This is a genomic window from Tepidibacillus decaturensis, from assembly GCF_001561915.1.
Lineage (GTDB): Bacteria > Bacillota > Bacilli > Tepidibacillales > Tepidibacillaceae > Tepidibacillus_B > Tepidibacillus_B infernus.
Genome location: NZ_LSKU01000001.1, coordinates 639,930 through 697,600 on the forward strand (window position 1 = coordinate 639,930; position 57,671 = coordinate 697,600).

Annotated in this window: 61 protein-coding genes, 1 other RNA gene, 2 riboswitches and 2 other annotated features (1 of these 66 only partly in view); of the genes, 56 read left to right on the forward strand and 6 right to left on the reverse strand. The window is 36.4% G+C overall.

Going from position 1 to position 57,671, the window contains the following annotated elements; genetic code table 11:
• The first annotated feature begins 107 nt into the window (after positions 1 to 107).
• The 8 genes from U473_RS03005 (at position 108) to U473_RS03040 (ending at position 9,076) form a co-directional block, all read left to right on the forward strand.
• Positions 108 to 2,228, forward strand: coding sequence for a RelA/SpoT family protein (locus tag U473_RS03005; protein ID WP_407701941.1), 2,121 nt, complete (start codon positions 108 to 110; stop codon positions 2,226 to 2,228).
• A gap of 27 nt (positions 2,229 to 2,255) precedes the next feature.
• Positions 2,256 to 2,693: a D-aminoacyl-tRNA deacylase gene (gene dtd / locus U473_RS03010; RefSeq protein WP_068723203.1), complete on the forward strand. Its 438-nt coding sequence runs from the start codon at positions 2,256 to 2,258 to the stop codon at positions 2,691 to 2,693.
• Positions 2,694 to 2,795: 102 nt separating this feature from the next.
• Positions 2,796 to 2,951, forward strand: coding sequence for a hypothetical protein (locus tag U473_RS14715; RefSeq protein ID WP_161937273.1), 156 nt, complete (start codon positions 2,796 to 2,798; stop codon positions 2,949 to 2,951).
• Positions 2,952 to 2,976: 25 nt separating this feature from the next.
• Positions 2,977 to 4,476, forward strand: coding sequence for a coproporphyrinogen III oxidase (locus tag U473_RS03015; RefSeq protein WP_068723205.1), 1,500 nt, complete (start codon positions 2,977 to 2,979; stop codon positions 4,474 to 4,476).
• Positions 4,477 to 4,554: 78 nt separating this feature from the next.
• Positions 4,555 to 4,781 (forward strand) — a binding site (T-box leader).
• Between the two features lie 91 nt (positions 4,782 to 4,872).
• Positions 4,873 to 6,141, forward strand: coding sequence for a histidine--tRNA ligase (gene hisS, locus U473_RS03025; protein WP_068723209.1), 1,269 nt, complete (start codon positions 4,873 to 4,875; stop codon positions 6,139 to 6,141).
• 12 nt (positions 6,142 to 6,153) lie between these two features.
• A complete protein-coding gene (gene aspS / locus U473_RS03030) occupies positions 6,154 to 7,929 on the forward strand; it encodes an aspartate--tRNA ligase (RefSeq protein WP_068723213.1) in 1,776 nt (591 codons plus the stop codon).
• Positions 7,930 to 8,017: 88 nt separating this feature from the next.
• Positions 8,018 to 8,197: non-coding RNA, 6S RNA (gene ssrS / locus U473_RS03035), on the forward strand.
• A gap of 141 nt (positions 8,198 to 8,338) precedes the next feature.
• Positions 8,339 to 9,076, forward strand: coding sequence for a tRNA threonylcarbamoyladenosine dehydratase (locus U473_RS03040; protein ID WP_068723215.1), 738 nt, complete (start codon positions 8,339 to 8,341; stop codon positions 9,074 to 9,076).
• 53 nt (positions 9,077 to 9,129) lie between these two features.
• Here U473_RS03040 and U473_RS03045 read toward each other — a convergent pair whose 3' ends face one another.
• Both U473_RS03045 and U473_RS03050 read right to left on the reverse strand, forming a co-directional pair.
• Positions 9,130 to 9,792 (reverse strand): SdpI family protein, encoded by a 663-nt coding sequence (locus U473_RS03045; RefSeq protein ID WP_068723217.1) that lies wholly within the window; start codon positions 9,790 to 9,792, stop codon positions 9,130 to 9,132.
• A gap of 5 nt (positions 9,793 to 9,797) precedes the next feature.
• Entirely contained in the window at positions 9,798 to 10,076 is a 279-nt protein-coding gene (locus tag U473_RS03050) for an autorepressor SdpR family transcription factor (RefSeq protein WP_068723219.1), read from the reverse strand.
• A gap of 214 nt (positions 10,077 to 10,290) precedes the next feature.
• On the opposite strand from U473_RS03050, the gene U473_RS03055 reads away from it, so the two are divergent.
• The 21 genes from U473_RS03055 to U473_RS03155 all read left to right on the forward strand — a co-directional run bounded on the left by U473_RS03055 (position 10,291) and on the right by U473_RS03155 (position 29,224).
• Positions 10,291 to 10,737, forward strand: a complete 447-nt coding sequence (locus U473_RS03055; RefSeq protein ID WP_068723225.1) for a 5' nucleotidase, NT5C type — start codon at positions 10,291 to 10,293, stop codon at positions 10,735 to 10,737.
• 187 nt (positions 10,738 to 10,924) lie between these two features.
• A complete protein-coding gene (gene ltaE / locus U473_RS03060; RefSeq protein ID WP_068723226.1) occupies positions 10,925 to 11,971 on the forward strand; it encodes a low-specificity L-threonine aldolase in 1,047 nt (348 codons plus the stop codon).
• Positions 11,972 to 11,980: 9 nt separating this feature from the next.
• Positions 11,981 to 13,276, forward strand: a complete 1,296-nt coding sequence (locus U473_RS03065) for a replication-associated recombination protein A (RefSeq protein WP_068723227.1) — start codon at positions 11,981 to 11,983, stop codon at positions 13,274 to 13,276.
• 65 nt (positions 13,277 to 13,341) lie between these two features.
• Positions 13,342 to 13,959 (forward strand): YczE/YyaS/YitT family protein, encoded by a 618-nt coding sequence (locus U473_RS03070; RefSeq protein WP_068723228.1) that lies wholly within the window; start codon positions 13,342 to 13,344, stop codon positions 13,957 to 13,959.
• Entirely contained in the window at positions 13,956 to 15,095 is a 1,140-nt protein-coding gene (locus U473_RS03075; protein ID WP_068723230.1) for a cysteine desulfurase family protein, read from the forward strand. The genes U473_RS03070 and U473_RS03075 overlap by 4 nt, the downstream gene beginning before the upstream one ends.
• A gap of 44 nt (positions 15,096 to 15,139) precedes the next feature.
• Positions 15,140 to 15,652, forward strand: coding sequence for a PRC-barrel domain-containing protein (locus U473_RS03080; RefSeq protein ID WP_068723232.1), 513 nt, complete (start codon positions 15,140 to 15,142; stop codon positions 15,650 to 15,652).
• Between the two features lie 14 nt (positions 15,653 to 15,666).
• On the forward strand, positions 15,667 to 15,864 hold the full coding sequence (locus tag U473_RS03085) for a hypothetical protein (RefSeq protein WP_068723234.1): 198 nt from the start codon (positions 15,667 to 15,669) through the stop codon (positions 15,862 to 15,864).
• A gap of 14 nt (positions 15,865 to 15,878) precedes the next feature.
• The gene (locus U473_RS03090; RefSeq protein ID WP_068723236.1) at positions 15,879 to 16,073 is read left to right on the forward strand and encodes a hypothetical protein; all 195 of its coding nucleotides are present in this window, start codon (positions 15,879 to 15,881) and stop codon (positions 16,071 to 16,073) included.
• Between the two features lie 258 nt (positions 16,074 to 16,331).
• Positions 16,332 to 17,414 carry an AI-2E family transporter gene (locus tag U473_RS03095; protein ID WP_235589056.1) on the forward strand — a complete coding sequence of 361 codons (1,083 nt, stop codon included), beginning with the start codon at positions 16,332 to 16,334 and terminating at the stop codon, positions 17,412 to 17,414.
• Positions 17,415 to 17,741: 327 nt separating this feature from the next.
• Entirely contained in the window at positions 17,742 to 18,587 is an 846-nt protein-coding gene (locus tag U473_RS03100) for a YitT family protein (protein WP_068723238.1), read from the forward strand.
• A 39-nt stretch (positions 18,588 to 18,626) separates the two neighbouring features.
• A complete protein-coding gene (gene alaS / locus U473_RS03105) occupies positions 18,627 to 21,275 on the forward strand; it encodes an alanine--tRNA ligase (RefSeq protein WP_068723240.1) in 2,649 nt (882 codons plus the stop codon).
• A 44-nt stretch (positions 21,276 to 21,319) separates the two neighbouring features.
• Positions 21,320 to 21,583, forward strand: coding sequence for an IreB family regulatory phosphoprotein (locus U473_RS03110; RefSeq protein WP_068723241.1), 264 nt, complete (start codon positions 21,320 to 21,322; stop codon positions 21,581 to 21,583).
• 60 nt (positions 21,584 to 21,643) lie between these two features.
• Positions 21,644 to 22,054 (forward strand): Holliday junction resolvase RuvX, encoded by a 411-nt coding sequence (gene ruvX, locus U473_RS03115; RefSeq protein ID WP_068723243.1) that lies wholly within the window; start codon positions 21,644 to 21,646, stop codon positions 22,052 to 22,054.
• 2 nt (positions 22,055 to 22,056) lie between these two features.
• On the forward strand, positions 22,057 to 22,338 hold the full coding sequence (locus tag U473_RS03120) for a DUF1292 domain-containing protein (protein ID WP_399167585.1): 282 nt from the start codon (positions 22,057 to 22,059) through the stop codon (positions 22,336 to 22,338).
• Positions 22,339 to 22,352: 14 nt separating this feature from the next.
• On the forward strand, positions 22,353 to 22,646 hold the full coding sequence (locus tag U473_RS03125) for a DUF1292 domain-containing protein (RefSeq protein ID WP_068723245.1): 294 nt from the start codon (positions 22,353 to 22,355) through the stop codon (positions 22,644 to 22,646).
• Between the two features lie 112 nt (positions 22,647 to 22,758).
• Positions 22,759 to 23,787, forward strand: coding sequence for an endolytic transglycosylase MltG (gene mltG, locus U473_RS03130; protein WP_235589057.1), 1,029 nt, complete (start codon positions 22,759 to 22,761; stop codon positions 23,785 to 23,787).
• Positions 23,788 to 23,870: 83 nt separating this feature from the next.
• Positions 23,871 to 24,506 carry an O-methyltransferase gene (locus U473_RS03135; RefSeq protein WP_068723247.1) on the forward strand — a complete coding sequence of 212 codons (636 nt, stop codon included), beginning with the start codon at positions 23,871 to 23,873 and terminating at the stop codon, positions 24,504 to 24,506.
• Positions 24,507 to 24,520: 14 nt separating this feature from the next.
• Positions 24,521 to 25,435: a peptidase U32 family protein gene (locus U473_RS03140; protein WP_068727421.1), complete on the forward strand. Its 915-nt coding sequence runs from the start codon at positions 24,521 to 24,523 to the stop codon at positions 25,433 to 25,435.
• A gap of 28 nt (positions 25,436 to 25,463) precedes the next feature.
• A complete protein-coding gene (locus U473_RS03145) occupies positions 25,464 to 26,729 on the forward strand; it encodes a peptidase U32 family protein (RefSeq protein ID WP_068723248.1) in 1,266 nt (421 codons plus the stop codon).
• Between the two features lie 3 nt (positions 26,730 to 26,732).
• Positions 26,733 to 27,371 carry a uridine kinase gene (gene udk / locus U473_RS03150; protein ID WP_068723250.1) on the forward strand — a complete coding sequence of 213 codons (639 nt, stop codon included), beginning with the start codon at positions 26,733 to 26,735 and terminating at the stop codon, positions 27,369 to 27,371.
• A gap of 77 nt (positions 27,372 to 27,448) precedes the next feature.
• Positions 27,449 to 29,224, forward strand: a complete 1,776-nt coding sequence (locus U473_RS03155; RefSeq protein ID WP_068723252.1) for a peptidoglycan D,D-transpeptidase FtsI family protein — start codon at positions 27,449 to 27,451, stop codon at positions 29,222 to 29,224.
• A 118-nt stretch (positions 29,225 to 29,342) separates the two neighbouring features.
• Here the strand turns inward: U473_RS03155 and U473_RS03160 are convergent, their stop codons facing one another.
• The gene (locus U473_RS03160) at positions 29,343 to 31,103 is read right to left on the reverse strand and encodes an SLC13 family permease (RefSeq protein WP_068723255.1); all 1,761 of its coding nucleotides are present in this window, start codon (positions 31,101 to 31,103) and stop codon (positions 29,343 to 29,345) included.
• Positions 31,104 to 31,293: 190 nt separating this feature from the next.
• Here U473_RS03160 and sigK point away from each other — a divergent pair, with 190 nt between their 5' ends.
• From sigK to leuS, 16 genes are all read left to right on the forward strand, one after another.
• Positions 31,294 to 32,001 carry an RNA polymerase sporulation sigma factor SigK gene (sigK, locus tag U473_RS03165; RefSeq protein ID WP_068723256.1) on the forward strand — a complete coding sequence of 236 codons (708 nt, stop codon included), beginning with the start codon at positions 31,294 to 31,296 and terminating at the stop codon, positions 31,999 to 32,001.
• 232 nt (positions 32,002 to 32,233) lie between these two features.
• Positions 32,234 to 33,136, forward strand: a complete 903-nt coding sequence (locus tag U473_RS03170; protein ID WP_068723258.1) for a DMT family transporter — start codon at positions 32,234 to 32,236, stop codon at positions 33,134 to 33,136.
• Between the two features lie 68 nt (positions 33,137 to 33,204).
• Positions 33,205 to 33,394: riboswitch (cobalamin riboswitch) on the forward strand.
• Between the two features lie 170 nt (positions 33,395 to 33,564).
• Entirely contained in the window at positions 33,565 to 33,825 is a 261-nt protein-coding gene (locus tag U473_RS03175) for a hypothetical protein (RefSeq protein ID WP_068723260.1), read from the forward strand.
• Between the two features lie 2 nt (positions 33,826 to 33,827).
• Positions 33,828 to 34,856 (forward strand): FecCD family ABC transporter permease, encoded by a 1,029-nt coding sequence (locus tag U473_RS03180; RefSeq protein WP_068727423.1) that lies wholly within the window; start codon positions 33,828 to 33,830, stop codon positions 34,854 to 34,856.
• Complete coding sequence (locus tag U473_RS03185; protein ID WP_068723262.1) at positions 34,856 to 35,632, forward strand: ABC transporter ATP-binding protein; 777 nt, start codon at positions 34,856 to 34,858, stop codon at positions 35,630 to 35,632. Before U473_RS03180 ends, U473_RS03185 begins: the two co-directional genes overlap by 1 nt.
• Positions 35,633 to 35,705: 73 nt before the next feature.
• Complete coding sequence (locus tag U473_RS03190) at positions 35,706 to 36,008, forward strand: MTH1187 family thiamine-binding protein (RefSeq protein ID WP_068723266.1); 303 nt, start codon at positions 35,706 to 35,708, stop codon at positions 36,006 to 36,008.
• 179 nt (positions 36,009 to 36,187) lie between these two features.
• Entirely contained in the window at positions 36,188 to 36,706 is a 519-nt protein-coding gene (locus U473_RS03195; RefSeq protein ID WP_068723268.1) for a YqeG family HAD IIIA-type phosphatase, read from the forward strand.
• A 6-nt stretch (positions 36,707 to 36,712) separates the two neighbouring features.
• Positions 36,713 to 37,822: a ribosome biogenesis GTPase YqeH gene (gene yqeH, locus U473_RS03200; RefSeq protein WP_068723271.1), complete on the forward strand. Its 1,110-nt coding sequence runs from the start codon at positions 36,713 to 36,715 to the stop codon at positions 37,820 to 37,822.
• A 59-nt stretch (positions 37,823 to 37,881) separates the two neighbouring features.
• Positions 37,882 to 38,724 (forward strand): shikimate dehydrogenase, encoded by an 843-nt coding sequence (locus U473_RS03205; RefSeq protein ID WP_068727424.1) that lies wholly within the window; start codon positions 37,882 to 37,884, stop codon positions 38,722 to 38,724.
• Positions 38,725 to 38,738: 14 nt separating this feature from the next.
• Complete coding sequence (gene yhbY, locus U473_RS03210; RefSeq protein ID WP_068723274.1) at positions 38,739 to 39,032, forward strand: ribosome assembly RNA-binding protein YhbY; 294 nt, start codon at positions 38,739 to 38,741, stop codon at positions 39,030 to 39,032.
• Positions 39,033 to 39,034: 2 nt separating this feature from the next.
• On the forward strand, positions 39,035 to 39,628 hold the full coding sequence (locus U473_RS03215; protein WP_068727427.1) for a nicotinate-nucleotide adenylyltransferase: 594 nt from the start codon (positions 39,035 to 39,037) through the stop codon (positions 39,626 to 39,628).
• Positions 39,618 to 40,229 carry a bis(5'-nucleosyl)-tetraphosphatase (symmetrical) YqeK gene (gene yqeK, locus U473_RS03220; RefSeq protein ID WP_068723276.1) on the forward strand — a complete coding sequence of 204 codons (612 nt, stop codon included), beginning with the start codon at positions 39,618 to 39,620 and terminating at the stop codon, positions 40,227 to 40,229. The genes U473_RS03215 and yqeK overlap by 11 nt, the downstream gene beginning before the upstream one ends.
• The gene (gene rsfS / locus U473_RS03225; RefSeq protein ID WP_068723278.1) at positions 40,213 to 40,572 is read left to right on the forward strand and encodes a ribosome silencing factor; all 360 of its coding nucleotides are present in this window, start codon (positions 40,213 to 40,215) and stop codon (positions 40,570 to 40,572) included. The genes yqeK and rsfS overlap by 17 nt, the downstream gene beginning before the upstream one ends.
• Positions 40,569 to 41,459 (forward strand): CvfB family protein, encoded by an 891-nt coding sequence (locus U473_RS03230; RefSeq protein ID WP_068723280.1) that lies wholly within the window; start codon positions 40,569 to 40,571, stop codon positions 41,457 to 41,459. Before rsfS ends, U473_RS03230 begins: the two co-directional genes overlap by 4 nt.
• Positions 41,449 to 42,195: a class I SAM-dependent DNA methyltransferase gene (locus U473_RS03235; RefSeq protein ID WP_068723282.1), complete on the forward strand. Its 747-nt coding sequence runs from the start codon at positions 41,449 to 41,451 to the stop codon at positions 42,193 to 42,195. The genes U473_RS03230 and U473_RS03235 overlap by 11 nt, the downstream gene beginning before the upstream one ends.
• 56 nt (positions 42,196 to 42,251) lie before the next feature.
• Positions 42,252 to 42,478, forward strand: a binding site (T-box leader).
• Positions 42,479 to 42,526: 48 nt separating this feature from the next.
• Positions 42,527 to 44,998 (forward strand): leucine--tRNA ligase, encoded by a 2,472-nt coding sequence (gene leuS, locus U473_RS03240; RefSeq protein ID WP_068723283.1) that lies wholly within the window; start codon positions 42,527 to 42,529, stop codon positions 44,996 to 44,998.
• A gap of 83 nt (positions 44,999 to 45,081) precedes the next feature.
• Here the strand turns inward: leuS and U473_RS03245 are convergent, their stop codons facing one another.
• On the reverse strand, positions 45,082 to 45,351 hold the full coding sequence (locus U473_RS03245) for a DUF2533 family protein (RefSeq protein WP_068723288.1): 270 nt from the start codon (positions 45,349 to 45,351) through the stop codon (positions 45,082 to 45,084).
• 77 nt (positions 45,352 to 45,428) lie between these two features.
• Between U473_RS03245 and U473_RS03250 the strand changes: the two genes are divergently transcribed.
• The 8 genes from U473_RS03250 to U473_RS03285 all read left to right on the forward strand — a co-directional run bounded on the left by U473_RS03250 (position 45,429) and on the right by U473_RS03285 (position 52,681).
• Positions 45,429 to 46,073, forward strand: coding sequence for a helix-hairpin-helix domain-containing protein (locus U473_RS03250; protein ID WP_068723290.1), 645 nt, complete (start codon positions 45,429 to 45,431; stop codon positions 46,071 to 46,073).
• 40 nt (positions 46,074 to 46,113) lie between these two features.
• Positions 46,114 to 46,218, forward strand: a riboswitch (SAM riboswitch).
• A gap of 64 nt (positions 46,219 to 46,282) precedes the next feature.
• Positions 46,283 to 47,569 carry an O-acetylhomoserine aminocarboxypropyltransferase/cysteine synthase family protein gene (locus U473_RS03255; protein ID WP_068723292.1) on the forward strand — a complete coding sequence of 429 codons (1,287 nt, stop codon included), beginning with the start codon at positions 46,283 to 46,285 and terminating at the stop codon, positions 47,567 to 47,569.
• Between the two features lie 63 nt (positions 47,570 to 47,632).
• Positions 47,633 to 48,046, forward strand: a complete 414-nt coding sequence (locus U473_RS03260; protein ID WP_068723294.1) for a CoA-binding protein — start codon at positions 47,633 to 47,635, stop codon at positions 48,044 to 48,046.
• 16 nt (positions 48,047 to 48,062) lie between these two features.
• Positions 48,063 to 48,563: a deoxycytidylate deaminase gene (locus U473_RS03265; RefSeq protein WP_068727429.1), complete on the forward strand. Its 501-nt coding sequence runs from the start codon at positions 48,063 to 48,065 to the stop codon at positions 48,561 to 48,563.
• Positions 48,564 to 48,660: 97 nt separating this feature from the next.
• Complete coding sequence (locus U473_RS03270) at positions 48,661 to 50,010, forward strand: ComEC/Rec2 family competence protein (protein WP_068723297.1); 1,350 nt, start codon at positions 48,661 to 48,663, stop codon at positions 50,008 to 50,010.
• Between the two features lie 149 nt (positions 50,011 to 50,159).
• Complete coding sequence (locus U473_RS03275) at positions 50,160 to 51,137, forward strand: ComEC/Rec2 family competence protein (protein ID WP_068723301.1); 978 nt, start codon at positions 50,160 to 50,162, stop codon at positions 51,135 to 51,137.
• 6 nt (positions 51,138 to 51,143) lie between these two features.
• Positions 51,144 to 51,692 carry an RNA polymerase sigma factor gene (locus U473_RS03280; RefSeq protein WP_153011985.1) on the forward strand — a complete coding sequence of 183 codons (549 nt, stop codon included), beginning with the start codon at positions 51,144 to 51,146 and terminating at the stop codon, positions 51,690 to 51,692.
• On the forward strand, positions 51,689 to 52,681 hold the full coding sequence (locus tag U473_RS03285; protein WP_068723304.1) for a zf-HC2 domain-containing protein: 993 nt from the start codon (positions 51,689 to 51,691) through the stop codon (positions 52,679 to 52,681). Before U473_RS03280 ends, U473_RS03285 begins: the two co-directional genes overlap by 4 nt.
• A gap of 147 nt (positions 52,682 to 52,828) precedes the next feature.
• Here the strand turns inward: U473_RS03285 and U473_RS03290 are convergent, their stop codons facing one another.
• Positions 52,829 to 53,833 (reverse strand): aromatic acid exporter family protein, encoded by a 1,005-nt coding sequence (locus U473_RS03290; RefSeq protein ID WP_068723306.1) that lies wholly within the window; start codon positions 53,831 to 53,833, stop codon positions 52,829 to 52,831.
• A gap of 119 nt (positions 53,834 to 53,952) precedes the next feature.
• On the opposite strand from U473_RS03290, the gene holA reads away from it, so the two are divergent.
• Complete coding sequence (gene holA, locus U473_RS03295; RefSeq protein WP_161937274.1) at positions 53,953 to 54,948, forward strand: DNA polymerase III subunit delta; 996 nt, start codon at positions 53,953 to 53,955, stop codon at positions 54,946 to 54,948.
• A 47-nt stretch (positions 54,949 to 54,995) separates the two neighbouring features.
• Here the strand turns inward: holA and rpsT are convergent, their stop codons facing one another.
• Entirely contained in the window at positions 54,996 to 55,274 is a 279-nt protein-coding gene (gene rpsT / locus U473_RS03300) for a 30S ribosomal protein S20 (RefSeq protein ID WP_068723310.1), read from the reverse strand.
• Between the two features lie 163 nt (positions 55,275 to 55,437).
• Here rpsT and gpr point away from each other — a divergent pair, with 163 nt between their 5' ends.
• Both gpr and spoIIP read left to right on the forward strand, forming a co-directional pair.
• The gene (gene gpr / locus U473_RS03305; protein WP_068723312.1) at positions 55,438 to 56,490 is read left to right on the forward strand and encodes a GPR endopeptidase; all 1,053 of its coding nucleotides are present in this window, start codon (positions 55,438 to 55,440) and stop codon (positions 56,488 to 56,490) included.
• 85 nt (positions 56,491 to 56,575) lie between these two features.
• A protein-coding gene (gene spoIIP, locus U473_RS03310) for a stage II sporulation protein P (protein WP_068723315.1) crosses the window boundary here: on the forward strand, positions 56,576 to 57,671 show its 5' portion. It continues 50 nt past the right edge of the window; the window shows 1,096 of its 1,146 coding nt (coding positions 1–1,096); it begins with the start codon at positions 56,576 to 56,578; its stop codon lies off the right edge, out of view.

The following is a 57,671-nucleotide window of genomic DNA, read 5'->3' on the forward strand; positions in this document are numbered from 1 at the left end:
TGGCCAGCCTCCTACCCGATTCGTCATTTAGTTGACCATAGAATAGGTGAATAGATATGGAATTAGAATTGGCAATAGAACAATTGGTTAAAAAAGCAAGTAAATATATGTCTGACAAAGATATTGATCTAATTAAAGATGCCTATTTCTTTGCCAAAAAAGCACATGAAGGTCAAACAAGGCGTTCAGGAGAACCTTATATTATTCATCCAACAAAGGTAGCTGAAATCTTAGTTGATCTTCAATTAGACATGGTAACGGTTATTTCTGGACTTCTTCATGATGTCGTAGAAGATACAGAGGTAACCTTAGAACAAATAACAGAAAGATTTGGCCAAGAAGTTGCAAGATTAGTAGATGGGGTTACTAAATTAGGACGTATTAAATACAAGTCAAAAGAAGAACAACAAGCTGAAAATCATCGAAAAATGTTTGTTGCAATGGCAAAGGATATTCGTGTCATATTGATTAAGTTAGCAGACAGGCTACACAATATGCGGACACTAAAACATCTTCCTGAAGAAAAGCAACGGCGCATTGCAGATGAAACATTAGAAATATTTGCACCTTTAGCTCATCGTTTAGGAATATCTACGATCAAATGGGAACTAGAAGATACCGCATTACGTTATCTAAACCCACAGCAATATTATCGGATTGTCCACCTGATGAAGAAAAAAAGAGCAGAGCGGGAAGATTATCTTAATAAAGTCATCGAATCCATTCAAAATAAAATGGAAGATGTGGGCATTGAAGCAGAAATCTCTGGAAGACCCAAACACATCTATAGCATTTACCGCAAAATGGTAAAACAAAATAAGCAATTTAATGAGATATATGATCTGTTAGCCGTACGCGTGATTGTCGAAAGTATTAAGGATTGTTATGCTGTTTTAGGGACGATTCATACGCTATGGAAACCAATGCCTGGCAGATTTAAAGACTATATTGCTATGCCTAAGGCAAACATGTATCAATCCCTGCACACCACTGTCATTGGACCAAAAGGGGAGCCTTTAGAGGTTCAAATTCGTACCTATGAAATGCATCACACTGCTGAATTTGGTATTGCTGCCCATTGGGCTTACAAAGAGGGGAAAATACATTCTGAGCATTCTTTTGAGGACAAGCTTTCTTGGTTTAGAGAAATTCTTGAGTACCAGAATGATTACCGGGATGCAAGAGAATTCATGGAGTCCCTAAAGATGGACTTATTCTCTGATGTGGTCTTTGTTTTTACCCCTAAGGGAGATGTGATAGAATTACCTCAAGGTTCAGTACCTTTAGACTTTGCTTATCGCATCCATACTGAAGTTGGAAATCGTTGTATCGGTGCAAAGGTGAATGGAAAGATTGTACCACTTGATCATCAATTAAAAACAGGTGACATTGTAGAAATCCTCACCTCCAAACATAGCTATGGGCCAAGTCAGGATTGGCTAAAGATTGCCCAGTCTTCTCATGCAAGAAGTAAGATAAAGCAATGGTTTAAGAAAGAGAAACGGGAAGAAAATGTAATAAAAGGTCGAGAAAATATCGAGAGGGAATTAAGAAGACAAGGTTATGACCCGATTCAATACATGACTTCTGATTTACTAAAGGAGATAGCAGCAAAATTTAACTTTAATGACGAAGAAGACATGATGTCGGCCATTGGTTATGGTGGGATTACAGCAGCCCAAATCGTAACTCGTTTAACAGACAAGGGTAAAAAATTAAGTGATGAAGATACGATTAAAAATTTTGATTTACGTCAGCCCACAAATACTGTTAAGAAAAAAATGGCTGCAGGGGTTAAAGTTAAAGGGATCGATAATCTCCTCATACGTTTTTCCCGCTGTTGTAACCCTGTACCAGGTGATGAAATTGTAGGTTTTATTACTAGAGGACGAGGAGTTTCCATCCATCGTAAAGATTGTCCAAATATCCAAATCCCTGAAGATAAAGAACGATTAATAGAGGTCGAATGGGATAATGTTCAAGAACATTCTTATAATGTAGATATTGAAGTGATTGGAATGGATCGTCGAGGCTTGCTCAATGAAGTCTTACAAGCAGTTTCTGAAACAAAAACGAATATGACAGCAGTTACTGGCAAATCAGACAAAAATAAGATGGCTTCTATTTTAATGACCATCTTAATTCATAATACAGAACATTTACATTCTGTGGTAGAGCGGATAAAAAGGGTTAAGGACGTTTATACCGTTCGTAGAATTATGCAATAGCAAACATGCTAGAAGGAGAGTCTTGCTTTGAGAATTGTGGTTCAACGGGCAAAAAAAGCCAAGGTTATCGTAAATCATCAGGTAGTAGGCGCCATTGATTATGGTTTAATGATCTTAGTAGGCGTTACTCATGATGATGGAGAAGAAGATCTTCAATTTATGGCAGATAAAATCGTGAATTTACGTATTTTTGAAGATGAAGAAGGGAAAATGAACTTATCTCTTCTTGATATCAAAGGAAGTGTTTTATCTGTCTCCCAATTTACTTTATATGGAGATGCTAGAAAGGGGCGTCGCCCCAACTTTATGAATGCAGCAAAGCCTGAAATAGCTAGAAAAGTTTACGAACGATTAAATGAACTGATTCGTGAAAAAGGCGTTCATGTTGAAACAGGTGTATTTGGTGAGATGATGGATGTAGAGTTTACGAATGATGGGCCAGTGACCATCCTCTTAGAGACCTAAATATGATCAGGTAGGTAGTGTCCCTTAACTTTTTCTATTCTTAGGATTGAATGAAGAAAACTTTGGAGAAACTAAGGATAGAAGATGAGTGGAGGGATTTTCTTGCATCAATCAAAGAAAGAAGTATTAGCAAGACAATGGAACCAGAAGGTTTCTTTAGATTTGTGTGATCAAATTGAAATCGACGAAGCCAAGATGAATGAAATGACTAGAGATATTGGAAAGGATACATCTTCTCGTTTGCACCGTCATTCATGATTAAAAGGTGGGAGAGGCTAGATACATGAAGATCATATGGCAACAAAAAGATCATCCATTTAAAAGAGAGATTGAAATGATTTTTGATTTATTTAAAACGGAAACTGATCAACTCCTCTTTGAAGAAAAGGCTGAGGAAGAAGCTTATCTGGTCAATATAGATGAACAATATGGTAAAGATTTTGTCTTAGTAAAGGGTGAAGTGATAAAAAATCAACAAGCCACATCCTATACCTATGAACGAAGCGTTTCTATGAATCTAACAGAAGAAGAAAAGCGAAAGGTCGCAAAACAAGCGGTAAAGCATCTTTGGCTTAAAATCTTAGAAGATATCACAGGTGAAAAACAAGATTGGGGAATTCTTACAGGGATAAGACCAACTAAGCTTTACCATCAATTGCTGCAAGAGATGACAATGGACCAAGTGGATCAATTTCTGGAGAAGGAATATTTATTAAGGCCAAACAAAATCGCTTTGTTAAGAGAGATTGTTCAAAGACAATTGAAAGTAATCCCTGACCTATACGAGATTAATCAGGAAGTCAGCCTTTATATAGGTATCCCGTTTTGCCCAACAAAATGTGCTTACTGTACATTTCCTGCTTATTCAATTAAAGGGAGGAATGGAACCGTTGATGGTTTCCTAAAAGGCTTACATTTAGAGATTGAAAAAATAGGGAAATGGTTAAAAGAATCAAGTCGTAAGGTGACAACCATTTACTTTGGAGGAGGAACACCTACAAGTATAGAAGCCGAACAATTAGATCAAATCTTTGCGCAATTAAATCAATGGATTGATTTAGCAGATCTTCGTGAAATTACTGTTGAGGCAGGTAGACCTGATACGATTACCCTTGATAAAATCAACGTGTTAAACAAATGGAAGGTAGACCGGATTAGTATTAATCCGCAAACATTTACGCAAGAAACATTAGACCTCATTGGCCGCCATCATACAGTAGAAGAAACGATTGAAAAGTTTCACTTAGCAAGAAAAATGAAGATTGACAATATCAATATGGATTTAATTATTGGTTTACCTGGGGAAAGAACGGAACAACTTCAGTACTCACTTGATCAACTAACAAATTTACAACCGGAATCGATTACTGTTCACACCATGGCTTTTAAAAGAGCTTCTTATTTGACAAAGAATAAAGCAGAATATGATATCATTGATAAAGATGAAATTAGAAAAATGATGGATCTAGCTAGCCGATGGGCAAGAGAACATCATTATCATCCCTATTATTTGTACCGTCAAAAAAATATGCTAGGTAATTTAGAAAACGTAGGATATGCTTTAGAAAACAGAGAAAGCATTTATAACATTCTTATTATGGAAGAAAAACAAACGATTATTGGTTTAGGGTGTGGAGCGGTAAGCAAATTGATACCGCCAAATTCAAATATAGTCATACGGTTCCCAAATCCGAAAGAACCAAAAGTTTATATTGAAACGATTGAAACGCAAATTGACTTAAAGATAGAGAAACTAAATGAAATTTTTCAAGTGGTAGCTTGACATTCCTTATTTAGCAAAGTATGATAAAGATCGATAATAATACATGATGATTATATAGCATGTGACATATGATTTAATAAGGATCCTGTGAAGGGAAGAGTAGTTAGGAAACGGATAGCCAGAGAGGGGATGAATAGGCTGAGATCATCTCTCTATTACGACCTAAGGAAAGACATCCTAGAGGACTCTTGGTGAAAATGTTTGGAAGTAACCAAGTAGCGTTTACCAACGTTAATGGGAATGAAGTGGGATTTTATCCAAAAAGGGTGGTACCACGGGTGATCTTCGTATCTCTCGTCCCTGATGAAAGAAAAACATCAGGAGAGGGATTTTTTTATTGGTTTCAATCTTTTCATTCAGGAAAATATAAACAAGAATTTTGTAAGGAGGAGCGTTATGAAGTTTCATGTTCCAAGAGGTACAGCTGATGTTTTACCTGGAGAAACAGAATTGTGGACATATGTCGAACAAAAATCAAAAGATATTTACAAGCGCTACAATTATAAGGAGATTAAGACTCCCATCTTTGAGCATACTGAGTTATTTCAACGTGGTGTTGGTGAGACAACAGATATTGTTGAAAAAGAGATGTATACTTTTAAAGATCGAGGGGATCGTAGTTTAACCTTACGCCCAGAAGGAACAGCTTCTGTTGTTCGTTCCTTTGTGGAAAACAAACTTTTTGCAAATCCAGATCCTACTAAACTTTACTATATTGGGCCGATGTTTCGCTATGAAAGGCCTCAGTCAGGAAGAACACGTCAATTTACACAAATCGGTGTTGAGGTATTAGGAAGTAGTGATCCAAGTATTGATGCAGAAGTGATTTCGATGGCGATGCGTCAGTTTGAAGAAATGGGGCTTAATGAACTTCGCTTAGAAATCAATAGTGTAGGTTGTTCAGTCTGTCGTCCAGTCTATAGAGAAAAGCTTGTGAACCATTTACATGGAGTTGAAGATCATTTATGTAAAGATTGTCAGTCGAGAATCGACCGCAACCCAATGAGGGTGTTAGATTGCAAAAATGAAACCTGTAAAGCAGTCACAGAAGATGCACCGACGATCGATCAGTATTTATGTGAAGATTGTAGAATTCATCATCATAAAGTGAAAGAATACTTAGATCAGATGGGAATCCAATATGTGGAGAATCCAAGATTAGTACGTGGTTTAGATTACTACACACAAACGGCTTTTGAAATCATGTCAGAAGGTATTGGAGCTGTAGGAACCCTGTGTGGAGGTGGCCGTTACAATAGGCTTGTAGCTGAAATTGGCGGTGATGATGTTCCCGGTATTGGTTATGCCTTTTCCATGGAGAGAATCACCCTGGCATTGAAATCAAAAGAAGTGGCATTAGATCTTGATCAAGGAATCGATGTTTATCTTGTCACTCTAGGGGAAAATGTACAAGCTGTTAGCATGAAGATTTTAGATGAATTACGTGAAAAAGGAATCTCTGCAGAAAAAGACTATCTGAATCGAAAAATGAAAGCTCAAATGAAAGCTGCTGATCGACTACAAGCAAAATTAGTCTTGATTTTGGGGGATGATGAGTTAAATCAAAATAAAATTGTTGTCCGCAATATGAAAACAGGGGATCAAGAGGAAGTATCTTTATCAACGATTGTTGAGATAGTTAAAAGTAAACTTAAAGAGGAATAGGAGGAAAGAAAGATGTTACTACAAAGAACTCATCAGTGTGGAACACTTAATACAGAACATATAGGTGAAGAAGTTGTATTAAGTGGTTGGGTTCAAAAAAGGCGTGACCTTGGGGGACTCATTTTTATCGATTTAAGGGATCGAAGTGGAATTGTTCAATTGATCTTCAATCCAGAAGCTTCAAAAGATGCTCATGAGATTGCGGATAAAGCAAGAAACGAATATGTTATTGCTGTAAAAGGGATGGTTGTTAAAAGGGATGAAGCAACGATTAACCCAAATATAGCGACAGGAGAAATAGAAATTGATGTAAAAGAGATCCAAATCATCAATGAAGCAAAGAATCCACCCTTTTTCATTCAAGATCATATAGATATTGATGAGACTTTGCGTCTAAAATATCGTTACCTTGATTTAAGGCGAAATGAAATGCAAAAAACACTGATATTGCGCCATCAAGCTATGATCTTTATTCGTAATTTTTTGGATAAACATGGCTTTCTAGATATTGAGACACCGATGCTTACCAAGAGTACACCAGAGGGTGCAAGAGACTATCTTGTTGCCAGTCGAAAACATCCAGGTCATTTTTTTGCCTTGCCCCAATCCCCACAGTTATATAAGCAACTTTTAATGGTGTCTGGTTTTGAACGATACTATCAAATTACACGTTGCTTTAGAGATGAGGATTTGCGTGCAGACCGACAACCTGAATTTACACAAGTGGATATTGAGATGTCCTTTATGCCGTTACAAGAATTTCAAGATCTTATGGAAGAAATGATGGTTGGCTTATTCCAAGAAACCATCGGCTACAAAGTTGAGCGTCCTTTTTTACGCATGACTTACCAGGAAGCCATGGATCGATATGGTTCAGATAAGCCAGATATTCGCTTTGGTTTAGAATTAAAAGACTTATCTGAGGTCTTAAAAGATAGTGAGTTTAAAGTGTTCAAAAATACGATTGAAAACGGGGGGCAAATTAAAGCGATCAATGCAAAGGGTTGTGCCCATTATAGTAGAAAAGAGATTGATCAATTAACAGAATTTGTTACTCGTTTTGGTGCTAAGGGTCTTGCTTGGCTTGCTTTTAAAGAAGGTGAGGTCAAAGGCTCGATTGCTAAATTTGTGACAGAAGAAGAATTAAAACAAATGAAAGCCATCCTTGAAGTAGAAAATGGCGACTTACTACTCTTTGTTGCCGATCAAAAGAAAGTGGTGGCGGATGCATTAGGAAATCTGCGTCTTAAATTAGGTAAAGATTTAAACTTAATACCTCATGATGTTTATCAATTTTTATGGGTGACTGAATTTCCTCTACTTGCTTATGATGACGAAGAGGGAAGATACGTAGCAGAACATCATCCATTTACCATGCCAAAAAACGAAGACATTCCATTGTTAGATTCAGACCCAGCTAAGGTGAGAGCTCAAGCTTATGATATGGTGTTGAATGGGTACGAATTAGGTGGAGGAAGTATGAGGATTTATAAAAAGGAGATCCAAGAGAAGATGTTTCAGACTTTAGGATTCTCCAAAGAAGAGACTTGGGAAAAATTTGGCTTTTTATTGGAAGCTTTTGAATATGGAACTCCACCCCATGGAGGAATTGCCTTTGGGTTAGACCGAATCATTATGCTTCTAGCCAAACGAAGCAATCTGAGAGATACCATTGCCTTTCCAAAGACAGCTGGAGCCAATTGCTTATTAACAGGTGCCCCAACTCTAGTTGATAGAAAACAGCTAAATGAGCTTCATTTGCAGATTGAAAAAGATGGCCAAGAATAGACAAGTTAGATTGGTAAAGATTTTGTAACAAAGCCCACTTGATTTTCGGCTTATCCATATGGTAACATAAAATTACAAGTTAACAATAAGAGCCCTAAGTTGTACGTGAAGTACCGACAGTTTTGAGCCAACACCTTTTTTACGGGAGTTCGGGTTCTTTGGTGGATAAGAAGCCATGATTTATCTTGGACCTATGAAATCAAAGACAGGACACCCACCTGCGAGAGCAGGTTCAAAACCTAGGAAACACGGCATACCCGGGGCTCTTTTTTTGCTTTTTCTTCAAAAAAAGGCATGGATGACGGAGCTTGTTGTAATATACATTTCATCTGAATTTACATAGTATCAAATTGATAAATTAAATGAAAAAGATTGATGAGTATAACGAATTTGAGAAAGGAAATCGTTCATGTTACATGCGTTTTCAAGGTTAGAATTAGCAATTGGATCAGAAAATCTTCAAATTCTGAAAAATAGTACTGTGGTCGTATTAGGAGTTGGTGGGGTAGGTTCTTATGCTGCAGAGGCATTAGCTCGCTCAGCTATTGGAAAAATTATTCTAGTTGATAAGGATGTTGTCGATATCACCAATATCAATCGACAAATCCATGCTTTAACTTCCACTGTAGGAATGTCAAAGGTAGAGCTGATGGTAACAAGAATCAAAGAGATCAACCCTGACTGTGAAGTGATTCCTTTACATATGTTTTACAATGAAGAAACTTCAGAGGAGATTTTTTCTCATCAGCCTGATTACATCGTTGATGCGATTGATACGATGACATGTAAGATCCAAGTTATTCTTGAAAGTAAAAAAAGAAATGTCCCTATTATTTCCTCCATGGGTGCTGCCAATAAAATGGATCCTACCCAGTTTGTCGTTACAGATATCTCCAAAACACATACAGATCCAGTTGCTAGAGTAATTCGACAACAGCTAAAAAAACATGGAATTCACAAAGGAGTACAAGTGGTTTTTTCTCCAGAAAAACCAATCGCACTTCAAGAAGATCTTTATCAAGTGGTCGGCAAAAAAACAAGTGAAATTCGCAAAGAAAAAAGACCTCCAGCCAGCAACGCATTTGTTCCACCAGTTGCGGGTATGATTTTAGCTAGTGTGGTTGTGCGTGAACTTATTCAATCATAAAAATAAAGGAATTAAGCGATTTTTGCTTAATTTCTTTATTTTGGTTTTTTCATTTATTTCCCCTTTATTTCCTTTTGATATTGTAGGTATGAATATAAAGTGATTACCCCTACTGAGATGAGAAGGGAGCCAATTAAAAGGATAAAAGCAATCATACCTTGGAAAAGGCTACCGATGATACCTAATATCCCTGTGATCACAAATAACTTTCCTGCCAGACGATGAGTTTTGTACCAGACCTCTTTACTACATAATGTCCAAGGTGTACGTATACCGATAAAATAATTGTCCTTAATCTTTCCGGAATAGTTGCCAATAATAATAAATAACACAGAAACAAGAAATGGAACGATAAAACCAACTCGTAGATAATTAGGGATCTGGTCTGCTCCTTTGATTGCATATAACAAGGTTAAGAGATAGATCAGAGCAAGGAACAAATGAATACTCCATCGGAAAACAATGTAAACCCCAGCAAATTTAGCATAACTCTCTTTTCTTGGATCAATTTTCGGTGTGACGAAAAACAAGAAAAATAAAAACAAATTCAAACCAGGGAAAAGCAATATCGCCTGCCATTTTTCACCATAGGAATCGACTTCTCCTTGTATATTCCAATGGGTTGGGATTTGATCTGGAAGTTGAGGAGAAAGAATAAGACCAATGGCAAACGTAGACAAAATAATGGCTAATAAAAACCAATCTGATTTTTTCATGATTTTCACTCCTTGATTTTTTGATCGGTTAAATCGATCATCCAGCTCATAATATCTTGAAAAACAGTCGTATTCAGCTGATAAAGAATAAATTGCCCCTGTTTTTCATCCTGAATCATATCTGCTTGTTTCAGGATATTTAAATGATGGGAGATGCTTGGCTTTGTCATTGCAAATTGATCGGCGATTTCTCCAGCCGTTAATGGCTTTTCTTTTAATAATTGAATAATCTTTCTTCTCGTCGGATCTGATAAGGCCTTAAATGTATGATTAAATGATGACATGAATACACACCTGCCTTTCCACTATTATTCTTGGGGCAAATCAAGGTTAGTTTAATGTTTAGATAAATTTCTAAATATCTAATTAAAGTATACCCTATCTTTTAAAAAATAAAAAGCCCAAAAAAATGTGCAGAAAAATGTAGATTTCATTTATGAATGATTTAAAGAAGTGATATAGTAAATAAAGTAAAGAGATTATGTCGGAGGGAATTGTATGAGACTTGGTATTGATATAGACGGAACGATTAAACAAACACAAAGAACAGCGATTCAATTGTATAATGAAGTATTGAATCGCGATGTAAAAGAAGATGAAGTCACAACCTTTTATTTAGATGAACCGTATGGATTATCTGAAGAAGAAGGGAGAAGAATTTGGCGCAAACTTGAAGCCAAAATTTACACAGTTGGAATCCCACTTGAACATGCACCTGAAGCATTACAACAATTAAAGAGAGAAGGAAATTTGATTTATTTTATCACTGCAAGGCCTGATACGGATCGGATTAGAAAGATTACAATCGAGTGGCTAAAAAAACATAATTTTCCATATAATGGAGAAAATCTTTTTATGAATGCACATGATAAAGGAACCGTTGCTAATCAATTAGGAATTGATCTTTTTTTGAGGATGACCCTGAGCATATCAATAACCTTTTAGCAAAAAAGATACACACCATCATCATGGATGCCAAGTATAATCAGGATTATCCTGTTGATATTCCGAGAATTAAAAACTGGCAGGAAGGAATTGAATATATTCACCAATTTGAAAAAGCGCTATAAACAGAAGCCACATGGTGATATGATATTTTTTAAAAGAATTAATTCTGGGAGAGTGAGACAAGATGATCGATTTACGAAGTGATACTGTAACAAAACCTACTCAAGAAATGCGTGAGGCAATGTATCATGCAGAAGTAGGTGACGATGTATATGGCGAAGACCCAACCGTTACAAAACTGGAAACTCTTGCTGCTGAAATGCTGGGGAAAGAGTCAGCCTTATTTGTAACAAGTGGTACACAAGGGAATCAAATTGCTGTCTTAACTCATGGCAAGCCAGGGGATGAAATCATTCTAGAAGCTGATTCACATATTTTTTATTATGAAGCTGGAGCAGTAGCTGCCCTTGCTGGGGTACAAACAAGAACGATTCAAGGTGAAAGAGGAAGAATGCCGCTTGATAAAATTCGGGAAGCGATTCGTGAAGAAGGAGATATTCATCTTCCGCAAACGGCAATGATTGGCTTAGAAAATACACATAATCGTGCAGGAGGAGTCGTTATTCCACCTGATTATATGAAAGCAGTTTACCAGTTGGCACAAGAAAAGGGCATACCTGTTCATTTAGATGGAGCTCGTTTATTTAACGCAGCGATAGCATTAGATGTAGGTGTCAAAGAATTTACCAAATATGTAGACACTGTTCAAGTCTGTTTATCTAAAGGGTTAAGTGCACCAATGGGTTCTATTTTAGCCGGGCCAAAAGAATGGATAGAACGGGCTAGAAAATGGCGCAAACGTCTTGGTGGAGGAATGAGACAGTCTGGTTTAATGGCTGCACCTGGAATTGTTGCTTTAACCAAGATGGTTGATCGACTCGCAGAAGATCATCATCGTGCAAAAGATTTGGCAAAAGGGATTAATGAAATTGAAGGAATTCAGATTGACCTTGAACATGTTGAAACTAATATTGTTTTAATCAATATAAAACAGTTGGGCATTACAGCCGTTCAGTTTTTAAATGAATTAAAGGAATTTGGTATCCTTGGAAGTGCATTTGGAGAATATTTAATCCGTTTAACCACTCATCGCGAAATTCAAGATGAGGATATTACACAGACTGTAAATATTTTTACGAAAGTGGTACAACAATTAAGGAAACGAGGATAGTGCTGATTCATGTATGATTTATTTTCTTCAACAACGAACCAATTTTCTCCGCTTGCTGATCGTTTACGTCCTAGAAATCTAGATGAATATATTGGTCAAAAGCATATTGTTGGTAAGGGAAAACTTCTTCGTCGTGCGATTGAAGCAGATAGGATTTCATCGATCATCCTATATGGCCCTCCGGGTACAGGAAAAACTAGTCTTGCTTATGTGATTAGTCAAGTGACACAGAGTGAATTTGTTCGCCTTAATGCTGTAAGTGCAGGGGTCAAAGAGGTGAGAGAAGTAATCGAAAAAGCTTCTGAACAAGTTAGACTTTACGGAAGAAAAACGATACTTTTTTTAGATGAGATTCATCGTTTTAACAAAGCACAACAAGATGCCCTTCTTCCTTCTGTTGAAAAGGGCGATCTGATTTTAATTGGGGCAACGACTGAAAATCCCTTCTTTGAGGTAAATTCAGCCCTATTATCTAGAAGTCAATTATTTCGACTAGAACCTTTAATAGAAGATGAAATGAAAGAAGCCTTAGAAATGGCTTTAACAGATAAAGAACGCGGACTAGGTAATGAGCCAGTTGAGATGGAAGATGAAGCTTTGCAACACATCATCTATACGGCAAACGGAGATTTAAGGAAGGCTCTAAATGCTCTTGAATTAGCGGTAACCACGTCCCCTCCAGATGCGGATGGAAAAATTAGAGTAACTTTGGCTATTGCTGAAGAGTCCATTCAACAACCTGCGATTCGTTATGATACAGGGGATGCACGCTATGATATGATGAGTGCCATGATTAAATCAATTCGGGGTAGTGCAACAGATGCAGCTCTATATTGGATGGCTAGAATGCTGGAAGCAGGTGAGGATCCCAAACTGATTGTCCGAAGACTCATTGTCCATGCGTCAGAAGATATCGGCATGGCAAATCCTAATGCGTTAGAACAAGCTATTGCGACCCTACATGCCCTTCAAGCTGTTGGATTGCCTGAAGCGAGAATAAACATAGCTCAATGTGTGATTTACTTATCAGAAAGTCCTAAATCAAATTCGGTGATTCAAGCTATAGATTCAGCTCTTTCCGATGTGAGAAAGGGAATGCTAGGTCAGGTTCCATCTCATTTAAGGGATGCTCATTACAAAGGAGCAAAACAGCTAGGTCATGGCATAGGATATAAATATCCTCATAATTATCCCAATCATTTTGTAGAACAACAATATTTGCCAAATGGAATGTCTGAAACACAGTATTACTTTCCAAGTGATCAAGGGATGGAAGCAAAATTGCAACAAAGGAAAAGAAAGTAACAATAATATTTAATAAGTGAATTGTAAATTGTAGAGAGAGAATGTGTTGGTTGAGGAGAGGTAAAATGAGCAAACATGAATGGTTCATACGTATGATTATATTTTTTATGGGGATCATTGTGATGAGTTTAGGCATCTCATTGATTATTGAAGCCAATTTAGGGGTTTCTGCTTGGGACGTTCTCCATATTGGATTATATAAAACACTTGGTTTAACAGTTGGTACATGGTCACAAATTGTGGGAATCGTCGTGATTGCAGTAAGTTATTTGATGGATAAAAAAATACTTGGGATTGGTACCGTTCTTAATATGGTTTTTGTTGGCTGGTTTCTTGATCTCTTTTTGTATCTGTTACCAACCATGAAAATGATCATTCCTCAAATAACGTTTCTATTTCTTGGTATTATTTTTATGGGCATGGGATCTGGTATGTACATTACTTCAAAATTGGGGCCAGGCCCTAGAGATGGTTTGATGCTTGTTTTATCTGAACGTTTTCATTGGGGTATAGGTAAAATAAAAACGATGATGGAAATGATTGCACTCCTCATCGGTTGGGTTTTGGGTGGTCCTGTCTTTATTGGGACTGTAATTGCTTCTGTCATGATAGGACCTGTCATGCAATTTTTTATCCATTTATTTAATGTGAGGATTAATAAAGAAAGGGAGAAATTAGTATGAACGATATTTATTTGGATCATGGAGCAACCACACCTGTTCATCCAAAGGTCTTTGAAAAAATGACTCCTTTTTTACAGGAGCGTTTTGGCAATCCATCAAGCCTCCATTCCAAAGGTAAAATTGCAAAGATACCCATAGAAGATGCAAGAGTTTACGTAGCAAAAGCATTACATACGCATCCGACAAGAATTGTGTTTACCAGTGGGGGGACTGAAAGCGATTATACGGCTATCGTAGGAGCTGCATTAGCTCAACGCGAGAAGGGAAAACACATTATCATCTCGGAAATTGAACATTCAGCTGTCTTTGAAGCAGTCGATTTTTTAAAGCAGTTTGATTTTGAAATCACCTATTTGCCTGTCAATTCACAAGGAATAGTCGAAATAGATCAATTGAAACAAGCGATCCGAAACGACACCATTTTAATTAGTGTAATGTATGTGAATAATGAACTTGGAACGATTCAGCCAATTCAACAAATTGGAGATATTGCCCGAGAAAAGGGGATTCTTTTTCATACGGATGCGGTACAAGCCTTTCCTGTGATGGATATAGATGTTTCTACATTGCCTGTCGATTTATTAACGGTTTCCTCCCACAAAATTAATGGTCCTAAAGGAGTAGGTGCTTTATATATTCATAAAGATGTGAAAATAAGACCTTTAATTGGGGGCAATCAGGAAAGGAATAGAAGAGGTGGTACGGAGAATGTACCAGGAATTGTTGGGTTTGGAGAGGCAGCAAAAATTCTTACTGAGACAAGAGAAGAAAAATGGCAAAAAGCGCAACAATTTAAAAATCGAATGATTAAAATATGGAAGGAAAAGTTAGGGGAAGAGGAGTTTTTTATCAATGGGGACCTTCATGGTGTTCCTAGTATTCTTAATATAAGTTTTCCATCCGTTGATACGCAAACGATGATTGTAAGTCTAGATATGAAAAAGATCGCAATATCAGGTGGATCAGCTTGTGCAGCAGGTTCCATTGATGTAACCCGTGTTATTAAGGCATTGCATCTTCCTGATCCTATCGCTAAGTCTGCCATTCGAATTAGTTTTGGTTATGGAAATACCCTTGAAGATATAGAAAGAGCTGCCAAAGAAATTGTTAACATCGTAAATCGAAAACGTAAATAAGCGTATACTAACTATATCCCTTATATAAGGGAGGGAAGGTTAATTTGCGGAAAACAGAAGATGTTATAGGTCTACCTGTTATTGATCTTAGTTCTGGCAAAAAAATTGGCGTTACAAAAGACGTGTATTTTGATGAAAATGGAGAACTTAAAGGAATTGCAGTTGAGTCCGATGGCCTATTTGGAAAAAGGCAATATTTAGCATTTGAACACATTGGTGCCATTGGGGATGATGCAATTACGGTAGGCACAAAACGCTTTCTAACTTCCTTAGATCTGATTGAACAGTACTTCGGGATCTATTCTGGGAAAAAACGTTATAAAGGATTACCTGTTTTTACGACGAATGGTCATGAATTAGGACAAATTCAAGATGTTTATTTTATGGAAGAAATGGGGAAAATATTAGGGTATGAATTATCTGATGGATTCCTTACCGATGTAACAGAGGGTCGAAAAGTTATTCAATACCCAAAAAGAATGGTGCTTGGAGAAGATGCAATGATTGTACCCCAAGATGAAGTTCAAGACGTTATTATGGATGAGGAATCAATTTAAGGGGGAAGTTTATTTTGTTAACCTGTCCTAATTGCCATCGTCGTAATATAGGGAAGATCGCAAATAACCAGTATTATTGCTGGGATTGTTTTATTGAATTAGCTGTTGAAGGAGACCGTCTTACCACCTATCAGGTAGAAGAGGATGGCAGCCTAAGTTCTCTAGATGATTTATTCACGGAAGATGAGTTAAGAATCCAAGAATCACTCTAAAGGAGGTTGAATCTATGGGTCGCTTAGCACAAATCATGATTATAGGTGGACTCGTTGCGGCAGTAACAAGGATGATGCGGCGTTCATCTAAAACAGAGCGTATGATGAATCAAGCAATGAATATGATGATTAATATGATGGGTAGACTAGGTTTATTCCGTTTGATTGGCACATCGAGAATGTTTCGCAGAATGGTTAGAACCAGATAAAGTGGTGATATTAGAACGAAGTTTGCATAGCAAACTTCGTTCTTTTATCTAAAGAAAGTTCTACTTTCATCCGCTATTTATTGGGGTTTGTATATTCCATAAGCAGCGACCTTTAGAAGTGCCCTTCTCTCCGTATCTTTATTCATAGAAGGGCACGGATGACGGAGCGTGATGGAATATACAAACCTTTTTTTATGCGTAAAAACAGATAAAACAACATATACTTGTCTATAGAAAGGGACAGAAAGGGGGAAAAGAATGGACAAACAAATGGAAAATTGGCCTCACAAAAAATTATTCTTTTTTCTCACACTAACGATACTTTTCCTTTTAGCTATTCTTTTACTTGTAAAACTAAGTCCTGTAATTGCTGCAATTTTCTTTTTCTTAAGTCATCTTTTATTGCCCTTTTTTATTTCAGTCATCATCTCTTATTTATTACATCCAATCGTTACCAAATTGCATCAAAGAGGTGTACCAAGATCGATTGCAGTATTATTGATCTATATTGTGTTTTTTGGGTCTTTGGCCATCATTCTTTTTCATGCCTTTCCTTTGATGATTACACAAATGAAAGAACTGAGTGAGTATCTTCCTAACATGGTTAGCAAGCTGGAAGGTTGGCTTGAAAATATTAGACATAATCATGAGTATCCAATTCCCGATTCATTTCAAGATGGAATCGATTCAACACTTGAAAATCTTGAAAAGAAAATCTCGACAGGTTTTACCAATGTTACGGATTGGATAAGTAATACAATAGGCGTTCTTTTTACGATTTTTTTGGTACCGTTTGTTACTTTCTATATCTTAAAAGATTTTAAGTTGATTGAAAAAACGGTAATTACTTTTGTACCCAAAAAACGAAGAAAAGAAATGATTCGTTTAGTTAAAGATATTGATGAGGCATTAGGAAATTATATTCGAGGTCAATTATTAGTGGCTTCAATTGTAGGGATTATGGCTTATATTGGTTATATGATCATTGGCTTACCCTATTCCCTATTCCTTGCTTTTATTGTGGCGATCACCGATATTATCCCTTACCTTGGACCTTTTTTGGGTGCTGCTCCAGCGATTATAGTGGGATTAAGTATCTCTTGGAAAATGGGATTGACCGTCTTAGCAGTCAATCTGATGGTTCAGGCCCTTGAAAGTAATGTATTTGCTCCACAAATAGTTGGAAAATCTTTACATATTCATCCACTCTTTATTATTCTTTCCTTATTAGTGGGAGGAGAAATAGGAGGGATTGCAGGACTGATTTTAGCTGTTCCTATTTTTGCAATATTGAAGGTGATTTTTCAACATATTGGGCTATACTATTCTTCAAGACATTAGTTGACTTTCTTCTTAACGGTCGATATAATATTGCCAAAATGAAAAGTTTTGATATCGATGACGGATCCAGTAAATCATAGACCATCTGTAAGAGAGAAGGTTCCTTAGGCTGAAAGAACTTTTAGATGAAGGATGATTGAAAGCTAATCCTGAGATGAACTTCGGGTCATCCCGTTAATGATGGAAAGAGCGACTTATGGTTAAACGATTTTAACGTTTTGCCTAAGTAAGCAGGGTGGTACCGCGTAAGTGAAGACAACACTTTCGTCCCTGATTGGGATGAGGTGTTTTTTTTATGGAAAGAAGTGGAGGCGAACAAGAAGAACGATGCAAGAGAAGAAACATTGGTGGAAAATGATCATTGAAGTGGCTGGGGTGTTGATGGGAACAGCGATTCTGGCGTTTAGCATTAATTCATTAATCGTACCTTCCCATTTAATCTCTGGTGGTGTTACTGGGATTGCAATTTTACTTTACCATTTATTTGGGTGGTCTGTAGGCATTCAAAACGTAGTTTATAATATTCCATTACTGATATTGGGATATAAATTTTTAGGAAAAAAATTTGTTGGGTATACCGCACTTAGTGTTGCCTCTTTAGCTTTTTTCCTGCGTGTGATCCCTGTTCATTATATCTGGACTGATAATATTCTACTCTCTGCTATTTTTGGGGGAATTATTTCCGGAATTGGGATTTCGATCGTTTTAAGACTAGGTGGTTCTACAGGCGGAATCGATATTGTATCTAGGGTAGTTGCAAAATATTTTGCTTTGAATATTGGCCGGATCACATTAGTGATTAATTCACTTATTGTGCTGGCGTCTGGTTACTTTTTTGACCCCCAAATTGCAATGTATACATTGATCTCTATCTATGCAACCTCTAGGACTTATGATGTGTTATTAAACCATGTAGGAAGAATTACTGTTATGATTGTAACCAGTAAAGGGGAACAAGTAGCAGAGGCGATTACAAAGACGATGAAAAGAGGGGTTACTTTTTGGAACGCTAATGGTGCGTATACCCATTCAGATAAACAAGTTCTATTTTGTGTCATCGTTAATGTCCAATGGTCTACTTTAAAAAAGACCATTTTATCTGAAGATGAAAAAGCTTTTATCAGTGTTATTCCAACGCAAAAAATCGTAGGTAATTTTAATCAAGTCTGGTAAACATCAATTATTCACAATATAAAAATGGAGGACTGTTTTATGAAAAAAATGAGTTCACATGAAATTAGACAAAGATTCTTAGATTTTTTTATCTCTAAAGGACATAAGATTGAACCAAGTGCTTCACTTATCCCTTATGATGATCCAAGTTTATTATGGATCAATAGTGGGGTTGCAACGTTAAAACCATACTTTGATGGTCGTAAAACCCCAGAGAATCCAAGAATCACGAATTCACAGAAATCAATCCGTACCAATGATATTGAGAATGTGGGTAAAACGGCTAGACACCATACCTTTTTCGAAATGTTAGGTAATTTTTCGATTGGTGATTATTTTAAAAAGGAAGCCATTCATTGGGCATGGGAGTTTTTGACAGATGAAAAATGGATGGGATTTGACCCAAACAAACTCTCTGTAACCATTCACCCTGAAGATGATGAGGCTTACCAAATCTGGCATCATGAGATAGGTATTCCTGATGAACGTATTGTTCGTCTTGAAGATAATTTCTGGGATATTGGGGAAGGACCTAGTGGACCAAACACGGAAATTTTCTATGACCGTGGTGAGCATTACTGTGATTCATCTGATCCAGAATGCTATCCAGGAGGGGAAAATGAACGTTTTCTCGAGATTTGGAACCTGGTATTTTCTCAATTTAACCATAATCCTGATGGCAGTTATACTCCATTACCAAGAAAGAACATTGATACTGGAATGGGGTTAGAAAGAATGGCTTCTGTAGTGCAAGAGGTAGAAACAAACTTTGATACAGATCTATTTCTTCCCATTATTGAAACAGTTGCAAATCTGGCAGGGGTAACTTACCATAAAGATCGGGAAACAGATGTAGCCCTTAAAGTGATTGCTGATCATATTCGTACGATCGTTTTTGCTATCGGAGATGGTGCTTTACCTTCTAATGAAGGTAGGGGCTACATTATTCGAAGACTTCTTAGGAGAGCAGTTCGCTACGGGAAAACCATTGGAATTGAAAAGCCATTCTTATATTCCATTACTTCACTTGTTGGAGAAATCATGAAACACTATTATCCTGAAGTCTTAGATAAGAAAGAATTTATTGAAAAAGTGATCCGAACTGAGGAAGAGCGTTTCCATGAAACATTGACTGAAGGACTAAGTATATTAGAACAAATGGTTAAAGAAGCCAAAGAACAAGGACGTAAGGTGATTAGTGGAGAAGAAGCATTTAAACTTTATGATACTTACGGTTTTCCACTAGACTTAACAGAAGATTTTGCAGCAGAGCATCAATTAAGTGTGGATCAACAAGGCTTTGAAGTACAAATGGAGCAACAACGTGAACGGGCAAGAGCAGCTAGGCAGGACGTTGATAGTATGCGTGTTCAAGGTGGGGTTTTAGCAGATATTAAGGATAAGAGTGAGTTTGTTGGTTATAATGAATGGGTAGTGAATGATACAATAATAAGTCATCTGCTTGTCCAAGATCAACTTGTGGATTTTGTAACGGAAAACCAAAAAGCTCAAGTGTTACTTACAAAAACTCCTTTTTATGCAGAAAGCGGTGGTCAGATTGCTGATCAAGGTCTGATCAAAGGTAAAAATGGGGAATTGATGAAAGTACTCGATGTAATGAAAGCTCCAAATGGCCAGCACCTTCATCATGTGGAAGTTGTCAAAGGCTCATTTAAAACAGGTGATCAAGTTTTAGCAGAAATTGATCGCGAAGCTAGAAGGAGTATCGTAAAAAACCATACAGCAACTCATTTATTACACCAAGCATTGAAAGATATCCTTGGTGGACATGTGAATCAGGCTGGATCTTTGGTTGCAGCAGATCGTTTGCGTTTTGACTTTTCCCATTTTGGAGCTATTTCTGAGAAAGAATTAGCTGAAGTAGAACAAAAGGTTAATCAACAAATCTGGGCTAACCAAGGTGTAAATGTGATGATTAAACCTATCCAAGAGGCTAAAGAAATGGGGGCTATGGCATTATTTGGTGAAAAATACGGCGAAGTTGTACGTGTTGTCCAAGTAGGGGATTATAGTCTGGAATTATGTGGTGGCTGCCATGTAAACAATTCTGCAGAAATCGGCTTATTTAAAATTATTTCTGAAAGTAGTATTGGGGCAGGCATTAGACGTATTGAAGCAGTGACAGGTAAATACGCATATGAATATTTAAATGGGCAATTAGCCACTTTAAAATCATTAGCAAAAGAGTTAAAATCAACTCTATCTGATGTACCACAAAAAGTAGAAGGGTTACAGCTTACAATTAAAGAACTTCAGAAGGAAAATGAATCTTTAAAAGCAAAACTAAGTCATATTGAAGCCAAAAACCTAGCAGACCGGTTAGAAAACATCGATGGTATTCAATTATTACGGGTCAATGTATGGCCAATGGATATGAAGAGCTTGCGAAATCTCCTTGATGATTTAAGAACAAAAATAGTTTCAGGTATTTTGGTTCTTGCTTCTGTCCAAGATGATAAGGTAAACCTTGTTGGTTCTATAAGTGATGACTTGGTGAAAAAAGGCTTCCATGCAGGTCAATTGATTAAAGAACTAGCAAGTATAGTTGGTGGCGGCGGCGGTGGCCGACCTGACATGGCGCAAGCAGGTGGAAAAGATCCAGAAAAATTACAAGAAGCATTGAATTACGTGACTGAATATATAAAATCGGTTACAATAAAATTATAATAGAAATAGAGATCTATTTTGTAAAATCGAAAGAGGTGTTGTTGATGAACTCGATGGATCATACCATGAAATTTAATGTTAGATCGGATGATGTGGAGATTGAGGCTAGAGAAGTCTTATTTCTCGTTCATGAATCATTGAAAGAAAAAGGGTACAATCCAATTAATCAAATCGTTGGGTACCTATTATCTGGTGACCCTGCCTACATTCCTAGACATAATAATGCAAGGAATCTCATCAGAAAAGTGGAACGGGATGAACTCATCGAGGTATTAGTAAAATCGTACCTAAAGCAACACCATGAATAAGCATATGGGGGATCATGTCCCCCTTTTAAATTTGATCATTTCTAACATTAGAGGTAAAATATGAGAATCATGGGTTTAGATGTTGGCGAAAAAACGATAGGTATTGCTATGAGCGATGAATTAGGTTGGACTGCCCAAGGGGTAGAGGTTCTTCGCCGAACAAGTTTGGAACGAGATATCACCCGTTTGCAACAAATCATTAGCGAATATCAAGTAGAGGAAATTGTGGTAGGACTTCCTAAGAATATGAATGGCAGTTTAGGACCAAGGGCAGAAATGATTAAAGAATTTGCAGAGATTTTACAACAAACTTTTCAATTACCGATTCGTTTTTGGGATGAACGTCTAACGACTGTATCAGCGGAAAGAACTTTAATTGAAGCAGATGTAAGTCGAAAAAAGAGAAAACAAGTGATTGACAAAATGGCAGCTATGCTTATATTACAAGGCTATTTAGATCTTAAGAGGTGAAAATGATGAACAAAGAAGTGGATGATAGAGAGTTTATTTTTATTCCTGATGAGGATGGAAATGAGGAAAAATTCGAGATCCTTTATCAATTTGATGTCGAGGATAAACACTATATCCTAGTCGTTCCTACTGATATCCCAGATGATGAAGAAGAAGCAGAGGTTTATGCTTTTCGCTATGAAGAAAATGGAGAAGATATGACATTGTTTACGATACAGGATGAAGAAGAGTGGGATCTTGTTGAAGAGGTATTTAACACTCTTGACCATGAATTTAATGTATAGCGGAGGCGTATAAGATGAAAAGTGGAAAAGCAAAGGAAGTACATCTATTAAAAGAACAACTTGGTTCTGAAATAACTCTTTATGACGAAAACGACCAAGAACATGTTTTTCAATTACTTTTAGAATTGATCGTGGATAATACTCATTATGCTTTCTTTCAATCCCCAGATGATGAAAAAGGGGATATCGAAGTGCTAAAGGTCGTTAAAGATGAAAATGGTAAGCTTGAACTAGAATATATTGAAGATGATGATGAGTGGGAAGAAGCTGCTGAATTATTTGATGAGTTAACTTTTCACGAAGATTAAAGAAATGAGAGAGGGATATTTTTCCTCTCTCATTGTTTTTTTATCTTAATTATGCTAATTTTATAAGGTTAATAGATGTATGAACGATTGCAAAATGGAGGAGAAACCTGATATGAATAGAAAATGGGGCATTTCAATCGTTGGCTTCGTATTGGTAATTGGCATCTTTTTAATCGGTTACATCAATTCTCAATTACAGCCTGTTCAACCTAACGCTCAAGCTAATCAACGAGTGATCGAGATCCCAAAAGGAAGTCATCCTAACCAAATCGCCAAAATTCTTAAGGAAAATCAGTTAATTAAAAGTGAGTTCTTTTTTAGATGGTATGTAAGGTATACTGGGGAAGCCCCTGGGCTTAAGGCGGGAAAATATGAATTGTCTAATAATATGTCATTAAAGGAAATCGTACAAGCTCTTGTAGAAGGAAATGCTATTCTAGATATTGTTCGTTTCACTGTTCCTGAAGGCTATACCGTTGAGCAGATCGCTGCTAATTTATCAGAACAAGGAATCATCAATAAGGAAAAATTTTTACAATTGGCAAAAATAGGATCTGTAGCAGATGATTTTTTTAAACAGATCCCAAGTAATCCAGATGTCAAATATAAATTAGAGGGATACTTATTTCCAAAAACCTACGAAGTAAAAAAAGGAGCCACAGAAGAAGAAATTATTAAAGTAATGTTGGAGCAATTTAAAAAAGAGTGGAAACCTGAATGGACAACAACGATAAAGAAAAGAAAAATGGATATGGGTCAAATTATCACACTTGCTTCAATTATCGAAAGGGAAGTCGTCGTAGATAAAGAGAGACCTATTGTTGCAGGGGTTCTATACAATCGTTTAAACGATCATTGGAATCTACAAGTTGATGCTACCATTCAATATATTTTAGGCAAACAAAAAGAACGTTTAACTTATAATGACCTGAAGATCGATAACCCATACAACACGTATATCTATCCTGGTTTACCTCCTGGACCAATTAGTAATCCAGGAATAAAATCGATTGAAGCAGCAGTTTCTCCAACCAATAATCCTTATTATTTTTATGTAACCAAAAAAGATAACACAGGTGAACATTATTTTTCCAAGACGTTTGCAGAACACCAAAAAAATGATGCGAGATCAAGAAAATAAAATAAATAAACTTATTCAAATTAACACTATCAATATGTTATTATATAGAACGTAGTGTGAAAAATTAGAGGTGAAAACATCCAATGAGTTTTATAAATGAGGAAGTGGAACAGTACCTGACTCAATTAATGCCGATTGAAGATCCACTCCTTTACAAGATACAACAAGAAGGATTAGCGCAAGAAATCCCGATTATTCAGGTTCCAAGCATCCGTTTAATTCAGCTTTTTCTGCAAATGATTAAACCTAAGACCATTATAGAAGTTGGGACGGCGATTGGTTTTTCTACGATTTGGTTAGCTCAAGCGGCGCCAGATGCAACCATTCACACGATTGAAAGAAAAGCGAGCATGGCGGCCAAGGCTCGAGAGCATTTTCGACAAATGAAGTTAGATAAACAGATTATCCTACATGAGGGAGAAGCCATACAAGTCATACCAACTTTGCCACAGGCAGATTTTATTTTTATCGATGCCGCAAAAGGGAAGTATAAGGAATTTTTCCATTTAACCTTTCCGTTATTAAAGGTGGGGGGAGTTTTTGTTTTTGATAATGTCCTTTTTAGAGGATATGTGGCTGATCCAACAATCGCTGAAACAAAACCAATGTTAAGAAAGATTCGCGACTTTAATGATTTTATTGCTACTTTTCCCAAACTATCCACATCGTTTATTCCCATTGGTGATGGATTGGCAGTATGTTATAAAACGGAGGAATAAATGAGATGCAAACGATCAAAAAACCAGAACTGTTAGTGACCGCAAAGGATCTTGATGAATTGCAACAGTTAATCCAAGCAGGAGCTGATGCTATTAATATAGGTGGAGAAGCCTATGGATTAAGACTTCCTGGGGATTTTTCTTTAGAGATGATCCAACAAGCGGTGGAGATCGCTCATAATCAAAATGTGAAGATCTATGTTTCAATGAACGCTCTTTTTCATAATCAGGCTCTTATAGGTCTAGAGGATTATATAATAAAACTTTCTGAAATAGAAGTAGATGCTATTGTTTTTGGTGATCCTGCTGTACTAATGACTGTAAAAGAGGTGGCACCTGACTTAGCCTTGCATTGGAATACGGAAACCACTTCTACCAGCTATGAAACGGCAAATTATTGGGCAAGCAAGGGGGCTACAAGAGCTATTTTAGCTAGAGAGCTTTCTTTACAAGAAGTGATTGCGATCAAACAACACGTCAATATGGAAGTCCAGGTGCAAATTCATGGGATGACCTGTATCTTCCATTCGAAACGAGAATTGGTATCAAGTTATTTGAATTATACAGGTTCTGAGAAAAAGAAAGATACTTCAAAGGAAAGTAATTTATTTTTAAGAGAGCATAAACGACCTGATGAGCAATATCCAGTGTTCGAGGATCTACATGGTACGCATATCATGAGCTGTGATGATATTTGTATGATTGAACATTTAGGTTTATTTATTGATGGTGGAATCGATAGCTTAAAGATTGAAGGGCTCTTAAAGACAACCGATTATCTAGTTAAAGTAACGGCTCTTTATCGAAAGGCTATTGACGAATATGTAGAAAATAAGTCGACATCCGTATCGATTGAAGAGGTCGAAAAATTACAAACAGATCAAAGACCATTAACTACTGGATTTTATTTCAAAGAGCAGTATTATTAAAATGGTATAGAAAGAGGGGAAACAACAAATGAGTACGATCATGCAACCTCAAATTTCAATAAAAAAACCGGAGCTCCTTGCTCCAGCAGGTAATTTGGAAAAACTTGAATTTGCGGTTCGCTACGGCGCAGATGCCGTATATATTGGTGGACAACAATTTGGTTTAAGAGCAAAAGCCGGAAACTTTACCTTTGAGGATATGGAAAAAGGGGTTAACTTTGCTCATCAACGCGGTGCCAAAGTATTTGTTGCGACAAACATTATTGCTCATAATGATGATTTAAAGGGACTTGAGAGCTATTTAAAAACATTAGAAAATATTGGTATTGATGCGATAATCGTTGCTGACCCATCGATCATACAAACGGCAAAACAAATCGCACCAGGTTTAGAAATACATTTAAGTACTCAGGCTTCGACAACAAACTGGCAATCTGTAAAGTTTTGGAAGGAAGAAGGAATTGCCCGTGTCGTTTTGGCTCGTGAAGTTTCCTTAAAAGAAATTCGCGAAATTAAACAGCATGTAGATGTAGAAATTGAAGCATTTATACATGGTGCGATGTGTATTTCTTATTCGGGACGATGCGTATTGTCCAATCATATGACAAGCCGGGATGCTAACCGTGGGGGATGTGCCCAATCTTGTCGCTGGAAATATGATTTATTTGAAGATGGTATGATGGACAATGATTCGGTGGATAATAAACAGGAAATTCCTTTATTTAATCCAGAAGATGATTCCTACACGATGAGTTCAAAAGACTTATGCATGATCGAATCGATTCCAGATATGATAGAAACTGGTGTAGATTCTCTTAAAATTGAAGGAAGAATGAAAAGTGTCCACTATGTAGCAACAGTGGTGAATGCTTATCGTCAAGCGATTGATGCTTATTTTGAAGATCCACAAAATTATACCTTTAATCCTGCTTGGTTGGACGAAATTGAAAAAGCAAGCCACAGGCCACTTACAAAAGCATTTTATTATACCACCCCAAATCAAGAGGATCAAATTTATGGGAATGAGCCTAAAATGCGAAAATACGATTTTGTTGGTTTGGTTTTAGACTATGACCAAACAACAGGCATAGCAACGATTCAACAAAGAAATAATTTTATGGTAGGTCAAGAAGTAGAGTTCTTTGGTTCGAATACCAAATTTATACAAAAAATTGAACAGATAGAAGATAAAGATGGCAATCTACTAGATGCAGCAAGACATCCACTTCAAATTGTGAAGGTAAAAGTAGATCAGCCCGTTTACCCTTATGATATGATGCGGAAGGAGAATTGATTTATGCAAAGACCCGTTGTAATCGGAGTGGCCGGTGGAACGGGATCAGGAAAGACGACTGTTGCCAGGCGCATTATCAAGAGTTTCCCTGATCAGAAAGTTCTTATGATTGAGCAAGATGCCTATTATAAAGACCAATCTCATTTATCGTTTGAAGAAAGGGTAAAAACCAATTACGATCACCCTTTTGCTTTTGACAATGATTTGTTTATTGAACACATTAACAGATTGCTCAATTATCAACCTATACAAAAACCGATATACGATTTCTCAATTCATAACCGAAAAGCTGAAACTAATCGAGTCCTACCTAAGGATGTGATAATCTTAGAAGGGATTCTGGTATTAGAGGATAAAAGACTAAGAGATTTAATGGATATTAAAATATTTGTTGATACAGATGCTGATGTAAGAATCATTAGAAGAATGGTTAGGGATATTCGTGAACGCGGAAGAACTATCGAATCCGTCATTGACCAATATCTATCTGTCGTCAGACCGATGCATTTACAATTTATTGAGCCGACAAAACGATATGCAGATATCATTATCCCCGAAGGGGGTAAAAATAAAGTTGCGATCGATCTTTTGGTAACCAAAATAAAAACGATTCTTCAAGAAAGAGAAGCCAAGCTCGTGTAGCTAATGGCTTCTTTTCGTTTATCCTCCTGAGAATCTGGCAAAAATGGTAATAATATTGCCAAAAGTGGAGGATAATTATGGCTCACCCCTCAAGAAATAAACGAAGAATGTTTCAAGTTCTCATTTTACTATCTATGTTATGGGTTGCATTACTAGGTAGATTATCTTGGATTCAAATCATTGCAACTCGAGATTTTTCATCACATCATATTGATTTGATCACAAACTCAATACGCCAAAGAAAACAAGAATTTATTTTGTCCAATGGGCGAGGAAACATTTATGATCGGAATCAACAATCTTTATTAGGACAAAAAGAAATCAGGACTGTGATTATTTTTCCTTTTATCAAGCAGGAGATCAATACTGAAAATATCAAAACATTAGCGGACATCCTTAACCTCAATTTAACTTTTCTAACCAACAAAATGAGTAAAATGAAATCACCTAACTATTTGGATATTGATGGAAATCCAATTGAAATCACCTTTGAACAACAAAAGAAAATAGAGGCATTAAATATGCCTGGCATCTTAGCAACGACTTATACCTTTCAAGATGCTGAACAAGTCCTTGCAAAGCATGTCATTGGGTTCTTAGGTCAGGCTCCAAAAGAGATTTTAGAAAATGAAACGTATCAGGACTTTTTGAAACGAGGGATATTAAAAAAAGATAGTTTAATCGGTCGTTCCGGACTACAAAAGTCTTTTCAGGAGTTGTTGATGGGAGTGGGTGAATCAAAGATTGCCTATTTTGTAGACAATCAAAGAAAACCATTAAATGGACTAGCTTCAAAATACCAGATACCAGAAGATCCTTATTACCCTTTATCATTAGTCACAACAATCGATAAAGAGGTTCAATCTTTCGCAGAAAAAGAATTAAGAAAATATGGGATTGAAGATGGAAGTGTTGTCGTGTTAGATGCGAAAAATGCCGACATATTAGCCATGGCAAGTGCACCAGATTTCCAATTAGACCGAGTGAACCCTACATCAACGGATTGGAACAACAAAGCTGTACAAGTCATTGAGCCAGGTTCCATTTTTAAAACCGTTGTAGCGATTGCTGGATTAGAAGAAGGTGTTGTTACACCGCAAGAGAAATTTGCTTATCAAGGCGAATATGATTTTTACCATTTCTCTGTTGACCAAGATTCAGAAGAAATGACTTTTTCTGATGGTTATGCCGATTCGATCAATTTTATTTTCGGAAAGGTAGCAGAATGGTTAGGCCCTGAAAAAATAGAGGAATATGCAGATAAGTTAGGATTGGTTGGGCAAGTTGGTTGGAGAGGCCGTTTTTTTAACAATGAATCCTTTCAACAAATCGATAATGAACAAAAGAATCGGGTATTTCATGAGAATACAAATAAAAAAGATCTTGGCTCCATATTAAGGACAGCTATTGGCCAACAGGATGTAAGAATCTCACCACTAGCTGCGGCTAATTTGGTAGTTACCGTTTTAAACGATGGGGAAGTGTACCAGCCACGATTAGTAGAAAAAGTCGTATATAAAAATGGAGCAGATTATTATCAATTCTCTATTCATAAGAACGAAGAAAAAGTAGGAAGTCCAAGGACTTATGAGGAAATGAGAAAGATGATGGAAAAAGTCGTCGAGGAAGGGACAGGGAAAATTTTAAGACAAGCAAAATGGAAATTGGCAGGTAAATCAGGAACAGCAGAAACAGATAAAACCAAAAATAATCAATGGTTTATCGGTTATGGGCCTGTTGAAAGTCCCAAATACGCGGTCGCGGTAGCAGTAAAAAATGTTTCTACTTCAAAACCATTAGCCAAGCAAGTGTTTATGGGGATTATGGACGATCTAGCCGATTATGAGGATTAAAAATAAAAAGGGCCGTTTTTACGACCCAATTTTTATAGGGAAAGTATAACTTTCTTCCCCATTTTTTATTAATAGAAATACACGGACAACGGAGCGCGTTGGAATATACAAACCTATTCTATTTGGGTTGAAAAACTGCCCAATCAGGTAAAACATTCGGATCAAAATTCCATACGACTGGGATGTAATAATAGGCTAACAAGGTTATAAGAAGAACTCCAAAGATATTTAGCCAAAAACCTGCTTTTGCCATTTGGGGGATTGTAATATATCCTGTTCCAAAAACAATGGCATTTGGTGGAGTCGCCACTGGTAACATAAATGCAAAGCTTGCTGCTACGGCTGCAGTTATTAGGAAACCATATGGATGAGCATGCATTGCCATTGCTAAAGCGGCCATAACTGGCATCATCATGGTTGCTGTTGCGGTATTCGAGGTCATTTCGGTTAAGAAAATCACTAGGGTGGTCACCGCCAACATCAAAACAAGGGCTGGAACATTTTCTAGTGCTTGAAGTTTTAAAGCAATCCATTCAGCTAAACCTGTATCAGCCATCGCATCTGCTAGCGATAGTCCACCACCAAATAGAAGTAAAATCCCCCATGGTACCTTTTTAAAAGCATCAATACTTAATAAAAATTGGTTATTTTTTAAACTGACAGGGATCACGAATAAAAGAATGGCAGCAAACATGGCTATCGTTGTATCGTTAATTTTATCAAACGTATGAATATCTATCGATTTAAACCAATCAATAGCAAACGTTCGAATGATCCAAAGAAAAGCTGTTAATGAGAAAATCACCAAGACTTGTTTTTCCTGCTTTGACATCCTTCCAAGTTTCCGAATTTCGTTATTAATGACTTCAATACCACCAGGTAGAGACTTAATTTGCGTTTTAAAGGCGATCTTCGTTAAATACCACCATGTAAAGAGCAAACTTACCACGGCAATGGGAACCCCAAATACCATCCACTGGCCAAAGGAAATTTGTTTATCATAAGTTTCATTAATAAAAGCGACTAGGACTGTATTAGGCGGTGTACCAATAATCGTTGCCACACCACCAATCGAAGCACTATAAGCAATCCCTAACATCAGTGCAGTTCCTAATGGGAATTTACCCTGTTCAGTGTTAATATTGATCTGCTTTTCTTTAAATAGATCTGCGATTTGATAAATAACCGCTAAACCAATGGGAAGCATCATCATCGATGTAGCTGTATTAGAAATCCACATCGATAGAAAACCAGTAGCTACCATAAATCCTAGAACTAATCCATCTAGATTTTTGCCAAACATTTTAATAACATGTAGAGCAATACGACGGTGTAAATTCCATTGTTCAATAGCAATTGCTAATAAGAATCCGCCTAAATAAAGATAAATGAGATCATTAGCATAAGGAGCAGTAGCAGCCTTGGAACTTACAGCACCTGTTGCCGGAAATAAAAGAATGGGTAATAACGAAGTCAGTGGAATGGGTACTGCTTCTGTAATCCACCAAGTTGCCATCCATAATGCAATGGCAGCTACAGACTTTCCTTCATTAGTAAGGCCTTCTAATGTAGGAAATAATAAAGTAAGTAAAAATAATAGTGGTCCTAAAAATAAACCAATCTTTTGTCTTGTAGAATATTTGTCATGTTGGTCTTCAGGTTCTTGTTCAGAGTAGGAATGCTTTGAACTCGAAGAAGGATATTCTTGTGCTTCAGCAGTTTGCTCAGCAAAAAGAAATATCGAATGAACCTTACTTTCTTTTTGACTCTTTTCTAAGATCATACCATCTGTTGCAAATAAAGGCTTTAAGCGAAGCAATTGTTTCATCTGGTCATGATATTGCCACATCAAACGCCAAACCCTCAAAAAAATACTCATTTTATGTTCCCCCATTTGATTTTTAGTATTTGTATAATTATATTATAATACAAAATATTCTTATTTTTATAGATTTTTCAGAAAAAAACAATATTGTGAAGTATAAAAGTTTTATGGTACAGGCACGGTAACTCTCCTTTGCTGCATATACTATAATAGTTTTCCTTTTCGATGCCTAGGAGGTGACAATGTGTCTGGCTTATTTACCGCACTTGCAATACTGCTTAAAGAGTTAACTTTATTTGTTTCTTATGTTAAAAATAATGCTTTTCCTCAACCACTGAGTGAGAAGGATGAAGAAAACCAAATCACCTTATTACTAAGGGGGGATCAGCAAGCAAGAAACAAATTGATCGAACATAATTTGCGACTGGTGGCCCATGTTGTAAAGAAGTTCGAGAATACTGGAGAGGACACAGAAGATTTAATCTCGATTGGAACGATTGGACTGATTAAAGGTATTGAAAGTTATCAAGCCAATAAAGGCACAAAATTGGCTACATATGCAGCTCGTTGTATTGAAAACGAAATTCTCATGCACCTACGTTCATTAAAGAAAACCAAGAAAGACGTCTCCTTGCATGATCCAATTGGTACGGATAAAGAAGGAAATGAAATTACCCTAATTGATGTACTAGGAACGGAACTGGATGATGTCATTGATGAAGTACAATTAAAAATTGAAAAAAGCAAAATCTATAACTTTCTTCATATTTTGGATGATCGAGAAAAAGAAGTGATCATTGGACGGTTTGGATTGATAGATGGAAACGAACGCACCCAAAGGGAGATCGCCAAAGAACTAGGGATTTCCCGTTCGTATGTTTCAAGAATAGAAAAAAGAGCACTGATGAAGTTATTTAATGAGTTTTATCGAAGTGGAAGGAAGAAGGGGTAGAAGGATAAAAACGGTGAAGAAGTAAAGAAAACATTTGATCGAATCGGTTTTAAATACTTGTAAATTTTTGATCCATGTTCCTTCCTCCTTTTATATACTCTAATATTAGGATACATGAAATTTAACCGTCATGATGTGATTCATCTCACATCCATAATATTCCAGTATTCAAAAATCATAAAAGATGGTGTATTGTATGATCATATATTCTTTCATAGATTGGGGAGAGAAGATGCAACAGATCTACTATTTTTTATTACTACTTACAAGTATGTTATGGGCAGGCAATTTTGTAGCGGGTAAATTTCTAGTTGGCCATGCTTCTTTTTTGACTTTAACTTCCATTCGTTGGTTTATTGCTATCCTATTTCTTTTTCCATTTGTTAGGTTCAAAGAAAAACAGTTACTTCCACCTAGAAAGGCTCTTTTTCTTTTGTTTTTAATGGGAGTGACTGGTGTAGATTTCTTTAATATTTTTATGTTTCTTGCATTGGAAAGAACGAGCGCTGATAATGTAGGGCTGATCTCTGCCTTAAATCCAATCGCGATTGCCATAGCATCTTTTTTCATTCTCAAAGAGAAAATGAGTAGACGCCAAATCTTAGGAATGACTCTTTCATTACTAGGTGTTTTCATTGTCATATCTGAAGGAGAATGGCAAAAACTTTTAAGATTTCATTTCAACACAGGCGATTTATTCATGTTAGCTGCAGTTGGTTCTTGGGGACTTTATTCTGTAGTAGGTAGAAAAGTGATGCATCAGGTTTCACCTTTAATGTCTACTTTATGGGCAGGCATATTTGGAGTTCTTACTTTGTTACCTTTTAATTTGTTCACATTTTATGTGATCGATCCGAATTTTTCTTTTTGGATGGCTACTGCTTATGTTAGTATAGGTGCAACAGTGTTAGGAATGGTCTTTTGGAATATAGGGGTACAAAAGGTTGGAGGGACAAAATCGGGGATGTTTCTTAATTTTAATCCGATCTTTACTGCTTTCTTTGCATACTTTTTCTTAGGTGAACATATTACTTTTGTACAGTTGATTGGAACAGTAACAGTGATTATCGGGGTTTATATTTTTACGTTAAGAGCTAATTCGATTTCTAAACAAGCAACATTGATGAACGAATAAAATACGATTAGAACTAAATTTAAGGACTTGTTCAATGCTTGAAATGATGTATAATAGAACACATAATTGAATAGCATGTATGAATAGGTTCTTTTAAGTCATGACTTAAAAGATGAAAAGGGAAGTTCGGTGAAATCCCGACGCGGTCCCGCCACTGTAAATTGGAAGCATTTCGTGTGATGCCACTGTCATTAAGATGGGAAGGTGCGAAATTGCATTGCCATAAGCCAGGAGACCTGCCTATTCATAGAGGAAGCTTATCCTTCGAGGAAAAGGAAGGCGCCGAGAAAACGTAAATTCTTCATAACGTTTTTCAGCACCATACATACAACCTTTTTTGTCCTTAGGATAAAAAGGGTTTTTTTAATGGTAGGGTACTTTTGTGGATTTTTATTCCTCGACATGCAAAAAAAGAAGGAGAGAAGAGCATGTTGAAAAAAAGTCTTGTCTGGTTGTCAGGATGTGGAATTGCGAATGATGTATCATCAAAGCAACCTGAAGTACAAACTCCAGCCAACTCAGTATCTAGCATCACAAATTATCCTTCAACGATTACTGATGATTCAGGTACACAGACTGAAACTTTATTTGCTCTCGGCATCGTTTTAGGAGCACATCGCATTATTGATGGCCTAGAAAGTATTGTCAATGCATTATATCCAGATTTGCTAGAGTTGGTTATGGTATGAACATGAATAAAAAAATCCTTTTATGGGTTGGAGGGCTTATTCTCCTACTCATGTTTTCCATGATCTTAAGTTTAATGATCGGTTCTGTTTCTGTACCACCCAAATTAACCGTGCGAATACTACTTAATCATCTACCATTTTTAAATTTAGAGCCTAATTGGTCAATTGGCCAAGAATCTATCGTATGGAATTTACGATTACCAAGAGTTTTCTTAAGCCTGTTAGTTGGAGCAATGTTATCTGTTGCTGGAGTTGCATTCCAAGGGGTTTTACGTAACCCTTTAGCAGATCCATATATACTGGGTGTTTCGTCTGGGGCTGCACTAGGAGCAGCAATGACCATATTATTTGGACATCAAATCGGATTCCTTGGTCAATTCAGCCTTCCCCTTTTTGCTTTTATTGGAGCGATTATCTCACTAGGTCTAGTCATTTTATTAACCTCAACTCAGCATATTCGTTCAAATGAGATACTAATTTTAGCAGGGGTTGTTATTCAAGCTTTTTCGGGAGCAATATTAACTTTTTTAATTGCGTTGTCTGGTGAAAAAATGCAATCGATTATCTTTTGGATGATGGGAAGTTTAGCCAACCATGATTGGATAGATGTAAGGATCCTTTTGCCTTATTTTCTAGTTGGTTTATTGTATTTAGGCACGCAATACCGAGAATTAAATATATTGGCTTTAGGTGAACAAGCTGCAACACATTTGGGGATCGAAGTAGAGAAGAAAAAGTTTTATATTTTAACCGTTGCTTCATTACTTGCTGCAGCAGCAGTATCGATTGTTGGTATCATCGGATTTGTTGGTCTGATTATCCCTCATCTTATTCGCTTATTAACTGGACCAAACCATCGGATTTTGCTTCCTATTTCTACTTTAGCAGGGGCGTTGTTTTTATTGTGGGCTGATACTATAGCTAGAACAATTATTCCTTCAAGAGAAATTCCAATCGGTGTAGTTACAGCAATGATCGGTGCACCTTTTTTTGCTTATTTGCTTCGAAAGGGAATAAGGAGAGAACATTAATGAAGATTTTTGAGTTGCAAAGCTTATCTTTTAAATATGGAACAAAGGAAATTTTGTCAGGGATTTCCTTTGAGATAGAACCAGGTGAAAGTTTTGGAATCATTGGGCCTAATGGAAGTGGAAAAAGCACTCTTTTACGAGCGATGAGTGGGCTTTTATCAAAATTTGCTGGCGATATTTTTTTACAGGGTAAATCTATTCAATATTACAGCAAGAAGGAACTTGCAAAAGTTATTGCCTTTGTTGGCCAAGAAGGAACCCCTCCTCTTCCTTTTACTGTACATGAAGTCGTGACCATGGGGAGATATCCTTGGTTAAAACCATTTGCTAATCTCTCTGCTAAAGATGATGAAGTGATCAAAAACGCGCTGATTTTGATGAATCTCTGGGAAAAAAGAAACAGTCTCATTCAAACTTTATCTGGTGGGGAACGGCAATTAGTGGCTTTAGCCCGCGCAATGGTACAGGAACCTAAGATTCTTTTTTTGGACGAACCCACCACTTATTTAGATATTGGTCATCAAGTATTGGTATTGCAACTAGTCAGGAAATGGCAGGAGGAAAAAGGCTTAACCGTGGTCATGGTATTACATGATTTAAATCTGGCGGCACAGTATTGCGATCGGTTATTGCTTATGAAACAGGGAAATATACAAAGAATCGGCACAGTTGTTGAAGTTCTGAGAAAAGAACATATAGAAGAGGTTTATCAAACAAAAACAATTATGGTGAAACATCCAGAACTGGGAATTCCACAGGTTCTGCTACCAAATTAATCATTCTAACAGTTTTAAAATTTTTATAAAATAGATATAAAGGAATCAAAATTAAAGAAAGGGGATGTTCTTAATGGCGATTGTTGAAGTAACGATTACTCCACTAGGTACTGGAACACCAAGTGTTAGTCATTATGTAGCGGAAGTACATAAGGTTTTGGAGCAAGCACCTGAAGCGCTTAAATATCAATTGACTCCTATGAGCACGATTATTGAAGGAGAGCTACAGGATATTTTATCCGTCATTCAAAGAATGCATGAGGTTCCTTTTGAAAAGGGAGCCTTAAGAGTATCTACTTCAATCAAAATCGATGATCGTCGTGATAAAAAAGCATCGATGGAGCAAAAGCTAAAATCTGTTCAAGAAAAACTTTAATTTTCAATAGAAATAAAAGCCTAATCATAGAGGAAGACTACTTTATAAGTAGCCTTCTTTTTTATGATAAAGTTTACATTAACTTATCTTTTCATTTCTAATATTTTTTTTGCAGAAAACAGGATAAATATGGTATAGTTATTTTTCAGATGAAGGGATAAGAAGGAGAATAATCATTCATGTTTTTAGATAAATTCGCTCCCAATTTGCATGTGAAATCGATATATGATATTGATCTACAAGCCTTGAAAAAAGCTGGAATCACCTCGATCATCACTGACTTGGATAACACATTGGTTGAAGCTGATTCACCAGAGTATACGCCAAAGTTAGTGAAATGGCTAGATGACTTACAAGAAATGGGTTTTAAGGTGATGATCGTGTCCAATAATAATAAGACAAGAGTTTCTGAATTTGCCGATCCTTTAACTGTTCCTTATATCTATAAAGCAAGGAAACCGTTTAAAAATGCATTTCATAAAGCATTAGAACTTTTAGGTTCGACCGTGAATGAAACGGTTGTAATTGGTGATCAATTACTAACAGATGTACTTGGTGGCAATCGGATAGGCCTTTATACCATTTTAGTTGTTCCTATCTCCAAAAAGGAAGGATTAGGAACAAAAATCAACCGTTTCTTCGAAAGACGAATCTTAACTTGGATGAAAAAACGGGGAATGATGTCATGGGAGGATTAGCTTAAAATGACGGAGATTAAATATTGCGAAGGTTGTGGAGTGGCCTTACAGACGGAAGACTCAAAAAAGGCGGGCTATATTCCTACCTCTACATTAAATAAAGAACATTTAATTTGCCAAAGGTGTTTTCGTATTAAACATTATAATGAAGTACAACCGATACAAATAGATGAAGATGAATTTCTGCAAATTTTACATAATATAAGCAATACGAAAAGTCTTGTCATTCAAATTGTAGATTTGTTTGATATTGATGGGACTTTTATCCAAGGATTACCTCGTTTTATTGGTCATAATCCTTTTATCATGGTTGCTAATAAAATCGATTTATTTCCTAAGTCTACAAATAGGGACAAGGTCAAAATTTGGTTAAAACAATACGCTAGAGAACATGGGCTTTCTCCAGAAGAGATTTTCCTCATTAGTGCTGAACATAATCTTGGTATATTCGAAGTAGTAGACTTTATTCAATCTTATCGAAAAGATCAGGATGTTTTTGTCGTGGGTGCAACCAATGTGGGTAAGTCATCATTTATAAATCGAGTGATTCATGAATTACAAGATGAAACACAAGTGGAACTTACCACTTCAAGATTTCCAGGCACTACTCTTAACGAGATACGTCTTCCATTAGAAGATGGTCATTACCTAATTGATACGCCAGGAGTAGTAAACCGTGATCGTTTGAGTGAATGGGTCTCTCCACATACATTAAAAGTAATTTCACCTAAAAAAACCGTGAAACCTAAGGTTTATCAATTAAATGGTCAGCAAACTCTATTTTGGGGTGGATTGGCTCGAATCGATCAAAATGGGGATTCAACTAATACTTTTGTTTGTTATATTTCTAATGAGCTGCCTATTCATCGAACAAAAAGGAGTCAGGCAGAAGAGATTTATCAGAAACATCTAGGAGAACTACTTAGCCCTCCTACAAAGGAAGAGATTGGAGCTTTACCAAATTTGATGAAACATTCCTTTAAAGTTTCTGGAAAAGAAAAAATGGACATTGTGATCTCAGGTTTGGGATGGATAAGTGTTGGAGGAGAATCGACCAATGTAGATGTTTTTGTGCCGAAGGGAATAGGGGTACACATTCGTAAAGCATTGATCTAATCTTTATATTTTATAGGTAAATGAAACTTTAAAGGAAGTATTTTTTGGGAGAGTTTGATATGGTAAATAGTGAAACAGGGATCATCGGGTTAATTGGTCATCCAGTCGCCCATTCCAAATCCCCACAAATGCATAATGCCAGTTTAAGGAATTTAGGTTTGAATGATATCTATTTAGCATTTGATGTAAAACCAGAGAATTTAAAAGATGCCATTCAAGGAATGAGAGCCTTATATTTTAAGGGATGCAACGTAACGATTCCCCATAAAGTAAATGTAATTCCTTTTTTGGATGAAATATCTGAAGAGGCAGCAAGAATTGGCGCAGTCAATACCATCGTTAACAAAGATGGAAAACTGATTGGCTACAATACAGATGGAGAAGGATATCTTCGATCACTAAAAGAAGAAACGGGATTTCAACTTCATGGGAAACGGATCATGATTTTGGGGGCTGGGGGTGCTTCTAGGGCGATTAGTTATACCTTATCTCATCAACCAATTGAGGGGATAGTTCTAGTTAATCGTGATCTGAATAAGGCAAACGCATTATTAAACGAGCTAAAGCAGACTGATTTTCATAAAGCGATTACATATCATGAGCTTCCATATGAAATGGAACAAGTAGATCTTATCATCAATACGACATCGATAGGGATGTATCCCAATATAAAGGAAACACTTATAAAAAAAGAATGGATTCAACCTCATCATTTAGTTAGTGATATTGTTTATAATCCTCTTGAAACCAAGTTATTGCAAGATGCCAAGGCTCAAGGAGCAAAGATTCATTCTGGTTTAGGAATGTTTATTTATCAAGGCGTGATTGCCTTTGAAAAATGGACCGGAATCACTCCAGATACAAATATTATGAGACGTGTAGTATTAGATTCTATCGTTTAGGAAGGAAGAAAAACATGTTAACAGGAAAACAAAAAAGATATTTACGTTCACTTGCACACCATCTTGATCCTATTTTTCAAGTAGGTAAAGGTGGGGTTAATGAAAACATGGTGAAACAAATCAATGAGGCTTTAGAAGCAAGAGAACTGATTAAAGTTTCTGTATTAAAAAATAGCCTAGAGGATGCTGATGAAGCAGCAGCTGCCATTGTAGAAGGTACCAATGCAGAATTGGTTCAGATTATTGGCCATACGATCGTGTTATATAAGGAATCAAAGGAAAATAAAGAAATTGAATTACCGAGGTAATGATGAAAAAGATTGGAATACTTGGAGGAACCTTCGATCCGCTTCATATTGGACATCTTGTCATGGCGGATCAAGTATTGTTTTATGCAAAGCTTGATGAAATTTGGTTTATACCAGCGCCGATACCTCCCCATAAAAGTGAGGAAAAAATCACACCGATTCAACATAGGGTAGAAATGTTGAAACAAGTGATGAACATCGATCAACGATACAAGCTCTGTACGATTGAATTAGAACGTTCTGGACCATCGTACACCATTGAAACGATAAAGGAATTGAAAAGAAGGTATCCAGATCATCTTTTCTATTTTATAATTGGCGGGGACATGGTTCAATATCTACCGAAATGGGTTGGAATCGATGAATTGTTATCATTGGTTCAATTTATTGGTTTAGAAAGACCAGGATATCAGCTTGCTCCACAGTCACCGACTATGGAAAAAATCTATAAACAGGTGCAAATGCTGCCAATGCTACAATTAGATATCTCATCCACTCAAATTCGGGATTGGGTAAAGATGGGGAGAACGATCCGTTATGTCGTTCCCGATGTTGTGGAACAATATATTAAGGAGCATCATCTTTATGAAGATTGATTTAACATGGTTAAAATCCGAATTAAAACAACAAGTAACAGAGCATCGTTATATTCATTCATTAGGTGTAGCGGAAACTGGGAAACAGTTAGCCAAAGGATACGATGCAGATCCTGAAAAAGTTGAGCTAGCCGGCATTTTACATGACTTTTGCAAATTTTGGTCAAAAGAGGAATTGGGTAATGAAATAAGAAGACATGCAGTATTAGCAAATGATTTGTTAGATTACAATGTAGAATTATGGCATGGGCCAGTTGCTTCTGTCATTGTGCAAGAAAGGTTTCAAATCGATGATGAGGATGTAATTATGGCGATTCGTTATCACACTTCTGGAAGAGAACAAATGTCAACGATTGAAAAAATTGTTTGCTTGGCTGACTATATTGAACCCTCTCGACAATTTCCAGGAGTTGAGGAAATTCGGAAATGGGCAGAAAAAGATTTAGACCAAGCCTTATTAGCCGCAATCGACGGTACAATTCAATTTTTGATCAAGAAAAAAATGAAGATTTATCCTTTAACAGTTAGAGCAAGAAACGATTTAATTGACCAGATAGAAAAGAAAAGAAAAAAGGAGGATGAAAATGGCATTATCGGTTAAAGAAATTGCCGAGTTGGCTGCACAAACAGCTAGTAATAAGAAGGCAAAAGATGTTGTCATTTTGGATATTAGAGGATTATCAGTGATCGCTGATTACTTTGTTATTTGTAGTGGTAATTCTGAAACACAAGTACAAGCTGTGGCCAATGAGATTAAGGACAAAATGCATGAAGTTGGTGTTTTAGTAAAAGGGTCTGAGGGCATGGATCAGGCAAGATGGATCCTTATCGATCTTGGTGATGTTGTTGTCCATATCTTTCATAAGGAAGAAAGGGAATTTTACCATTTAGAACGTTTATGGGGAGATGCACCCCGAATTGAATTTGAGGAGAATACAGAATGAGTTTACAAACAGGTATGTACTATGTATTAAAGGTGGAAAGAGAGTCTCCATTTGGTTATTTTTTAAGTGATGGAACAGAAGATGTACTTCTTCATTTTTCTGAGACTAATCAGCAAAAGTTTGAACTAGGGGATCAGATTGAAGTCTTTTTATATAATGACCATAAAGGAAGAATAGCTGCAACGTTGCATACCCCAAAAATTGTTATGGGTGAAATTGGTTTTTTAACTGTAGATGGATATGAAACAAGAATGGGTTTTTTTCTAGATAATGGAATTAGTAAGCAAGTTCTTTTACCTATATCTGAATTGCCAGAAGAAAAGAAAATTTGGCCAAAACCTGGTGATCAATTATTAGTCAAATTGGTTCATGATAAGCAAAAACGCTTATTGGCCCATTTGGTAGATGATGAACAGGAAATAAAGAGTTTCATCGATCAACAATTAGATGGTCATTTGCCAGATCCTATAAAACAAACCCAATTTGTAAAAGGGATTGTACTTCGTCATATAAGTGTAGGCGCACATGTTTATTTGGAAAATCATCAAATTGGTTTTCTCCATCGTATGGAACAAATACATGAACTAAGATTAGGGGAAAATGTACAGGTAAGACTTACGTTTGTTCGCGATGATGGTAGAGTAAATCTCTCAATGAAACCATTAAAGCAAACCAGTAGAATAGAAGATGCAGACCGTATTTTAGAGGTATTACATGAACGGGGAGGGGCTATGCCTTATTGGGATAAAACCCCACCAGATATTTTACAAAAGAAATTTAATTTAAGTAAAGCAGCATTTAAACGAGCATTAGGAAAGTTGATGAAGGATGGAGTCATTTATCAAGAGGAAGGATGGACTTATTTAAAGAATCGAGATGAATTATAAAAAATTTGCCTATGTCTATGACCAATTGATGAAAGATGCCCCATATGACCAATGGATAAAAATAACGGAGATGCTCGTTAAAAAATACAACCTTCATCCTTCACAGATCATTGATTTAGGCTGTGGTACTGGGAATATCGCAATTCCTTTAAGTAAACAGGGCTACCAAATGATCGGGGTTGATTTATCCGAAGAAATGTTGTCCATCGCTTTTGACAAGATGTTAGAATCACATGTTTCTTTTCCTCTTATTCAACAAAACATGATGGAGTTAGATATTGATCAAAAGGTTGGACTTATCATAAGTTATTGCGATTCATTTAATTACTTACACGGAATCGAAGAGGTAAAAAAAGCATTTATTCAAGTGAATAAACACCTTGAGGACGGGGCATACTTTATATTTGATATGCATTCTCCTTACAAATTTAGGGAAGTCTTCCATGGTCAAACCTTTGCTTGGAATGATGAGGATATTTCTGTGATTTGGCAAACAGAGGTAGATATCGATCAATTGATGGTAAACCATGATCTAACTTTTTTTGTGAAGCAATCTGAGCGTTGTTATGAAAAGTTTCAAGAAACTCATATTCAGCAAACATATTCCATGGAAATGGTAAAACAAGGCTTAGAAGAAACGGGTTTTGAATTAGAGGAAGTTTTTGGTGATTTTCAATTGCAACCAGTTCAAGAAAATACTGAGCGGATTTTTTACGTTGCAAGAAAACAATCTTAATTTCTATTGACATTTTACGACAAGATTGCATATAATCATAAATAATCTGATCTAGTACAAAAGTAATGCAAAGGAGTAGTAACAAGCCATAGATTTTGAGAGAGTCGGTGGTTGGTGAGAACCGATAATCAAAAGCTTGCGAACTCGCCTTTAAACTGTAGATAGGAAAGCAAAGTACTCTCTACCGTACCTCTGCGTTAAAGAGCTCGAGTGGTATTTATGGTTGAGTAGATATCATTAGGGTGGTACCACGGGAAATGTAACCTAACCTCTCGTCCCTAGCACATGCTTTGGGGTGGGAGGTTTTATTATTTTTTAGGAGGTTTTTACCATGAATGAACAGGTTTATCAACCTAGAGAAATTGAACGAAAATGGCAACAAATCTGGGAAGAAACAGATGCACACAAAACCAATGAAGATGAAAAAAAACCCAAATTTTATACCTTGGAGATGTTCCCATACCCTTCTGGCGAAGGATTACATATGGGTCATGTCCGTGTTTATACCATTGGTGATGTGATTGCTCGTTTTAAACGAATGAAGGGATATCAAGTCCTTCATCCAATGGGTGCTGATGCGTTTGGATTACCTGCAGAAAATGCCGCAATCCAAAGAGGAGTCAATCCAAGAGAGTGGACCCTAAACAATATGGAAAGGATTCGTAATGAACAAAAACGTTTAGGTGTTTCATATGACTGGGATCGTTATGTAGCCACCTGTTTACCTGATTATTATAAATTCACCCAATGGCTCTTCTTGCTTTTCTATGAAAGAGGGTTAGCTTACAAGAAAAAAGCAGCAGTTAACTGGTGTCCTACCTGTAACACGGTATTAGCAAATGAACAGGTCGAAGATGGGAAATGTTGGCGTTGTGATAGCGAAGTGACCAAAAAAGAATTAAACCAATGGTTCTTCCGTATCACTGATTATGCGGAACGCTTACTTCAAGATTTAGACCAATTAGAGGGTTGGCCTGATAAAGTAAAAATGATGCAAAAAAACTGGATTGGTAAAAGTGAAGGAGCAGAAGTGGTTTTTACTGTTCCAGCACTAGAGGATACGAAGATTTCAGTGTTTACAACTCGCCCAGACACTTTATATGGTGTAACCTATATGGTTGTTGCACCAGAACATCCTCTTGTCCCCCAATTGATTGCAGGGAAAGAGAATGAAAAGGCAATTCTTGAATTTATTGAAGAATTGAAAAAGGTAAATGAAATTACCCGTACCTCTACTGAAGTGGAGAAAGTGGGTTATTTTACTGGAACCTATGCCAAACACCCGTTAACAGGGGCAGATATTCCAATCTGGGTAGCTAACTATGTGTTAATGGATTATGGTACAGGGGCTGTTATGGGAGTTCCTGCTCACGATGAGCGTGACTTCTTATTTGCAAAAAAATATCAACTTCCCATTAAAATTGTGGTTCAGTCTAAAGAGGGTGAACCTTATACACTAGAACAAATGACTGGGGCATTTACAGAGGATGGAGTTCTTGTTAATTCAGATCAATTTAATGGTTTAAACAATAGGGAAGCGATTCGAACAATTGGTGAATATCTTGAAAAAATAGGTAAAGGAAAATTAACTGTATCTTATCGTTTACGTGATTGGCTTATTTCTCGTCAACGTTACTGGGGAACACCTATTCCAATGGTGTATTGTGAAACATGTGGAAATGTACCCGTTCCTCTTGAGCAATTACCTGTTATTTTGCCAGAAGACGTAGTGTTTAACGGTAAAGATAATCCTTTAACCACTTCAGAAGCATTTGTTCATACGACTTGTCCGAAATGTGGGGGTCCTGCTCACCGAGAAACAGATACGATGGATACATTTATTGATTCATCATGGTATTACTTCCGTTACGCAAGCCCTCATGAAGAGATCAAACCATTTGATTCAAGACAGGTAAATAAATGGCTTCCAGTTGATGAATATATTGGTGGAATTGAACACGCTGTATTACATCTACTCTATTCGCGTTTCTTTACAAAAGTATTTTATGATGCAGGTCTTATTTCATTCCAAGAGCCTTTTAAGTCCCTTCTTACTCAAGGAATGGTACTTAAAGACGGAGCAAAAATGTCCAAATCAAAAGGGAATGTCGTTAGTCCAAATGAGATCATTGAAAAATATGGTGCTGATACAGGGCGTCTATTTATCCTATTTGCTGCACCACCTGATCGAGATCTAGATTGGAGCGATTCAGGAGTAGAGGGAAGTCATCGCTTCTTAAATCGTGTGTGGAGAATGGTACAACAGCATCTAGAAATCCTTACACAGACTTATCCATATCAAGTGGAAACTGATGCGGAAAAAGAGCTTCGCCGAATGATTCATCTTACCATCAAACGAGTGACTGAAGATATTGATGAAAGAGATAACTTTAACACAGCGATTAGCGCAATTATGGAGTTAGTGAACAAAATTTATGTTTATCCAGAGGATGGCAATAAAGGGTTGCTAAAAGAAGCGATTGAAACCACTGTCATTCTACTTGCTCCGATGACACCACACCTGGCAGAAGAATTGTGGCAAATGATTGGACAAAGGGAAAGTATTCATAAAGAAAAATGGCCAACATATCAAGAAGAGTATCTAGTGTTAGATGAAGTGGAAATTGCAGTACAAATCAATGGAAAAATCAAAGGAAAAATGGTTGTCCCAACTTCCTATTCCAAAGAGGAGTTAGAAAAGGAAGTTCTTTCTGATCCAAGATTAGAAGATTGGAAGGCTGGTAAAGAAGTCCGTAAAGTGATTGTCGTTCCAGGAAAACTGGTCAATATTGTTGTTGGCTAATAAATAAATCATAAGAAAGACTACTGGACAAACCAGTAGTCTTTTTGTACAAAAAGCAGGAAATTTATGCTTTTTGTCAAATATTAGGAATGTGTTTTCATTTTATTCGCATATGCTGTGAACATTTCCATTGTTACTTCTTTTCGAGAAGGAAGCTGATTCTTTAGTGCGTATCGATTCATTTCATTAGTCCATTGATTTAACTTAGTTAAATCTACATTTTTTCCTATTTTATATTCGGTTAGTAATTCATCTATAATCCGTTCACGCTGCTGATCCATTTGTTTATATACTTCGATGGCATGAACTTTTTCATTTACTTTTTTTGATATTTCCAAATGAACGCTATTCATTTTATCACCTCAACCTTTTGATTCTATTATTTTATATCAATAATTAAAAAAATGCAGTAGTAGAAAGGGGAAGAAGAATGGGAAGTCTCCCAAATATACGGTTTACAAAAAGAGAAAAAGTCTTACTCGGACTGTTGATTATTTTTTTACTTATCATCATTAGTCAATACATCTCTTATCATCAAAAACAGCCACCTACGTTTGCGGATGAACCTTTAGCTGAGTTATCCACCGAAAAAGGGGATACCCCACAAGGAGAAGTAAAGCAAACGGAAATGACAAATCCTAAGAAGATAGTAGTTGATGTGAAAGGAGCAGTAGCAAAACCAGGAATCTACCAATTAACAGAGGGGTCAAGGGTAAAAGAAGCGTTAGATCTTGCTGGAGGGACCTTAGCAAATGCAGATTTAAACCAAGTCAATTTAGCTCAAAAAATCGCAGATGAAATGGTCATTTTTGTCCCTGTTCAAGGAGAAACTCTAAATGGTGTATCTTCTGGATTAGGTGTATCTTTTGAATCAAATGCTGAAACAATTTCCATCAACCAAGCAAGTGAAAAAGAGCTGATGCAATTAGATGGAATTGGTCCTGCTAAGGCAAAAGCTATTATAGAATACCGAACAAAACAAGGTAAATTTCAGACGATTGAAGATCTGATGAATGTGCCAGGAATCGGCCAAAAAACTTTTGAACAAATAAAAGAAAAAATTTCAGTGCATTAACAGAATAATGTGTTATAATATTTTACAATTACATAATAAACTCTTATCCAGAGTGGCGGAGGGACTGGCCCGAAGAAGCCCGGCAACCCCACAAGTTAATTGTGAAGGTGCTAATTCCAGCAGACGAAAGTCTGAAAGATAAGAGAATTAGGTTTTACACCTCTTTCTCTTTGAAAGAGGTTTTATTTTTTTCTAAGGAGGAATTAAAAATGACAGAATTAAGGAAAGAAGAGAAAGGACTAGCAACATTAGCAATTCATGGAGGGTATACTGCAAGTAAACACTTAGGGGCGACAAATGTTCCAATCTATCAAACGGCAGCCTACCAATTTGAGAATTCAGAGCATTCTGCTGCCCTGTTTAATATGGAACAAGAAGGTAATATTTATAGCCGAATTAGTAACCCAACAACAGATCTATTAGAACAACGTTTGGCAGCTTTAGAAGGAGGAGTAGGTGCCTTAGTTACTGCTTCTGGACAATCGGCAGCATTATTATCTATTCTTAATATTGCTGAAACTGGAGATGAAATCATTGCTTCCAAAAACTTGTATGGGGGTACCATCACCTTATTTACATATACATTACAAAGATTAGGAATTACGATTCATTTTGTAGATCAAAATGATTTAGATCAATGGCAAAAGCATGTGAATGAAAGAACGAAAGCCTTTTATATTGAGTCCATTAGTAATCCTTCTTTAGATGTTCCAGATATAGAGGAACTAGCTAATTTAGCACATCAAAATGGAGTTCCATTGATTGTGGATAATACATTTGCAACCCCTGTATTATTACGTCCATTTGAGTTTGGGGCAGATCTTGTGATCCATTCCACAACCAAATATATTGGAGGGCATGGTAATACGATCGGGGGAGTTGTCGTAGATAGTGGAAAATTTCCATGGGACAATGGGAAATTTAAGCGATTAAGCGATCCAGATCCTGCCTACCATGGACTAAGCTATATAGAACATGTCGGGGAACAGGCATATATTACAAAATTAAAGGCACAATTAAATCGGGATATTGGTGCAACCATGGCACCATTTAATGCATTTCTGTTAATTCAAGGGTTAGAAACGCTTTCTCTTCGCATGGAAAGACATAGTACAAATGCGTTAGCTGTAGCAAACTTTTTATCTCAGCATCCGCAAGTTGAATGGGTGAATTATCCTGGTTTAGAGAATCATTCAACCTATACCTTAGCCAAGAAATATTTAGATCATGGGCAAGGAGGTATCCTGACCTTTGGTGTAAAAGGTGGATATGAAGCAGCAAAACGTTTCATCGATAAGGTTCAATTATTTACCCATGCTGCAAATGTAGGTGATGTTAGATCCTTAGTTATCCATCCAAGTAGTTCAACTCATCACCAGTTAACAAACGAACAAAAGATAGCTGCAGGTGTATCAGATGATTTAGTTCGAGTATCTGTTGGAATCGAAGATATTAATGACTTATTAGCTGATCTTGAACAGGCTCTAGCAGAATAATTATTGACTTATTCCTAAGAAATACAATATTGTATAGGTAAATGATAAAAAGGGGAGCTTTCCATGAGTCTTTTAACTACAAATGAACAAATCAAAGAACTGATTCAAGAAACAAAACGTATCGCAATTGTAGGATTATCCAATAAACCTGATCGTGATAGCTATAGAGTGGCTGAGTATTTATTAAATCATGGTTTTGAGATTATTCCAGTCAATCCAACCATCGATGAAGTATTAGGAGTAAAAGCTGTTGCCTCCTTAAAAGAAATTAAAGGGACAGTCGATATGGTTGATGTATTCCGTCGTGCTGATCAAGTCATGCCTGTTGTAGAAGAGGCGATTGAAATCGGAGCAAAATCAATTTGGTTCCAATTAGGTGTGGTTAATGAAAAAGCGGCCAAGGTAGCTTCTGATAAAGGTTTAAAAGTGGTTATGGATCGCTGTATAAAGATTGAACATGGAAGATTATTCTTTTAAAGGAATGAAGTTTAGGATGGGAAAAGAAAAAGAACAAAAAGATCAGCATTACCGTAAAAGCTGGGATGAATATTTTATGGATTTGGCCTTTACCGTCGCTGAAAGAGCAACTTGTCCGAGAAGACATGTAGGAGCAATCCTTGTTAAAAACAAGAAATTGCTGGGTACAGGCTACAACGGAAGCCCCTCAGGGGTCGCTGATTGCTATGAACAGGGGTGTCTAATCGAACACTATCATGAAAATGGTGTAGAAAAAGAAAGATGTATTCGAACCATTCATGCAGAAGTAAATTTAGTTTTGTTTACCAATCGCGAGGATCGAGAAGATGCTACTGTTTTTGTAACGGATTCCCCTTGCTATAACTGTGCGAAGATGTTAGCAAATAGCGGTATCAAAGAAGTTGTATATGAGCGAGTCTATGAAAAAGACCATCCTAAAGTTTCTGCCCTTTTTAATGAAGCAAAGATTCAATATCGACAATATTTAAGAAATAGTGTGCCAGCCCTTCCTCAGTAATGATGGAGGGTTTTTTTCATGATAAAAAAGGAAGGGAAACAAGGAAATAGAGAGAATTATCTATAGGAATCATGTAATGTGAGGTAGATGTTTCCTGATGCAAAGGTATCCTTTATTCTTATTATCATTATTTTGGCTTACTGGTCTTTATCTTGGCTATTATCAGATTGACCTATCCCTATTTATTTGGGTTATTGGCTTAGGTTTAGGTTTCTTATTAGTAGCCTTATCAATTGGCTCTTACTATAGAAAGTCAAAATATAGGCTAGTATGGTTAATATTTGCTGTTATAATTTTTGCATTTTTTCGAATGACTCTGTATCAAGATCAACACCAGACACAACTCTCAAATGAATTTGTACAAGAGGATCAAGAGATTGGAATCCGAGGCTATATTGCTTCAACACCAATGATTGATGGTGATTTAGTTAAATTGATGGTAAGTCCCATCTCCTATCAATGGGATCAAAAAGAAGTTCCAATCAATTCTAAAGAAAAAGTCCTTGTTTACATCTATCTTAGAACAAAATCTGAACTGCAGAAGGTTCATGAGTGGGAAAATGGCATGGGCATCATGTTGTATGGAAAGTTGGAAAAGCCACAAACTGCCAAAAACCCGGGACAGTTTGATTATCGCAACTATTTAGAAAAACGTGGGGTCTATTGGAAGGTGGAAGTAGACCAGCCATCTACGATAAAGGTGTCAGATCGATTTAGCTTGTTGGCAAGCCTAAACCGTGTGAAAGATAAATTAACGTTACAAATCGATCAGTTGTATACAGAACCTAATGCTGGTTTTTTAAAGGCCTTACTATTAGGAGAAGACCAGCAAATCTCTGAGGAACTTAAAGAGGATTTTTCTATTCTTGGGCTTAGCCATCTTTTGGCGATTTCAGGCTTACATTTATCCATGATCACCTTTGTTATTTTCTGGCTTTTAACAAAGATTGGCTTGACACGTGAACATATCGCTATAACTGCAGGATTTGTCTTAATTGGATATATGTTTTTAACAGGAGCAAGTGCTTCTGTTGTTCGAGCCACTTTAATGGCTTTATTGATGTTTTATGGTCTTATTTATAAACGTGCTTTATTTTCCCTACAATCGTTAGCAACTGCTTTTATACTAATGACATTTTATCAACCGATGTGGATTTATGATATAGGATTTCAATTATCATTTGTTGTCACCCTTACCTTAATCTGGGGATATTCTAGAGTGGAGAAACGGATTCCGATTAAGCAAAGGTGGTTAAGGTCTACCTTGACTGTGCTAATCATCACACAATTCGCTTCATTTCCATTGGCCTTCTATTATTTTCACCAGTATTCGCTGCTATCATGGTTAGGCAATTTTCTTTTTGTGCCGATCTTTAGCATGGTGATACCGGTTAGCTTTGCTTTGCTCTTTTTTAGTTTTTTTCTTTCAATCTTATTGAACCGCTAGCAAGTATTTTAAACTGGACATTAAGTCAGTTATTTGAGGTTATTCACCTATTTTCTAAACTCTCTGTATTTCATTTTTATGGCTATTTTCCCTTTATAAAAGTTGTTTTACTCTATACCCTGTTTTTTTGGATACTGATCAGAAACGAAGTGAAGAATGCTTTTATTTCCTATGATCTGAAAAAGAAAATCTTTCTACTTGAGAAAATAAGTATATTATTATTGGTTGTTGCGCTTATCATTCCAGTTTTTTTGCCAAAGCAAGGTATTGTCACTTTTATTGATGTTGGTCAAGGGGACAGTATTCTGATTCAGACTCCAGGGAATGATCAAGTGCTTATTGATGCTGGAGGAACACTAACCTTTCAAAAAGAAGATTGGCAAAAAAGAAAGAATCAATTCGACACAGGTGAAGACATCATCTTACCATATTTACATTATATGGGAATTGATGTTTTGGATATGGCGGTTTTAACCCATGAAGATCAAGATCATATAGGTGGGTATCTTTCCTTAGTCGACCAACTAGAGATTCGAACATTCGTCGTAGGCAAAGAGTTTCCTAGGACTGAATTGGGCAAGGAACTTCAAAAGAAGTTAATAGAAAAGAAAATAAAAATCATTCACGTTAATCAGATCCAACATGTTAAACTAGACAATGAGTCAGTCTTTACTTTTATTCCAATCGATATCTCTGGTTCTTTAAAAGAAAATGATCATATGTTAGTGGCCTTTTTAAAACTTTACGATACATCAATAGCACTAGCCGGGGATTTAGAAGAAATAGGCGAGTACAAGATATTAGATACTTATCATGTGAAGCCTATTGATATTTTGAAAGTTGGACATCATGGAAGTAAAACCTCTACATCAGATCCTTGGTTACAAACACTAGAGCCAAAAGAAGCGGTCATATCTGTGGGAGAAAATAACTTGTATCGCCACCCTTCTAATGAGGTGGTTCAACGATTACAAGAGCAAAACATTAACATATGGAGAACAGACCAAGATGGAGCCATCATGATTTATATCAATAATGATGGATTTCGGATTGAAAAAAAGATAAAAAATGATGAAATTCAGCAACAAAATATAACGAAGATTCGTCAATTGAGAGAGGAGGACTAAGGCATCGTGAATCATATAGAATTAGTTCAACTAGCAAAAACAGGAAATCAAGCGGCACTTATAGATTTACTCAAAAGCATAGAGCATTCCATTTACAAAACCGCTTATTATTTTATGGGAAACGAACACGACGCAAAGGATGTCGCTCAGGAAGCTCTCATTAAGGTATATACTAAATTAAGTACGTTTGAAGAAAAAGCTCAATTTCATACCTGGGTCCAACGTATTACCACCAATATTTGTATGGATAAATATCGGAAAAATAAAAAGGAAGTTTCGATTGATCTTTTTGAGATGAAATTAACGAATCATTCAAATATAGAGACAGAAATTGAAAACAAGATGATGGTGGAAGAATTACTAGCTCATATGAATCAACTACCCAATAAAATTCGATCAGTGATGATATTAAGATATCTACAAAATTTTTCTTATCAGGAGATCGCTGAGACATTGGATTTGCCATTAAATACTGTGAAATCCTATCTTTTCCGTGGTAGAGACCAACTGCAAGCGTTAATAAATCAAACTCAACAAGGAGGTGTTCAACGTTGATTCGTTGTGAAGAGGCTAAAGAATGTATACAGCTACAATTAGATCACGAATTAGATGAATCAAATCAGGTATTATTACAAGAACACCTAACATCTTGCAGTGCTTGTCGTGATTATCATGAGAAAATGAATCAGTTACATTTACAATTAAGCCAAATGCCGAAACCCACCCTTCATGGAAGCCTTGTCGATCAACTGTTTCAAGCAGATACAAATCAGGTACAAATACCTGTATTTAAGAATAAATCAAGATGGTTTAAAGGATCTTTAAAGAAACCATTGATTGGTGTTGTGGCTGCATCCATTCTTATCGGGTTATGGTTTCCGGTCTCAGGTTTATTTGTGAGCAATCAGTCGTCTTCTAGTGACAAGGGACAAATTGCAGTTTTTGATGCGCCGATAAACCAAAATGTAGGTCAAACAGCATTCGTTCAATCTAATGTAAAAGAAAGTAAATCAGAGCAAGAAGGAAATCTTGGCAAAGAATTAAATAAAGAACCAAATAATAAAGAAACAAGTAATAAACCAACTGATGAATATCAAAAGAAAAAAATGATTGATCAAGAAAATAATAGATCAGTCTCTTTAAAGGATCCAATTCAGGAAGAACAGCCTCAAAGTGATAGAAGCTTAACAAAAGATCCATCTGAATCACCAAAGGAAGATGACGCTTTTACTGCAGATGAAAATGGGATGCTAATATCGATAACAGGTACAGAAATTCCTCCTTTTCCTTATCAGATTAAAGAAGAAGACCGACAATTAGTGATCTATGACCAGAATCATATTGAGATCTATCGTACCCATCAATGGGAGGAAGGATTTTCTGTTCAATGGATTGTGGAGAATGAGAATCTAATTAATTATCAACTTTTTGATCAGCAAGGCCAGCTTATAGCAAAATACCAAATCAATATCATAGAGAAGAAAGAAGAAAAGATAGACCAAAAAGATGAAACAGTTAAGAAAATAGAAGAAACAATTGAATAGAGTGTCACACATCAGCAGGAACTTGCGTATAGTGTAATACGACCATTGCTTCCCGCCCAATGGGAAGATCCTAGGCCTTTTCATTGGGCGTTTACATAAGTGTGATTGGACGATAAAACCGTGGAATTCCACGGTTTTTGTTTTATGTTACTTTAAATTATTTTTATAGAATAAAAATAAGGTATCTGCGTATTCGCGGACATAGATGAAAATATGATACAGATGAGCTCGATCAACAAACTCTTCACGGGTTTTCGGCAATGGAGAGTTGGCGTAATGATCATTTAATTGATTTAATAATTCAGACATTTCTTTAAAAGTCTCTATTGGGTTTAAGCTTGGATTTTTTTGCATTTTAGAAAGTTGTTGTAAAGCTCCTGCAATACTTTTTGAATGTATGCGTGTAGATTGAAGGTGTCCAACTTGGAAAGTTAATTCTTCTAATAGAGTAATCAACTTTTTATATAGTTTTAGCATCGTGATATATTTAGTATAGATATTGATTTCCTCCGAAAGTAAAGCATTTTCTTTGCTAATTTCAGCTTGATCCAACAAGACTTTGATTTGTTTTCTACATTCATAATACTCATCTTGTGTTGGAATAGATCTCAACTCAGGATTCTTTACGTTTGCTGCCATTCGTTCAAAAAAAGTAGAAAAACGAGTATTAAATTCTTCTATATTCTCTTTTAATAGCGCATCATACTTTTGGGGAACAATCAAGTTAACTAGAACGCTAACAACAATTCCTATTCCAATGACTGCTATCTCTTTTAAGGAAAATGAAACAAATTGTTTTCCTGTGATCGGCATCGCATCAAGAACATGATAGACTACAATTGTGGCTAAAATAATACCATCGGCCAATTGAAGTCTTACAATGAGTGAAAGTGCGAGAATTGTTCCGATACCAAAGGCTATTACCGATTTACCCAAAAACACTCCTAAAATCAGTCCAATAATCACTGAAAGTAAGCTACCTAAAAAGAGGGTAACTCCATATCGAATCGTTCGTTTAGATGTTTCTTTCATGGCTATTAAGGCAACAACACCAGAAAAAGTGGTTGTAAATCCTAATGCATGAGCCAATCCAATGGATAAAGAAACAGCAATTCCGGTTTTTATTATCCGCTTCCCAATTTTATACTTCATAAATTTACCTCCTCTTCCTTAGTAATTATACCTGAATAAATTTAGCATTTATTAAAAAACAAGAGCTAATGTTTTACTCTTATTATAGTATAATGAAGGTTGTTAAAGGAGGGTGGAGCATGTCTAAACGGATTTACTTATTCTATGGAACAGAAAGTTTTCTTATAGAGAATAAAATTAAAAACATCATACATAAATCTATTCCCGAAGACCAAAGGGATATGAATGTGATTACTTACGATTTATTAAACACTCCGATTGAAGAGATCATCCAAGATGCGGAGACACTACCTTTTTTGGCTGACCATAAAATTGTAATTGGGAAAAATGCGTTCTTATTTACAGGCCAAAAAGTCCCACAAAAGATCGAACATCAAATAGATCGCTTAGAACAATATCTAGAGCAACCCGTTGATTTTAGTACTTTAATTTTTTGGGTACCTGTTGACAAATTAGATGAACGGAGAAAAATAGTGAAACAAATGAAGAAGTTTGCTCAGGTGGAATCATTCTCTTCTCTTTCTGATGCTTCTTTATTAGATTGGCTGACTGAGATTGCTAAAAAAGAAGGGGTAGAAATTCTACCAGAAGCTGGTCAGTTGCTTATTCATTTGGTTGGTCAAGACTTACAATTACTAAATCAAGAAATAATAAAAATGGCTACCTATGTTGGGAAAAGTGGACTCATCGATGAAAAAGTCGTTCAAGAATTAAGTGTGCGGACGATAGAACAAGACATTTTTGCATTGATTGATCAAGTTGCGAATTTACAAATTGAAGTGGCTTTTCAAATCTTCTATGACTTATTAAAAAATAAAGAAGATCCAATCAAAATGGTGGCATTACTAGCTCGTCAGTTTCGGCTGATCTTGTACTCAAAAGAATTACAGCGAAAAGGCTATTCTGCACAACAAATCGCTTCTCAATTAGGTACCCATCCCTATGCAATACAAATTGCCTTAAAACAATCAGTCAAATTTAATGAACAACAATTACAAAATATCTTAATCAAATTAGCAGAAATCGATTATGAAATCAAAACGGGACTGAAGGACAAGGTATTAGCATTAGAGATGTTTTTCTTTTATTTGAAGAATCCCACTTTCTTCCCATAAAAAAAGCGACCCTTATATGTATGGGTCGTTCTTTTTATCCTTATTTATTAAGCAGTTACATTGGATGAAAGTGAATTAAATTTTTGAGCAAGACGTGATTTTTTACGAGAAGCAGCGTTTTTATGAATAAGCCCTTTAGTTACCGCTTTGTCCAATTTTTTGGTTGCATTCAAGAGAGCGGCCTTTGCAGCTTCTACATCATTATTTTGAACAGCTACTTCAAATGTTTTAATTGCAGTTCGAAGAGCTGATTTTTGAGCAATGTTTCTTGCATGTCTTGTTTCAGTCGTTTTTACACGCTTAATTGCAGATTTAATATTTGGCATTACGTTCACCTCCCTTGGTGCAACAAATAAATAAAGAATTCCAAATACAACATGAAATATTTTAACATGCTCTTATACATATTGCAAGATTTAATCGAATCTGTATAAAGAAACCAATTGGTAAAAGAATAAAAATATCTATAGAAGAAGGAGAAGATTGAACATGAAGAAAGGACATGATATTGATTTAAGCCCATACCAAGTACGAACCGATCTTGCATTAGAAAGTCATTTAATGGCTGTAGAACAACAAGGCAATATAATTTCTGGGGTCGAGGTTGATGAACAACAATTAGAGGGTATACATATTACAAAACTATATATTTCAACAGATGAAGGAGCACGTACATTAAATAAAAGGAAAGGGAACTACTTAACTTTTGAAGCTCCTGGGTTAAAGAATCATGATTCAGCATTACAAGATGAAATGACAAATGTTTTTGCAAAGGAGTTTAAGCAATATCTTCAACAGCTACAAATTGCCGACAATGCCAAAGTATTAGTCATTGGGTTGGGAAATTGGAATGTAACTCCTGACGCGGTAGGGCCTATGGTTGTAGAAAATTTACTGATCACCCGCCATCTTTTTGAACTGATGCCAGATCAGGTAGAAGAAGGTTTTCGGCCAGTCAGCGCATTAGCTCCAGGGGTTTTAGGGATTACTGGGATAGAAACGAGTGAAATTGTTCAAGGGGTTGTAGAAAGGAGTTGCCCAGATTTGGTAATTGCTATCGATGCACTTGCTTCACGTTCACTTGAACGAGTGAATTCTACAATACAAGTAGCAGATACTGGAATCGCACCTGGTTCGGGGATTGGCAATAAACGAAAGGCATTAGATAAAGAAACATTAGGTGTTCCTGTGATTGCCATTGGGGTACCAACCGTTGTTGACGCGGTCTCAATAACAAGCGATACCATCGATTATATTTTAAAATATATGGGAAATCAGATGGATATTCGAAATCCATTTGGCAAACCCTCAAAGAATCCTAAACATCGTGAAAAATTCCTAGGGTTAATTGGAACACTTGAAGAACGAGAAAAACGTCAACTGATTCATGAAGTTTTAGCACCTTTAGGTCACAATTTGATTGTCACCCCAAAAGAAGTGGATACCTTTATAGAAGACATGGCTAACATAATTGCTAGTGGGTTAAATATGGCATTACACCATGCAGTTAATGATGGGAACATAGAATCTTATACTCATTGAACGAAAAAATGAAAGGTTGTTCTAATTCTCCTTTTCCTTGCATAGATTGGTGGTAAAGACTGTAATGAGGAGAAAGGATGAAAATATGAGACAACCTTCTATCCAAAAAATATTTATGTCCCTTTCTTTAGGAACAGCTTTATTGTTTTTGCTATTTAGTATTGTGTTATTACAATTTTCACCAAAGCAACAACAAAATTTAAATTGGTGGAATCAATACACAGTGAAATGGTCTACCAAACAAATTCTTCAAATGTTTGAAATAGAAATTCCTTTTTTCCAAATGAATGTACAAGCTCTCACTGAGAATGAGGGCGAAGAAAAAGAAAGTTCATTATTAAGTTTTCTACCTTTCTTCACCCCAAGCCATCCTAATGATTTGATCAAACAGGAGATTCCAGGTTTTTCCGTAATGGATCTCCAACAACTCACAGCATCTAATATTACGGATATTGACCATGAACTAATTGAATCAACTCCTCCGGAGGAATTTTTGCAAGAGGAAAAATTGGACGACCCTGATTCAGCTCAACAAGAAGCATTAAAAACAATGGTTTCAAACAAAAAATTAGTGTTTATTTACCATACACATGATACAGAAGCTTATATCCCAGAGGTAAGAAAAAAAGAACCAGAGATCAAAAAAGAATCTGATATGTATTACAACAGTTCAGTGAATGTGACCCAAGTTGGGAAGAAATTAGGCGAGGAATTAAATAAATTAGGGATTAAATCTGTTGTTTCCACAAAAAAGTATAATCCTGAAAAGTTTAGTTTATCCTATTTAGAATCAAGAAAAACAGTAAAAGCAGCATTGCAGCAGAATGATTACGAATTTATTTTTGATATCCATCGTGATTCGCAACGCCGTGAAGATACGACGGTAAAAATCAATGGAAAAGATTATGCAAAAATTGCTTTTGTTATTGGAACAGGAAACAAAAATTATGAACAAAACAAAGCATTTGCCTTAAAACTTCGAGCTGCGATTGAAAAGCGTTATCCGGGTCTAACAAAACCAATTATCGCAAAAGAGAAGACAAAAGGTGTGAATGGGGAATATAATCAATCCCTTTCACCTAACCTATTGGTGATTGAAGTTGGGGGTATTGATAATACATTTTCGGAAACTGATAGGACAGCAAAAGCACTTGCTGAGGCGGTGGCAGATCTTTATTGGC

Bases quoted from the DNA above. Each gene is read 5' to 3' on its own strand.
- U473_RS03005 (WP_407701941.1), top strand. From the start codon at position 108: ATGTCTGACAAAGATATTGATCTAATTAAAGATGCCTATTTCTTTGCC.
- U473_RS03015 (WP_068723205.1), top strand. From the start codon at position 2,977: ATGAAGATCATATGGCAACAAAAAGATCATCCATTTAAAAGAGAGATT.
- hisS (WP_068723209.1), top strand. From the start codon at position 4,873: ATGAAGTTTCATGTTCCAAGAGGTACAGCTGATGTTTTACCTGGAGAA.
- aspS (WP_068723213.1), top strand. From the start codon at position 6,154: ATGTTACTACAAAGAACTCATCAGTGTGGAACACTTAATACAGAACAT.
- U473_RS03040 (WP_068723215.1), top strand. From the start codon at position 8,339: ATGTTACATGCGTTTTCAAGGTTAGAATTAGCAATTGGATCAGAAAAT.
- U473_RS03045 (WP_068723217.1), bottom strand. From the start codon at position 9,792: ATGAAAAAATCAGATTGGTTTTTATTAGCCATTATTTTGTCTACGTTT.
- U473_RS03050 (WP_068723219.1), bottom strand. From the start codon at position 10,076: ATGTCATCATTTAATCATACATTTAAGGCCTTATCAGATCCGACGAGA.
- U473_RS03055 (WP_068723225.1), top strand. From the start codon at position 10,291: ATGAGACTTGGTATTGATATAGACGGAACGATTAAACAAACACAAAGA.
- ltaE (WP_068723226.1), top strand. From the start codon at position 10,925: ATGATCGATTTACGAAGTGATACTGTAACAAAACCTACTCAAGAAATG.
- U473_RS03065 (WP_068723227.1), top strand. From the start codon at position 11,981: ATGTATGATTTATTTTCTTCAACAACGAACCAATTTTCTCCGCTTGCT.
- U473_RS03070 (WP_068723228.1), top strand. From the start codon at position 13,342: ATGAGCAAACATGAATGGTTCATACGTATGATTATATTTTTTATGGGG.
- U473_RS03075 (WP_068723230.1), top strand. From the start codon at position 13,956: ATGAACGATATTTATTTGGATCATGGAGCAACCACACCTGTTCATCCA.
- U473_RS03090 (WP_068723236.1), top strand. From the start codon at position 15,879: ATGGGTCGCTTAGCACAAATCATGATTATAGGTGGACTCGTTGCGGCA.
- U473_RS03095 (WP_235589056.1), top strand. From the start codon at position 16,332: ATGGACAAACAAATGGAAAATTGGCCTCACAAAAAATTATTCTTTTTT.
- U473_RS03100 (WP_068723238.1), top strand. From the start codon at position 17,742: ATGCAAGAGAAGAAACATTGGTGGAAAATGATCATTGAAGTGGCTGGG.
- alaS (WP_068723240.1), top strand. From the start codon at position 18,627: ATGAAAAAAATGAGTTCACATGAAATTAGACAAAGATTCTTAGATTTT.
- U473_RS03110 (WP_068723241.1), top strand. From the start codon at position 21,320: ATGAACTCGATGGATCATACCATGAAATTTAATGTTAGATCGGATGAT.
- ruvX (WP_068723243.1), top strand. From the start codon at position 21,644: ATGAGAATCATGGGTTTAGATGTTGGCGAAAAAACGATAGGTATTGCT.
- U473_RS03120 (WP_399167585.1), top strand. From the start codon at position 22,057: ATGATGAACAAAGAAGTGGATGATAGAGAGTTTATTTTTATTCCTGAT.
- U473_RS03125 (WP_068723245.1), top strand. From the start codon at position 22,353: ATGAAAAGTGGAAAAGCAAAGGAAGTACATCTATTAAAAGAACAACTT.
- mltG (WP_235589057.1), top strand. From the start codon at position 22,759: ATGAATAGAAAATGGGGCATTTCAATCGTTGGCTTCGTATTGGTAATT.
- U473_RS03135 (WP_068723247.1), top strand. From the start codon at position 23,871: ATGAGTTTTATAAATGAGGAAGTGGAACAGTACCTGACTCAATTAATG.
- U473_RS03145 (WP_068723248.1), top strand. From the start codon at position 25,464: ATGAGTACGATCATGCAACCTCAAATTTCAATAAAAAAACCGGAGCTC.
- udk (WP_068723250.1), top strand. From the start codon at position 26,733: ATGCAAAGACCCGTTGTAATCGGAGTGGCCGGTGGAACGGGATCAGGA.
- U473_RS03155 (WP_068723252.1), top strand. From the start codon at position 27,449: ATGGCTCACCCCTCAAGAAATAAACGAAGAATGTTTCAAGTTCTCATT.
- U473_RS03160 (WP_068723255.1), bottom strand. From the start codon at position 31,103: ATGAGTATTTTTTTGAGGGTTTGGCGTTTGATGTGGCAATATCATGAC.
- U473_RS03170 (WP_068723258.1), top strand. From the start codon at position 32,234: ATGCAACAGATCTACTATTTTTTATTACTACTTACAAGTATGTTATGG.
- U473_RS03175 (WP_068723260.1), top strand. From the start codon at position 33,565: ATGTTGAAAAAAAGTCTTGTCTGGTTGTCAGGATGTGGAATTGCGAAT.
- U473_RS03180 (WP_068727423.1), top strand. From the start codon at position 33,828: ATGAATAAAAAAATCCTTTTATGGGTTGGAGGGCTTATTCTCCTACTC.
- U473_RS03185 (WP_068723262.1), top strand. From the start codon at position 34,856: ATGAAGATTTTTGAGTTGCAAAGCTTATCTTTTAAATATGGAACAAAG.
- U473_RS03190 (WP_068723266.1), top strand. From the start codon at position 35,706: ATGGCGATTGTTGAAGTAACGATTACTCCACTAGGTACTGGAACACCA.
- U473_RS03195 (WP_068723268.1), top strand. From the start codon at position 36,188: ATGTTTTTAGATAAATTCGCTCCCAATTTGCATGTGAAATCGATATAT.
- yqeH (WP_068723271.1), top strand. From the start codon at position 36,713: ATGACGGAGATTAAATATTGCGAAGGTTGTGGAGTGGCCTTACAGACG.
- U473_RS03205 (WP_068727424.1), top strand. From the start codon at position 37,882: ATGGTAAATAGTGAAACAGGGATCATCGGGTTAATTGGTCATCCAGTC.
- yhbY (WP_068723274.1), top strand. From the start codon at position 38,739: ATGTTAACAGGAAAACAAAAAAGATATTTACGTTCACTTGCACACCAT.
- U473_RS03215 (WP_068727427.1), top strand. From the start codon at position 39,035: ATGAAAAAGATTGGAATACTTGGAGGAACCTTCGATCCGCTTCATATT.
- yqeK (WP_068723276.1), top strand. From the start codon at position 39,618: ATGAAGATTGATTTAACATGGTTAAAATCCGAATTAAAACAACAAGTA.
- rsfS (WP_068723278.1), top strand. From the start codon at position 40,213: ATGGCATTATCGGTTAAAGAAATTGCCGAGTTGGCTGCACAAACAGCT.
- U473_RS03230 (WP_068723280.1), top strand. From the start codon at position 40,569: ATGAGTTTACAAACAGGTATGTACTATGTATTAAAGGTGGAAAGAGAG.
- U473_RS03235 (WP_068723282.1), top strand. From the start codon at position 41,449: ATGAATTATAAAAAATTTGCCTATGTCTATGACCAATTGATGAAAGAT.
- leuS (WP_068723283.1), top strand. From the start codon at position 42,527: ATGAATGAACAGGTTTATCAACCTAGAGAAATTGAACGAAAATGGCAA.
- U473_RS03245 (WP_068723288.1), bottom strand. From the start codon at position 45,351: ATGAATAGCGTTCATTTGGAAATATCAAAAAAAGTAAATGAAAAAGTT.
- U473_RS03250 (WP_068723290.1), top strand. From the start codon at position 45,429: ATGGGAAGTCTCCCAAATATACGGTTTACAAAAAGAGAAAAAGTCTTA.
- U473_RS03255 (WP_068723292.1), top strand. From the start codon at position 46,283: ATGACAGAATTAAGGAAAGAAGAGAAAGGACTAGCAACATTAGCAATT.
- U473_RS03260 (WP_068723294.1), top strand. From the start codon at position 47,633: ATGAGTCTTTTAACTACAAATGAACAAATCAAAGAACTGATTCAAGAA.
- U473_RS03265 (WP_068727429.1), top strand. From the start codon at position 48,063: ATGGGAAAAGAAAAAGAACAAAAAGATCAGCATTACCGTAAAAGCTGG.
- U473_RS03270 (WP_068723297.1), top strand. From the start codon at position 48,661: ATGCAAAGGTATCCTTTATTCTTATTATCATTATTTTGGCTTACTGGT.
- U473_RS03290 (WP_068723306.1), bottom strand. From the start codon at position 53,833: ATGAAGTATAAAATTGGGAAGCGGATAATAAAAACCGGAATTGCTGTT.
- holA (WP_161937274.1), top strand. From the start codon at position 53,953: ATGTCTAAACGGATTTACTTATTCTATGGAACAGAAAGTTTTCTTATA.
- rpsT (WP_068723310.1), bottom strand. From the start codon at position 55,274: ATGCCAAATATTAAATCTGCAATTAAGCGTGTAAAAACGACTGAAACA.
- gpr (WP_068723312.1), top strand. From the start codon at position 55,438: ATGAAGAAAGGACATGATATTGATTTAAGCCCATACCAAGTACGAACC.